Below are 57671 nucleotides of genomic sequence, written 5' to 3'. Positions count from 1 at the left end.
ATCAGTGGGGGAGAAGCGCTCTCCCTGGAACTTGCCCAAAAATTATTGCTTCGCTGCAAGACCCTTTGGAATATTTACGGTCCTACAGAGACTACGGTTTTTTCCACGATTAAGGAAATAAATGCTAGTGACAAAGAGATTTCGGTAGGGAAGCCAATTGCCAATACGAAAGTTTATATCCTCAATGAACATGGACTCCCGGTTCCGGAGGACCAGGAAGGAGAAGTTTATATTTCCGGGGCGGGCGTAGCCAAAGGATACCTCAACCAGCCGGAATTAAGTAGAAAAAGATTTTTGAAAGATCCATTTGACGCTTCCGGAAAGCATACCATGTATAAAACCGGGGACCTGGGAAAATCTCTGGCAGAAGGCGAATATGCCGTCCTGGGTAGAATCGACCAGCAGGTAAAAATCCGCGGTCACCGCGTAGAATTGGAAGAAATAGAGCGGGTATTGAAAAATGAAGCAAAACTAAAGGAGGTAACCGTCATTTACCTTCAACCTGAAGCTGGAAATGGAATGCTCTTCGGTTTTATTAACGGAACAACAGAGACCTTTGCTCATAACAAATGGCAACAGGTATTGGGATTGAACGTAATGGAAGTTTCTGAAACGGTTAGCTCTTCCTGGAAAAAGAAGCTGGGAGCACATTTGCCGGCTTATATGGTACCCGATAGGTATTGGTACCTGCAGAAGTTCCCTTTGACCTCCAGCGGTAAACTGGATAGGCGGCAACTGGCCGAAATTGCAGAAATAGGATTGGAAACCAATCCACATATTGATCCGGAAAGCCCTGGCGATCCCATGGACTCGGCCATTGCGAATACCTGGCAAAAAGTACTGAATCTGCCTCGGGTAAACCCCACAGACAATTTCTTTGAAATCGGTGGGCATTCCCTGGCAGCAGTACAGGTAATGGCAGCACTTGAAAGCCGCTTCGCTATCAAACTTCCGCTGGCACTATTTTTCAAGCACCCTGTTTTGAAGGACCTTTCCATGGCCATGCAGTCTCAGGTGACGGAAAACCAGCATTGGGAAAGTCTGGTACCCATAAAGCCTGAAGGCAGTAAAACACCTCTTTTTATGGTGCATGGGGCCGGATTGCATGTAATGCCATTTTATGAACTCACCAAAAAAATGGATCCCGACCAACCGATCTTTGGGCTACAGGCGAAAGGTCTGGACGGTAAGGAGCAACCTCTGGAGAGTATTGAAGCCATGGCGGCACATTACATAGCGGAAATTGAAAGTAAAGCCCATCAGGGTCCATATATATTGGCAGGCTATTCCCTGGGAGGTATTATCGCCTTTGAAATGGCAAAACAATGGCGGCGATCCGGAAAAAAGATAGAGGCCCTAATCCTCCTTGATACCTATGTTTTCCCTTCAGACCCAGTTTCCTTTTTTGATAGGTTGGCATTTAAATTTCAGAAGGTTTGGTTTGATTGTTCACTTTTGGCACATCATCCAAAGCTGCTATTGAAAAAAAAGAAAGCTTCCTGGGAGCGGAAAAAGAGCGTTTTACGGTCCATTTTCAAAAAATCAGAAAATGACGGTCTGAGTCCACTTGAGCAGACCCTGAAGGACCTGAAACGAAGGCACCGGGAAGCCATGTACCGGTATCAACCGGCCTATTATGATGGAGAGGTGCATTTGCTGCGGGCAAAAATTCCTACCAATTATTTTCATGACCTCAGGTACCTGGGATGGAAGCCTCTCGTCAAAAAGTTGACCATTCATGAGGTAGAAGGCACCCATACGGAGCTATTTTCTCCGGAGAACAGGAAACACTTAGCGGACACCATTCAGCTAATACTCGATCGAAAAACGTAGTACGAGAAGGAATTGATATTTTAAGACCTTGCCGAAAAAATACCCCTTAACCCCTTAAAAAGGGGGATTTCGTTCAATCTGGGTTTTTTGTTTACTTTTTTGATTTACAGTTTTTACAACCGAATTTGTACTTTGCCACCAACGACAAATTCCATTTTCATCTGCCAAAAAAAATCTATGTGAATCCCTGGTGAATCCTTTTGCCCATTGGTGAAAAGCTCCGTTAGGAGCGGGCAATCTGGTAACCATGGGGTTCAGCCCATGGGTACAGGCCGGTCCCTGAAGCTTAAGTGCCGTAGGTACGGATCTCTCCTTTCGGTCTATCAGCAGCTTATGGTTTAAACCCATATCGGTCGTGCCTACGGCACTGGGGGTTGTGGTGGTTTAGTATGTGCGTAATCAGGATGCCTAATCCTGCTTATCTATATGGCAAACAGCGCAGCTCCTTGGGGTTTGCAATCCCGTGGACAGATAAAGGAGATTTGCAATTCCCGGACATGTGCGAAAAAATCACATCCATTCACTTGCTTAAACCACAAGAGAAAGGGGGATTTGCCTAGTAAATCCTATATTTTCTTTTGCAAAAGAGATTGCTTTATTTACCAGAAATGACGACATTTAATAGCATCCGTTAGTTAAGTGGAATACATCCTGTTTTTCCTTGCCATGAAATACCTTGCATTGTTTCCGTTTCTATTTGTATTTCTTGGATCGGCAACAGTTCCCCAGCACCCGGTTTTGACGATATCTTCTGTTCCCTCGTCCACAGAGGTTTCATTTAATCCACTTCCGAAGTATAAAGCCAGCCAAAGCGATGAGCCAGGCCAACACTGGAGACACAGGCCCAAAACGCCTGCCTATAAGGTAAGAATCTCTTTTTCTGCCTGCGAATATTTTACAGACGAGCTCAAACAACTCTATACTACCGATATCGACGATATCGAGATAGTTGGCTACATTCTGGAGCACCTTAGGACACTGGGCCGTTTGGAATCTGACCTGACGATAAAGATGATCCAGGCGCAATACGATGTGCTACAAGCAGCCATCGAACAGGAGGCTGACCAAGAGCCCCTTTCAAGCAGCGAGGTGGATAACGCAATAAACGACGGCAACTATCATGAAGCTATTCGTCTCTTGAAAGTCGCTATGGATGAGGAAACGGATGGCTTTAGAAAAGGAATGTATTCTTTCCAGATCGCTTCCATCCAATACAAGGAATTGGGGCTTTTCGAGCAGGCTCGCAACAATGCCCGGCAGGCTGCTGAATTGGCAGGCAACTTTGGCAAAACCTATCTACTCCTGGGAGATATTTACTTAAGAATGAGCAGGAATTGTGGCGAGAGCTGGAAGGAACGCATGGCAGTTATCGCGGCAATTGAAAAATACGAACATGCACGGGAAATCGATACCAACGTGGTAATTGAAGCCAACCGACGCATCTTGAACCTACAGGGAAGCTTACCACTAAGAGAGGAAGGCTTCCCTCGTGGTGTTAATGCTGGCGATAAAGTTTTCGTGGGGTGTGGCATCGACGAAACGATCACCGTTCGCTTTCAATAATTCCCGATTCCATTTGTTTACCTTATCATCATTTCCCGTTATTAACTTAGAACAATTGAAGTTGCTTTTGCGAGAGCGCGGCAAATCTAAAATGGAACAACTTAGGCCATATAATCCGTAATTCCGAAATAACAGATTTAGCGCGGCATTCGATCGCTATTGGTTATAATAAATCAGACCATCAACTACCACATCAACCCTACAATTAAACATCAGAAAAACTCCTTATCTACCAAATAAATATCCTATATATGTGAAATATTCAAATGTATCTTGTATCATTAACGAATAATACCGGGTGAAATAACCGCAATGGCCTATATATACCTGCTATATCAAACATGATAAAAACTATTTGTATTGCATTAATGATCGTATTGTCCGGTTGCTGGCAAACAAAGCCGGTAAAATCGCTGCCTTCCCGGCCAAATATTCTGATAATCCTGGTCGATGATCTGGGCAAGGAATGGGTCAGCCATTATGGTGCGGCGGATATTTCCACGCCGGCCATCGATGCCCTCGCCAGAAGTGGCATCACCTTTACCAACGCCTATGCCATGCCCCAGTGCACGCCTACCCGAGTCAGCTTGTTGACGGGTCAGTATCCTTATAGGCACGGATGGGTAAATCACTGGGACGTTCCTCGCTGGGGCGGAGGAGCCCATTTCGACGAAACGCGGTATCCCTCTCTTGGAAGGGAAATGAAAAAAGCGGGATACACTACCTGTATCGCCGGCAAGTGGCAAATCGATGATTTCCGCGTGGAATCCGACGCCCTCACCGAAAACGGGTTTGATTCCTATTGCATGTGGACGGGCTACGAATCAGGAGTAGCAGCAAGTGCCAATAGGTACCAGGACCCCTACCTGTACACAAAAGAAGGCAGCAGCACCCATACCGGCGAATTTGGCCCCGATGTATTCAAGCGATTCATCATTGATTTTATTCAGGAAAACAAAGACAAACCCATGTTTATTTACTACCCCATGGTACTGACCCATACCCCCTTCGTCAATACACCCGATAGCAAGGAAGTGGACGACCTGGGTAAACACAAAGCCATGGTAGCCTATACCGATCGGATTACAGGTGACCTGGTTAAGGCGCTGGAAGATGCGGGAGTCCGGGACAACACCCTCATTATCTGGACAACGGACAATGGCACCACCGGAGCAATTACTGGACATCGAAATGGGTTTTCCGTACCAGGGGGAAAAGCAAAAACCATCGAATCCGGCATCAATGTACCTTTTATGGTGAGCTGGCCCGAAAAAATTTCGGCCAATAGGATTTCAGATGCACTGGTTGACTTTACGGATATTTTTCCTACCTGCCTGGAACTGGCAGGAATTCCGGAAAAAAAACAAAGGGATTCGGAAAATGAGCGATTTGAGATCGATGGCTTCTCCTTTCAGGATGTTTTGATCCAAGGGGACCAATCTTCCCAGCGAAACTGGATTTTAGCCATGGGAGGCGGTAACAACGCCGCGCTTACGGAAAACGGGGTGGAAAATCAATACCTGTTTCGCGACCGCGTCGTACGAAACAAACAGTACAAGTTGTACATCAATTCGAAGCGGGAACCTGAAAAATTTATCGATTTACTAGCCGACCCGATGGAAACGACCAATCTACTCGACAGCCTGCATACAGAAGAAAGAAAGCGGCATTTCCTCCAGCTCCGTGAAATCATTCCTACCTTTCCCGAAAAGGACAGCGACCCAAAATACACCCCAAATCCTTCCCAAACCTGGGATGTGCCGATAACGGAACAAAGTCAGGTGTGGAAAAAGCAATAACCCAGATAGAAACGGATCTGAAACCACTTAAATCCGGCAGTAGGAAGTACCATTCACAAACAAAAAATACGATGAGAGGAGCACTCCATAAACAAAAACGGCCGCCTGAAATGTTCACGCTTTTTGAGCGATACCTGTTGGTTTACACATTTGCCTGGCTTTCTTTTGCATGTGGCGAATCGGCTCCCGCCCGACTCAGTCTGCCATCCCTGGCTCAGGAAATACAAGTAGATGCTCAAATAGACGAAGGGGTATGGGCGCAAGCCCAGGTGCTGGAACGCTTGATCTCCCCCTGGCCAGGAAAAGAGGAGGATGACAAAACAATTTTCAGGGCCTTTGTTTCCCCAACCCATTTCAATTTTTCCTTTGAGGTAAGGGACAATTCCCTGACAACGGTAGCCTTTCAAAGTGAGGCCTCCGTGGAACAGGAAGATCGGGTGGAACTGTTTTTTTCGAGCGATACTAGCCTGGCAAAGTATTATTGCATCGAAATAGACCCGAATGGAAACGTGCTCGATTATTCTGCGGCTTACTACCGCGAGTTTGACCCGACCTGGGATTTTGCCAGCAAAGAACTGGCTGCCAGGATCACCGATACCGGATATCTTGTCGAGGGCAAAATCTCCCTGGACGAACTGAGCGAACTGGGGATCACATTTCCCTTTTTCCTTGGAATCTTCCGGGCCGACTTTCAACCATCGGCGGACGAAGCGGTTACCTGGTTTTCCTGGAAACGACCAAAAAGCAATACACCCGATTTTCACATCCCTTCGGCCTTTGGAGAAACGGTTCGAATGGAGTAAATTTCCCGCATGAGAAAGATACTTCCTGCACTCCTTGCCTGTAGCCTCGCAGTTGCCTGTCAAAGGGCATCCACCGACCCTGACCGGCCGCTACAAGCGCCCCGGGGATACCTGAATGAAACGCTACTGAATATCGCGTATGGATTGGGTAACTTGGATTTGATCGAGTCCACTCCGGAAGTCCCGGAGAATCTGGAAGCGTTTAAGGACATCCCCTACAAAACCATCAATGGGCAGGAGTTACAGCTTGATATCTACCGGAAAAAAGGCTTGAGGGAACCAGCCCCTACGTTAATTTTCGTACACGGCGGTGCCTGGAAAAAGGGCAAGCGGCAGGACTACCTCCCCTACTTGATCGATTATGCTGAAAAAGGCTACGTTACCGCCACCCTTTCCTACCGGCTTTCCGGAGTGGCGACGTTTCCTGCCGCCGCACAGGATGTGAATTGTGGCATCAAGTGGATCAAGCAACACGCAGAGGACTACGGCATTGATCCCGATCGGTTGGCATTGATCGGGGGGTTCTGCAGGGGGCCATCTTTCCCTTCTGCTCGGCTACGGAGGTGAGGAGCCTTTGTTTAACCGGGATTGCGAGCAGGGTCCGGACAGCAGGGTGAGAGCCATTGTGGATTTGTACGGCCCTGTAGATCTGACGACTCCCTATGCCATTTCCACCGAACAGGTGCAAAGTTTTATGGGCAGCAGCTACGAGCAGGATCCAGAAATGTACCGGCTGGCGTCGCCACGCACCTTCATCACTGCCGATGATCCACCAACACTTATTTTTCAGGGTACGATCGACTCTCTGGTACCGGTGAGCCAGTCAGATTCCCTGCAGCTCTGGCTACAACAAGCCGGCGTTCCACACGACTATCACCGGCTGAAAGGCTGGCCCCATACCATGGATATGGCGCAGGAAGTAAATGAATATTGTCAGTTTTATATCGACCGTTTTTTAGAACGATACCTGTAATCTGTAAACCGGTGATCTGATGTTCTTATTTGCTACCATCGGCGGTATTGGAACCACTGCAACCCGTTTCCCTCACTGCGAGGGTGCGGGAGGGCCAAAATCAAATCTTCTCAAACACCGTCCGATAGCTACAGGCGGCTGACAACCTCCCGTGAAGATCGGAAATGGCTACCCGCTCCTGCTCGGTACTGTCCCGGTGCCGGATGGTGACGGTATCGTCTTCCAGGGTCTGATGATCTACCGCAATGCAGAATGGTGTTCCGATCAAATCCTGCCGGGCATAGCGCTTGCCGATAGAGGCCGCCTCCTCGTAGATAATGTTGAAATCGTACTTCATATCCTCGAAAATGGCCTTAGCCTTTTCCGGTAGACCGTCTTTTTTGGTCAGGGGAAGGATCGCCGCTTTTACCGGTGCCAGAGCCGGGTGAAACTTGAGATATACCCTGCTTTTTTCTCCAGTTTGCTCTTCCGTATACGCATTGCAGAGCGTCATTAAAAACAAGCGGTCGGCCCCAATGGAAGTCTCGATTACGTAGGGAATATAATTCTGGTTTACCTCAGGATCAAAATACTGTTGCTTCTTCTTACTGTACTCCTGGTGTGCCTTCAGGTCAAAATCAGTACGGGAATGAATGCCCTCCACTTCCTTAAAGCCAAAAGGAAATTGGTATTCAATATCCAGGGCGGCATTGGCATAATGGGCCAGTTTATCGTGATCGTGTCGGCGGATTTTCTCCTCCGGAATTCCCAGAGCCTTGTGCCATTTCACCCTGGTATCTGCCCAGCGACTATACCATTCCATCTCCGTACCTGGACGGACAAAATATTGCATTTCCATTTGCTCAAACTCCCGCATGCGGAAAATAAACTGCCTTGCCACGATTTCGTTCCGGAAAGCCTTTCCAATCTGGGCGATGCCGAAAGGAACTTTCATGCGAGCAGTCTTTTGAACATTCAAGAAATTAACAAATATACCCTGTGCCGTCTCAGGTCGCAGGTAGATGGTAGAGGAGTCCTCTGACACTGATCCCACCTGGGTAGAAAACATCAGGTTAAACTGGCGGATCTCGGTCCAGTTGGCCGTGCCGCTCAGCGGACAGGTTATGCCCTCATTGATCATCAGGTCTCTCAGGGCAGCAAAGTCCTCGGCATCCAGCAACTTGCCCATGGCTGCCAATAATTCCTTTGCCCGCTCCACTTCTCCTGCCTGCTCGTATTGGGCGGCTTTTTCCTCAATCAGCACATCGGCACGATAGCGTTTCTTGCTGTCTTTGTTGTCCACCATGGGATCATTAAAGCTATCCACATGGCCCGAAGCTTTCCAGGTGGTGGGATGCATGAAAATGGCCGAGTCCAGGCCTACAATATTGTCATTCAGACGAGTCATGGATTCCCACCACAAGCGCTTGAGGTTATTTTTGAGTTCCACCCCATATGGACCGTAATCGTAGACTGCCTGCAAGCCGTCGTAAATTTCCGATGAGGGGTACACAAACCCATACTCCTTGGCATGGGCGATAATATCTTTAAGCAGATTGCTTTCCTGAAGTTGTGCTGATTTTGCCATGGGCGCAAAATTAAGCAAAAACACATAGTGTACAAGATTTTTATAAATCTCCCTGCATCAGGTAGGTTCGGATATGGGCAATATCCTGTGCTTCCAATCCCAGCTGTGCGGGACCGGGCATCAAACTGACAGGCACCAATCGCTTCTCGGCCACTTCGGATGCAGGGATCACAAAACGCTGCCCCTGACTGTCCAGAACTGTTACTACAGGACCGTTGGACTGCAGCAATCCGTAAACTACCGCCCCGTTTTTCAACCGAACCAGCCAGGCTTCCGATCCAAACCCAATGGCGGCATCGGGCTGCACAATGGCATTTACCAGGGTAGGGGCATCCATTTTTTGCCCGATTCCGCTTAGGTTGGGACCAATTTCATTGCCTGAATCTCCAATCCGGTGGCAAGTCAGACAGTTTTGTGTGGCCAATACCTTTCCCTTTGCTGCATCCCCCATAAATTCGTTCACTTCCCCCTCCGGGAAATCCTGTGAGGCACCAAATAAATGCACCAACATGTGCTTAACGGCTGGCCTGCCTTCCATGGCCCATTCTTCCGGAAGCTGTCTCTGCAGGGAATCGGGGAAAATTCCCTTTACTGCCAACAAAGCCATCTGTAACCTCCCTTCGGAACTTTCAGCAAGATGACTCAGTGCTTCCTGCTGCTGATCGGCGTTTGCCAGACTATCGCTCAGCATTTCAAGGGCTGCCCGGAGTTCCGGTTGGCCTACCGGCATATTATCCACCGGCGGCTCCCAATCTGTTAGAAATGCCTCCCAATTGTTGTATTTTCTAAATTGCAACCACCAGCTGGCTTGTTCGGCCAACATGCCTTCTCCCTCTGCCAGCTCCAGGAATGCTTCTACCGCCTCCTGATGGGGGATAAAAGCCAGGGTTTCCAGTGCCTGCCTCTTTTTTTCCTCGTTCAGGGCCTCGCTTTCCAACCGAAGCTTCAGTGCCGAAATAGCTGCTTCGGGATGGAGCTCCCAGATCAGCGAAGCCTGCCCGGGACTCCAATCCAGAGGATCCAAATTCTCCCATTGACTTTGAAATACCTCATTGGCCCTTTCCCTGAGTGCAATTCCAAGGGCATTCCGATACCAGGGATCCGTTCCATCATAAGCTTCTATCAGGGAAGTATAAAGAGGTGCTGTCTCTTCAAAATCAGTTTTCCGCAAGAGAATCGCAAGCTCCCGGTTCACCAGAGGAGCTGCCTGGGGAATCAGTGCCTCAGCCTCCCGAAGCAAGCTTTCAGGGGCAAAGGCTGCCAGGGCCCGGATGGTGGTAAGGACCAATTCCGGATCATCCTCCTGCAGCAAGGGCAGTACCTTTTCCAATCCCGGCTCGGCCATTCCTGCCAGCAGCCAAATGGCTCTTGCCTTGTAAAAAGGGTTGCCGTCATCCAAAAGAGGTTCCAGTTCGGGAATGACCGGGGAGCCCTGCGCTTGCAGGAGTTGCGCTGCCCGGGCGCGTATGTGGACAGCAGGATTGCGCAATGCCTCCACCTGACCTGATACGGTGGCGAAATCGATTACAGGTTTGGGATAGTCCTTCCCTTTTTTGGTGATCCGGTAGATTTTACCCTGGCCTTCCTTGTCCCGCATCTGGTGCCCGCCCACGATGGGATCGTACCAATCGGCCACAAAAAGGGAACCATCCGCTCCGAGGGTCACATCACTGGGGCGAAACCATTTGCTGGTATCCCCTTCCACCTGATGCCAGATGTACCCTTCATTATCTACATCAACAGAAGCGATAAAATTTTGTCTGTCGGCCAGGGAGTATCCGGCCCCCTCGGGCCTGGGATGATAGCCAAAAATGATGTTTCTGCCAGCATCAGCACTGAGTAACAGGCCCCGATAGGCTTCTCCCAACTCATCTCCTTCAATGCGCAGCATTCCTGTAGGAGAACCGGCACCATAGATATCACCCACAGGTAAAACACCAGGGTCATCCTGGTGCCAATGCGCTTCTGCTATGGTTTGACCCGGCCTCCTGTCGGCTTGCCAGGTGCGGTCTCCTTCCTCGCTGAAAAAACCGGCATTGCTGCCTTCCATCAGCCAGGTAGTGCGACAGGAAGCGGTCTGGTCGTCGTTGTCGCTTTGCCACATGTTGCCAAAGGAATCCACAAAAACTTCATAGGCATTGCGAAAATTATGGGACATCACTTCCATTCCGCTGCCATCGGGATTTACCCGGACGATCAGCCCGCCGGTATATACCTGACCATCATCGCTTACCTGGGAAGGTAGATTTTCCTTACTGTAGGGTGTGTATTCGTTGTACACGCTGCCGGAACGCAGGGTCCAGCCATCTTTGTCTCTAACCTGATGAGGCCCGGCATTGCCGGTGATGAAATACCACTTGCCATCGGGTCCCAGTTGGCCTGCATGCAGCCCATGATCGTGGTCCCTGCCACCAAACCCGGTTAAAAAAACTTCTTTTTTGTCAGGCAGGTCATCTCCATCGGTATCGGTATAGATGATGACATTGGGAGAGCAGGATACCACTACCTGATTACCGATCACGGCTATGCCCAGGGGGCTGCGCAGGTCCTGGTCCTGTACAAACACCTGGGAAGTGTCTGCTTTTCCATCCCTGTCCCGGTCCTCCAGGATCATGATCCGGTCTCCTGCTTCCCGTACCAGGTGCCCATCCGCATTGCGGAAATCCCTGTAATTGACCGCTTCGGTAAGCCATACCCTGCCTTTGGCATCCACATCCATGTTGGTGGGATTGTAAAAGAGGGGGCTGCTGGCCCACAGACTAACCTCCAGGTCGTCCGGCACAAACAATAATGGCGCATCATTTCCGGATTTTTCTCCACAAGAAAGTTTGGCGAGTAAAATGGAAATGGCCAAGATCCGGGAAGTTTTCATAAGTTAGTTTTTAATGAGTTGCCTGACAAATTGCAGATTTTGTTGGTAGGCAGGTAATATGGCAGCATCCTTGGGAAGGGCTCCTTCCATGATGATCCATTTGCCATAGCCGATTTTTTCCAGGGTAGATTTCACCCGGTTAAAGTCCACCTTGCCTTGCCCCAGAAGGTTACCATTTTCCTTAAAATGGATTTCACAAATGTGATCAGTCCCCAGCAACTCGATTTCCCGAAAGATATCGTAGCCCATTTCCGTGGCATTGGCCACATCATAATACACCTTCACATGGCTGGAGCCTACAGCCTGAATGATTTCCAGATGCTCTTCGGCAGAAAGCCAGGATTCAATGGCCAGGAAAACATTCTTTTTTTCTGCTCTCGGAGCTACTTTTTTCAATCTTCGGATAACTTCCGCTTTGCCCTTTTCATCTCCCCTCAAATCCCCCTCTCCAAAAAAGGCCAACAAAATCACCTGGCATCCCAAAACGCCGGCCACATCAATGGCATCTGAAACCCAGGCGGCTGTTTCCGGAGCCGATTTATAGGGCACCCGGTTCAATTCGCCAATGGCGAGACTGGCAATGGTTACCCCTGAATGCCTGGAGGCTTTCATAAAGGCTTCCTGCACGGAAGCTTGCCGCAAATGCATGTCGTTTTGGGCAGTCCCCAGGCTTACCTGTAGCCCGTCCAATCCGATTTCCCTGGCCAGGGCAAAGGCTTCCGGATCGGAGGTCTTGCCGATGGACCAGTCACACGCACCAATGGAAAGGGCTGGAAGCCTTTTGTTGGAATACCCAAATACCGGATTGAAAGATGCCAGGGCTCCCAATAATCCCATTTTTTTTATTAATTTTCTCCGATCCATCTGTTTCATTACTTTGCCCTTCTGGTTCCTGTCATGCGGTACACCTTTCCATCCGCTTTGGTAAAAAGGTACATTTCTCCTTTCTGGTCCCTTGCCAGCCTCAAATCCACCCGATTACTGCCTGACAGCTCAGAAAGGGGTATGGAGTTTCCATCATAGCTCACTTTCCATTCATAAACCGGCGCCAGGCTACCCCGCTCCAAATCCGCTGTTTCCACATAAAACAGTCTTCCATGAACGATGTCGCCAAACAGGTATTTGCCCTGCAATTCGGGAATTTCAGACCCCTGGTATTCATAGCCTCCGGAGATGGCATTGCCTTCATCATGATCATACATGGCTACCGGGTAAGTATAGCCCAGCTCGGCATCATTTTCAGGCAGGGGAAAAACCTGGTTCAGATCCATTTCAGGTTCAATCACGAAAGGTCCCTCCCGGACAGGCCAACCGTAATCATCTCCGGGCTTTACAATGTACAGGGATTCAATCTGTCCCTGGCCGATATTGGTAGCCAGCATTTTCCCATCAGCGGTCCAGGTAATCCGATGCGCATTGCGAAAGCCATGGGCATAAATTTCAGGGACTGCTTCCTCCCTGGTAACAAAGGGATTGCCTGGAGGAATACCATAGTTCCCGTTACTGCTGTTGGTTCCGGATGGATCGATACGGAAGATAGACCCCCATGCCTGACTTGCACCGTGAGGAACCCAGGCATGGCCCGCCCCTACGCTTCCACCATCACCGATGCCTATGTAAAGCAGGCCGTAATCCGGGTCTCCTTTTACTGCAAGAGGATTGAAAGTCAGTTCCTGCATGCCGTGAATGCCTGTGACCATATCTATGCGAAAGAGCTCCCGGCTTTCTGCCTGCAACGGCACTTGCAGTGGCTGTGCGGTTTTCCATTCGGTCACTACCCATTGTAGGGTGGATTTAATGCTGTCCCCGTAAGAAAAATCTGCGGGAGCGGTCCCCGGCTTTTCGGTATGGCTGGTATACAGCAGGCCATTATTGCCAAAATCCGGATGAAAGGCAAAACTGCCAAAACCGGTAGCCAGGCCAGGTTCATTGATAAATTCCGGCATTTCCAGTTCCATATCCAGATATACTTCCGTGTCTTTTCCTTCCATACGGTACATTTTTCCCCGCAGATCCATGATGTACAAGTCGCCTGTTACCGGATGGTAATCCATTTTGGCAATGCGGGTTTTCGGCTTGTTTTCGGCAGAGGCAGGGATGGTGCTGATCCATTCCAATTCCACCACGAGATCCGAAAGGGGGATAGTCTCCGGTATTGGATTCAGAATGGAGTCGGAACGTGCTCCCTCCACTGCTACCGGCGCAGGATATTGATGCATGTAGGCAATAATCGCATCGATTTCCTGCTCTTCCAGGTGTCCGAAGGCAGGCATGTAGGTATTGTAACGCTCAAAGACAGCTTTTGCACGTTCATCTCCGCTTTCGATGACTTCAGTGGGGTTTCTGATAAAGCTGCGGAGCCAATCTAATGGCTGTTCCCGGGTGATACCGCCCAGGTGGGGACCAATCCCGTCCTGCTCAAATCCATGGCAGCTGCTGCAGTGGATATCAAATAAATTTTCTCCACTTTCCAGTGCCACTTCGTCCATAGGAATTTGCTCTTCCAATTTGGGTTCTCCTGAAGAACAGGACCAGGCAGTAAAGATGGCGGATAGAAAAAGGTAATGGTAAAACCGGTAGTTCATAAAGGGTATAGTCACAGGAAATTTCTAAAACAATTGAGCCAACTAATCTAGTCTATTCTATCAAAATAAAAAAATGGAATTTAGCGCATTTGAAGCCGGCTTTTGCTATTCTGATTTGGAAAACCTACCTGTCTGGGTTGGATTAAAATCGCTCTCAGCTTAACTTTCCCAAAGTTTAGAACTTTGGGAAAGTTGCAACAAATGAACTCCTTTGGTGTACTTCTTTGGGCATTCCTGTAAAAATTCAACTTTCCTACCTATTGTATTTCTATCTTTGCAGTTACCCAGAAAATGAAAAGCTTACTCATGAAAAAAATTTATCAGCCCGCAATAGTTTTATTTTTTCTTATCAGTACCTCTGTTTTTGCCCAGTCCGATAATTTCGGCGGGATTCGGGGAAAAGTCATTGATCAGGAGGGCAAAGCTCCGTTGGGCTTTGCCACCATCAGTGTATTTGCAACGGAGAGTTCCGAAAAGACATTGGTAAATGGTGGCATCACCGCTGAGGATGGCACCTTTGACCTGAATCTGCCGCAAGGGAAGTTTGATGTGCTTGTGGAATTTATGGGTTACCTGCCCCTGGAAATCAATGACCTGGAAATCAACCGGGAAAATCGAAGGGTAGATTTGGGCAATCTGGAAATGGGTGCCGATACCGAAAACCTGGAGGAAGTGGTGGTACAGGGCGAAAAGACACTTATGGAGCTGTCCCTGGACAAACGGATCTTTAACGTGGGCAAGGATCTGGCCAATGCAGGGGGGACGGCCTCCGATATCCTGATGAACCTGCCTTCTATCAATGTGGATCCGGAAGGGGGAGTAAGCCTGAGGGGATCCAGCAATGTACGGATCCTGGTAGACGGCAAACCTTCCGGTCTGGTCAGCTTCAAAGGCAGCAGTGGCCTGCAACAACTACCTGCCAGTATGATCGAAACAGTTGAAGTCATCACCAACCCTTCTGCCCGTTATGAGGCAGAAGGCATGGCCGGCGTCATCAACATCATACTTAAAAAAGAAAACAATCAGGGTTTTAATGCCTCCTTTGAAGGAATCACAGGAAATCCACACAATTTTGGACTGGCCGCTAACCTGAACTACCGCCACAAAAAAATCAACTGGTTCGTCAATTATGGCGTGGCTTACCGCCGGGTGCCCAGGGAAGGCACCATCCGACAGCGAGTCAGCAATTCCGATACCAGCTTTTACTCCTATCAGACCACTACAGGTACCGTGAATGGCTTGAACAATAATATCCGGGCCGGCCTGGACTATTTTTTCAATGAAAACAGCATCCTTACCGGCTCCTACCTCTGGAGAAGAAGCGATGCCAGACGTCTGACCAATATAAGGTACGATGATTATGCAGCAGAAGAGGCTCCACTAGACAGCTATACGCTGCGAACCCAGGATGAAGATGAGAAAGAACCCAATTCGGAATTCAACCTGACCTATAAGCGAAGCTTTGACCAGAAAGGCCATGTACTTAGTACGGCCATTACCTACCTGGATTATTGGGAAAATTCAGATCAGGTATACACGCAGGATTCCTATTTTCCTAATGGAACGCCCATTCCAGGTGGATCTCTGCTTCAAACCTCCGTCAACGACGAATTTGACAGACAATGGCTGCTCCAATTGGACTATACCAAGCCCATAGGCAGCGAGGGCAACTTTGAAACCGGGGTACGCAGCAGTATCCGCAACATGGAAAATGATTTTATCGTCAGTGAGCGTACAGAGTCGGGAAATATGGAAGCCCTTCCAGGCCTGGATGATATTTTCCTTTATGACGAAAACATCCACGCTGCCTACGCCATCCTGGGCAACAAAAGCAATAAATTATCTTACCAGGGAGGTTTAAGGGCAGAATACACCGATGTAAGCACCACCCTGGTAAAAACCAATGAGGTCAATCCCCGGGATTATGCCAACCTGTTTCCTTCCGCCCACCTTACCTACAACATCAGCCCGGATGATGCCCTGCAGGTCAGTTACAGCCGCAGGATCCGAAGACCTGTCTACAATGACCTCAGCCCCTTTATGACCTTTTCCGATGCCCGGAATTTCTTTAGCGGCAACCCGGACCTGAATCCGGAATATACAGATGCCTTCGAACTCGGGCACATCAAATACATGGACAAAGGCTCTATTTTCTCCACCCTGTATTACCGGGATACCGAGGACAAAATTGAGCGGATCCGAAGCGTGGATGAAGAAGGAAATGCAACCACTTTGCCCTATAACCTGGTAGGTGAACAGTCAATGGGCTTTGAATTCACCACGGACTACTACCCCGTGGAATGGTGGAAGTTGGATGCTAATTTTAACTTTTTCTATGCCAAAATCGATGGCAGCAATGTATTGGACACCTACACTGCCGACACCTATTCCTGGTTTACCCGGCTTACTTCCCGCTTTACTTTGCAGAACGGACTGGACCTGCAGCTCAGGGGAAATTACGAGGGCCGCAGAAAGGTAGCCCAGGGGGTACAAAAAGCCATCGCCTATCTGGACATTTCCGCCAGCAAAGACATCATGAAGGGGCGCGGAACGCTCATTCTAAATGTAATGGATGTGTTCAACTCCCGTAGAAACCGCTATATCTTCGAGGGGCCTGGATTTATGACCGAAGGGGATATCCTGCCAAGAAGAAGGCAAATCAACCTGACCCTGAACTACCGGATCAAGCAATCCAAATCCCAAAGCAAGCCGACTATTTTGGGGGAGGATTAGGTTTCTATTGACAGATTGACTACAAAATCAATGGCTAACATCCTTCAATAGGAATGCGGCTTCAGCCAAAACCGGGGAGGGTTTGGGGAACAAATGCTTCCCAGGAAAAATTTTGGCTAAAGCCAATGGCACTAATATCCCATCCAATTGCCTCCAGCTAAAGCAGGAGGCAATTGATAAAGAAGTATTGAAAAAAAATTAAGACCAATATATCAATCGCTAACATCCTTCAATAGGAATACGGCTTTAGCCCATTCCCTATAATAAGAGTCCATAAATCCCAGGCTTTAACCAAAATTTAGGAGAGATAATGAAATAAATGCTTTACCGGCTAAAGGATTTGGCTAAAGCCAAAATGGCGTACAGGCCCTTTTTTACCCACAGCTAAAGCAGTGGGCAAATGACCAAAAGAAATCCTGTTTTCCAGGTGGTGACCAACCTAGCCAAAACATCCGCAAAAACCGGCTTTTTGTAAAAAACACTTTGGCTGAACAGGGAGTTTGTTTACTGTATGCGATATGAAAAAGCACTAGTCTGGCTGAGAAATGACCTGAGGTGGGAAGATAACCTCACCCTTAAAAAAGCAACGGAACTTGCCAGGAGCATTTTACCCGTTTATTGCCTGGATCCCCGGCAATTTGGACCAGGGGATTTTGGGTTGAAAAAAACCGGTCCTTACCGCGCCAGGTTCCTTTCCGAAACCATCCAGGATCTGCAAAATCAAATCAGGGAAAAAGGAGGTAACTTGCTGCTCCTTCACGGCAAACCTGAAGAGGAGATACCCACTCTGGCACAAAAAGCCGGGGCAGGTATGATCTGTTTTTCCCAGGAAGTCACGGCTGAGGAAATCAGGGTGGAACAGGCATTGGAAAAAGCCGCCTGGAGCAAGGGTATTGCCACGGAAAGCTACTGGCAAAGCACCCTGTTCCATATTGACGACCTGCCATTCCCGGTAGCACAACTGCCTGAGGTATTTACCAAATTTAGAAAAGAATGTGAGAAGCTATCTTTTATCCGTCCGCTGGAAAAGATTCCGGAAACCGTTCGCTTTGCCCAAATACCGGAGGGACATTTGAATTCCTGGCCTGAAATGGGCGGACCGGACTTCACTGACGAAGGAACCGAAAACAAGGCTGACATGCTTTTCCGGGGAGGATCCGGCCCTGCCTTGGAAAGAATGAACCATTATTTCTGGCAGACAGACAGTCTTGCCAGTTATAAAGAAACACGAAATGGTTTAATGGGGGCTGATTATTCCAGCAAATTCTCTCCCTGGCTGGCTATGGGAGCCCTTTCTCCAAGACAAGTTTACCGGGAAGTCAAACGCTATGAAACAGAAAGAACCAAAAATCAATCCACCTACTGGCTAATTTTCGAATTGATCTGGAGGGATTTCTTTCGCTTTATGGCCAAAAAGCATGGCAGCCGCATCTTTCAGATTGGGGGCATTCAGGACAAGGCAGGCTATTGGAAAGAAGGTAAAGTGGCTTTTTCAAAATGGGCAGCAGGCAAAACCGGTATTCCCTTTATCGATGCCAACATGCGGGAACTCAATCAAACCGGTTTTATGTCCAACCGGGGCCGGCAGCTGGTCGCCAGCTTCCTGGTAAACGATCTGGAAATCGACTGGCGCTGGGGAGCGGCCTATTTTGAGCAGCAACTCATCGACTACGATCCCTGCAGCAACTGGGGCAACTGGATGTACATTGCCGGGGTGGGGAATGACCCCAGGCAAGACCGCTATTTCAATATCCTACTACAAGCCAAAAAATACGATCCCCAGGGCACCTATATTGAGAGATGGATACCGGAACTGGACAAGTTAAAAGGTTTTGACAGACACATTCCTTTTCAGCTTCCCTCGGAAAAACTGGACACGGGCCGCATAAGGCTGGGGAAAGACTACCCGCTACCCCTGGTCTCTGCGGAAAATTGGAGCGTTTAATCAGGCAGACTTTCCAATACAAGCTTTATCAGTTCGGCTTTGGCGGCATTTTTGATCCATCGGCTTACTATTACGAGTTCATGTTCCTCATCCACATATACCATATTGGTTCCCGCTCCTAAATGGAAAAAAGAGGATTCCGGAGCAGCAGGAATTTCCTGCTGCCGGGTATTGAGAAAATAATTCATGAATCCATAATTCTCCTGTGCAGGACCCGGAGTACGGGATTTTGCAATCCATTCACTGGAAATCAGTTGCTCTCCATTCCATGCTCCTTTATGCAGGGTCAGGTAACCAAACCTGGCCTGGTCATAGGCATTGATCATCATTCCTCCGCCCCAGTGGGAGCCTCCACTTACAGACTGCATGATTTGTCCGTCAATAATAACGAAGGAATTCTCGTACCCCGTCCATCTCCAGGTAGGACTGGCACCAATTTTATCCATTATTTTTTCCTTCAGTACCAGCGGAAGTGGCTTCCTCCAAAGGTTCATGGCTGCCAGAGCAAGTACGTTCACCCGGGTATCGTTGTAGGTATAGACAGATCCGGGTTCATTTCTCTCTCTACCCAGCCAGGTTTCACTATCTCCCCGGGGCCGGTCTGCCCAGTCCGGCTTGCCCCACAGGGTTCCTTCCCAATCAGAGGTCTGTCGAAGCAAATGCTCCCAGGTGATTTTTCGGTTATGTGGCGTTCCGAATAAGTCAAATACGTCTTCTTCCACCAGGTGATCGGATTTATTTCGGTGGGCCAGGTTGGGATCGTAAGGGATGATTGGCGCCATATAGGGATGCACCAAATCTTTTTCACTTTGGATCAGGCCCTCATCCACAGCAAGTCCCACCACGGTGGACAGGAAACTTTTGGCCACACTGAAAGTCAGGTCCACCCTTTCAGGATCTCCCCATTGGCCAATTAGATACCCTTTGTATATGATCAGCCCGGTTGCAGCTCCCCTGTTTTTCATGGGGCCAATGGGATAGCCGAAGGGTTCTCTGCCAAAACCACTGAGGTAATGGGCTATTTTAAGATTAGGGTCTGCATCAGTTTCTTCCCTGATGGCCAGATCTATGGCCTCTTGCAAGAGGCCGGCATTCACCCCTAGGGCTGCAGGGTCCTTTTGCTCCCAGGAATTTTTCCCTGGAAAATAAGTTTGTGCCCGTAAATTTTCGACCAGCAAAAACCCTGAAACCAAGAAACAAAAGTAATAGAAGTGAATTCTTTTCATCATTTCATGGATTTAATACCTGGCCATGCGCTTCACTTCCTGGTGGCGGAAGCATTGTTCCAGGTGATCATTTACGATACCGGTGGCCTGCAAGTGTGAATAAATGATGGTACTTCCCAGAAATTTAAATCCCTTTTGCTTCAGGTCACGGGCAATTTGATTGGAGAGTTCAGTAGCCGCCGGAACCACAGACATGCTTTTCCACTCATTTTGCAGGGGTTTCCCATCTACAAAACCCCAGATATAGTCGGAAAATGTTCCGTAGTGTTCCTGTACTTCGATAAATTTTCGGGCATTATTAACCGCAGCCTGGATTTTTAACCGGTTTCTTACAATATCCGGATTTCCAATCAGCTTTTCTATCTCTTCTTCAGTAAAATCAGCTACCTTCCGGTAATCAAAATCCTTGAAGGCCCGCCTGTATCCCTCCCTCTTTTTCAGAATGGTAGCCCAGCTCAATCCCGCCTGGGCACTTTCCAGCACCAGAAACTCAAAATGCTTCCGATCGCTGTACACCGGAACGCCCCATTCTTCATCATGGTATTGAATGTATTTCTCGAATCCCAGACACCAGGGGCAACGAAAGGTGTCGGTCTGATTAAGTATAAAGTCGCTCATGGCAGGTCAGGTATTTTCTATGAAAGATAGGCAAATACCTAAAAAAAACAGCCATGAGGGCTTAACCATGGCTATTTTTTTTAATCAATTGGCTGATAAAAATACAGCATTGGCAAAAATCAACTTACCGGCCTCCCAGAAACTCCGAAACATGGGATTGTCCACCATATAAATCAGCTGTCCCCTTCCCATCGGTTCAACGCCAAAAACCATAGAATTGGCCATTAAAGGTTTGATTTTATAACCAATAAATCCTGTGCGATGGCTTTCCTGCCCGGCAATGTAGCCGGCGTTGATACCGTCTTCCATTAATGCATACCGATTGGAATTATTTTTCAGTGTATAAAACTCCCCTTCACTGCCATATCCCAGGGGATGAGTGGTATCCATTTGCACTTCATATATGGCACCAGCCGCATAAGTCGAAATTTCCAGCCGTTCTTTTTCCAGAAAAGGTGCCGTATTATCCCCTGCTGAACCTTTGGATATCCTGCTCTCGAATGTTTCTTTTTCCTCTTCACTGGCATAGGTCTGTAATAAACCTTCCTCCCGGTCAGCAAACAAATCCAAAGCATCTTCCATGGCAAGGAGCTTTCCACCGGCTGCTACCCATTCAGTCAAAACGGGGTGTAATTCCTCTTTGTAATTTCCCGAGGGCATAATCAGCACATTGTAATCCTGTAATACAGCCCGATTCAATTGATCGGATTCAAGAATGACAACAGGGTATTTTAACTCGCTATCCAGAAAATGCCAAACCTCTCCAAAATTCAGTGATGATACACCCTCTCCTCCCACAAGGGCAATGTCAGGTTTCCGAATGATACGTACATGGGAAGACCCGAAATCTTTCCCGCTGTCCATATAGCCTGTTTGGGTTTTACCCAGTTTTATTTCAAAGGAGTTGGCTAATTCAGTTACTTTTTGATGAAAGTCCGGGATGTAGGCATTTCCACCACGCGTAATGATAAGCGAACCTGTGGGATAACTGTTTCCTCCGACTTCGAAGGGATACTCGTTGTATCTTACCCGAATGCCTTCCTGCAGTAGGGCAGCAAGGTATTTGACATGTGAGGTGGCGTTCCATGGAGCAATGTAGGCGAGGGTTTCTTTATCGGGCCTGTTGGGCTCGAAATCAGGTTTCAAATAATCCTGCTCCGCGTCCAGACGGCCTTCCAGCGCAAAGGCATCCAAGCCAAAGGCATACGGAAGTGCCCACGAAGTGATGTCATAGGTGATGCTGTCGTTCAAAACCGGTTCCGGTTCAAATAATACCTGGGTCAAAACTGACTTGGGTTGAAAGGCATTGATGACAATGTCATTCTCGGCCAGTGACTGTCGACCGGACTCACCGGTTTGGTAGGAAAATCCGTTTAGATTTTCGCTTTTTCCACTCCAACCATACCGGATCCCATTTTTGTCCAGCAGGTCCAGCAGGGCCCGGACCTTGTCCGGCGGGTTGCTTCCCTTGATGACAAAGCTTTTGTAAGTACCGGATGGGCTGGTACTGCTTTCGGTGAAATATTGTTCATAAGCCTCCAAAACCCTATCAGCAATGGATGAAGTAGTCTCAATGGCAGAAATTCCTGTGGTATGGTGGTGGATGATCCTGTCTTTCAGGCTAATGGTATCTCCCTGGGCATCATAGCCGCCAATACCGGCCCTGCCTGAGCCACCCTGCTCTATGGTCATGCCAATGGCTCCATTGTACATGGGGTAGGTGTCTCCATAACTGGGATAAAGCAGGTCAAACCTTTCTTTGGTAAAATAAAACCAGTCCTGCTTATCAAAATAAGCAGCCGTATTCCTACCAAAAATTTCCTGGTATTCGTGCTGGAAGGCCGTCAGCTGTACGTGAAGGGGTTCTGCTGCAGGAGCAAAATAATAAGGGGAATTGATACCCTGCTCGTGAAAATCCAAATGAACCTGTGGCAGCCATTCATTGTATAAGGTCAGTCTTTGCTGTGTTTCCACTTGTGTCTGCCAGGCCCAGTCCCGGTTCAGGTCAAAGAAGTAGTGGTTGGGCCTTCCACCAGGCCAGGGCTCTCTGTGCTCGATAGATTGCAGGTCAGGCTGAAGTACCTGATTCATTTTTTGCTGATACCAGTTGACATACCGCTCTTGCCCGTCGGGATTGACACAGGGGTCCAATACCACCAAAGTATTGGCCAGCCAATCCCGGGATGATTCATTTTCGGGATCCACAAGGGAAAAAAGTGTCATCATGGTGGCTTCTGAAGAAACCGCTTCATTGCCATGCACATTGTAGCTCATCCAATGCACGGGAATGGAAAGTTCCGGACTTCCTTCCATCAGGCCGGCCCTTTTCAGGTTATCCGTACGGATGGTTTCCAGTTGTTCGATGTTTTGTTGAGAGGAAACAAAGGCAACCATCAGGGGGCGCAACTCATTGGTTTTCCCATATTCCTTCAACAACACATTGTCATTGGTAGCAGCTACATGTTGATAATAGGCGACCACCTTGTGGTGGGGGGTAAACCTGTCTCCCAGTTCATAGCCTAAAAATTCAGCAGGACTTTGTGTTTGCGCCAAAATTTGGAAATGCAACAGCATAAATCCGAAGATTGCGTATAATTTATTCATAAATAATTTAGTAATGAATGAAAGCAAGACATGCTCCCTCTTAATTGACTTAATTTTCAGTGCAAATATAAAAGTAAAAGCCTAAATGCTGCTTTGGGTAGAAAATAATCTGCCCCTACATATTCTTCACCACTTCTTTTTTGGGCAGTGAAATGCTCCACATGCCCCGTAGTTCGCCCACTTTATAACCAAGAGCTTTATCCTCAGGGTAAAGTGATTTGATTTTTTCAATGGTGGCATCACTGACTTCTTTTCCCGGCTCCCCGTGACAGTTGAGGCAAAGTCCTCCTGGTATGGTGATGGCTTTGGTATATAACAACACTTCGCCATTCTCTGTTTTTTGGATATTGGGACGGTTTTCTATTTCATTTTCAACGTTGTAGGCGTAGGCATCCAGCAGGCTCTTTTCCATGTCAGTTGGATTATTTTCCGGGTTTCTGTTTTTCACAGATACCCTCCGTATGTTGACTGCATGTTTGTCAGCAACTTTTTTGGTAATGGGCAAGGCTTCCAGGTGGCAAAAATCTATGGCTCCCGGGACCCCTTTGTCTTCAATGGCCTTCTGCAAGGCACCTATGAGCTCTGCCTGGGCTTCCTGACTGATCTCATCGCCCCATTTCATGGCATAATCTGTAATTTCAGACTCCGTAACTTTTTTTACTTCATTGGCCTTGTTTACCTGATCCACCACATCCCGGTCAATTTTTTTATTGTCACCACAGGAGGCCAGTAACAGCAAGGGTACAAACAGGAGCGTTATCCACTTTGTATTTCTCATTTGCTTTAACATCAGATTCTTTATTTAAAGATAATGACTAAACTTGAAAAAAGTTCAAAAGCTGCCCATAATCAACCCTTCTTTACCTGTCTGCTCCGGATACCATAATCTGGCATTTGTCGGGATTTCGTCAACAATATTGTTTAATTTTGCCTTCCAAATAAAACGATGCCATGCAGGACAAACTGGAAGCCATAAAAGAAAGATTCGAAGAAGTAGCTCAACTGATCATTCAGCCTGATGCCATGTCTGACATGGGCAAGTATACCAAACTTTCCAAGGAATACAAAGACCTGGAAAAGGTGGTAAAGGTTTACGACGAATACCGGTTGATTCTGGATAACCTCAGCAGCACCAAATCACTATTGGAAAAGGAAAAAGATCCTGAATTCAGGGAAATGGCCAAGATAGAATGGGAAGAGCTGAAAAACCGAAAGGAGGAAATAGAAGGGGAGTTGAAAAAAATGCTGATTCCCAAAGACCCGAATGATTCAAAGGACTGCATTCTGGAAATCCGTAGTGGTACTGGGGGAGATGAGGCAGCCATTTTTGCAGGGGATCTGTTCAGGATGTATGAAAAGTTTTGTGAAAAGCAAAACTGGAACCTGACGGTATTAGACCTTACCTTTGGTACTTCCGGGGGATATAAGGAAATTATCAGCTCCGTTTCCGGAGCAGATGTGTACGGGATGTTGAAATATGAATCCGGGGTTCACCGCGTGCAACGTGTACCTGCTACAGAGACGCAGGGCAGGGTACATACCTCAGCTGCCACGGTTGCTGTCTTGCCGGAAATGGAGGAAGTTGACGTGCAAATTGACATGAACGATGTCCGTAAAGACACTTATTGTTCCTCAGGTCCGGGCGGACAATCTGTGAACACCACTTATTCCGCCGTAAGGCTCACCCATGAACCTACCGGGCTGGTGGTGACCTGTCAGGATCAAAAATCCCAAATCAAAAACTTTGAAAAAGCCCTGAAAGTACTGCGATCCAGGATTTATGAAATAGAACTGGCCAAACACAATGAAACGGTAGGCGCCCAAAGGAAATCCATGGTGGGCAGCGGAGACAGGTCAGATAAAATACGCACTTACAATTACCCCCAAAGCCGGGTCACAGACCACAGGATCAACAAAACTGTCTATAACCTGTCTGAAGTAATGGAAGGAAACATTGAAGACTTTATCAGTGCCTTGCGATTTGCTGAAAATGCAGCAAAAATGAAGGAGGGTGGAGCAAATGATTAAAACACCAGGATTTTTCTTTTATATTCCGCATTTCTGGTCCGAAAAACCAACACATGAAGGCCTTTTGGTAAATTGGTGACCGAGTATACAAATTGCCCTTCCCGGGTGGGGATATCCAGGATCTTCTGTCCCTGCGTATTGTAAATACCCAGATAGGTCAGTGAGGGTAAGCCCTCAATGGTGATGTTTATGTCTCCAAAAGAAGGGCTTGGAAAAACCCCAATATGGAAAGGCCCTTTTTCCTCCGGAAGAGCCGTAATTAGGTTCACATTAACTGAAAGCGCCTGGCTGGGTCCCTGGTTGCAGGCATTCATTGGGGTTACCACCAGCTCATGGTCGCCTTCATTGGTCCAGTTTACCCTAATGCTGCCTGTACCTTGTCCGCTTATGATTTCGCCACCTTCACCAATGGTCCATTGATAATTGATATCCTGCAATGCTTCCACTTCATAATCTGCCTCCTGAAAACCAACCCTATCCGGCCCTTGTATAGATGATGGCTGATCAGGGATGGTAATCACCCGGATCGGTTTTTGGGTTGTGGGTCCCTGTCCACAGGGATTAGTAGTAGAAACGGAGATGGATTGATCGCTCAAATTGGTCCATTCAAGGGTAATTCGAGCGGTTCCCTGTCCGGATCTGACCACACCTCCAGTCGCCTCCCAGAAATATTCCGTTCCTGGTATGGAATCCACATGGTATTCTTCCAGGGTATTGACACAGACCACTCCTTCGCCTTGAATATCAGCAGTTTGTTTTGGCTCTTCTGAAACAACCACCTCCATGGCAGTAGTATTCCCGTTTCCGCAATTGTTTTGTCCTCTCACCAGGACGGCATTTCTTCCGGGATCATCCCATCTCACTACTACCCTGGTACTTCCCTGCCCTTCAATAATGGTGCCTCCATCAACCCTCCATTCATAGGTAGTCCCTTCTTCCTCCAAATCCTGGATGGTGTAAATTTGCTGGCTCAGGCAAATATTGTCTTCACCAAATATGGTCGCAACATCCTGAGGAACCTGGCAGGTATACTGGTAAAGGATACCATTCTCCCCTGCGGCATAGCCTACATTCAGGTCCCCGAAACTCACTCCGGTAAAGTTCTGAAAAGTCCCTGTAGGCAACTTTTCCCAGGTAGCACCTGCATCAAATGTCCTCAAGATCAATCCTTCATAACCAGTAATAAACCCTACGGACTCGTCCAGAAAAGCCACATCTGTGAAATTTTTCTCATGAGCAGTCTGAATCCTTCTCCATGATTGCCCTTTATCGGTTGTTTTAAAAGCATTCCCCGACTCGCCTACAATAATGGCTGTCTCTTCATCCAATAGGGATATGGCATTTAGTTTTGCTGTACTATTCAGGTTAATTTGCTGCCATTCACCCCCTCCGTCGGAGGATAAAAGGACATGCCCCCCATCACCTATCACCAGTCCATCACTTTCATTGAAGAAAAGGATGTCATGAAAATCCGTCTCATTCCATCCAACAGGAACAGTCTGCCAGTTGACTCCCCGGTTTTCTGTTTTGCTGATCAAGCCCCTTTCGCCTACTGCAAAACCCCGGTTGAAATCAAAAAAATACAAGCCATTAATATCCCTGTTCGTTCCCGGATTCAGGGTTGTCCAATTGGCTCCTGAATTTGTGGTGTTGATTATATTTCCATTGACCCCGGACACAAAACCAGCACCATTCGAAACAAAATACAGCGCATTGAAGGAGAGAGAAATTGGCCTGGAACGATCTACAAAGGAATTGCCTCCATTACCAGTAAGTAAAATTAATCCCCTTTCTCCAATGAGGTAGCCCCGCAGGTCTGTAGTAAACTGAATAGAAGTGTAATCATTGGCCCTGCCCGATAGACGAATAGCCCAATTCGCACCTGAATTGTTAGAAGAAATTAAAAAGCCACTTGAAGCCACTGCCAGCACATTATTGGTCCCAGGTCTGAAAGCTAGTGAACTGACGTCCTGATTCGTACGGGAATTGGCAGCCAGAAAGGTCAGGCCGCCATTATCAGTTCTAAGGATGGTCCCATTTCCACCTGTAACCAGTCCAATTAAAGGAAAGGAAGGATGGAAAACCACATCCGTCAGGTCAGTGTCTATGCCGCTGTTGATAAATTGCCAATTCAGGCCTGCATCAACGGTTTTAATGATTGCTCCCAAATCTCCTACTGCATAACCAATAGAATCGCTGGTAAAATACACACCATTTAGGGAAACATCGAATCCGGTAGGATTCTCCAGCCAGTCCATTCCTGCATTGACTGTCTTTAGCAATGACGCATCGGATGTGACCGCAAAGCCAAGCGTATCGTTTACAAAATGAAAATCATTGATATCAGCGGGGCTTACCTGATTGCCGGATTGCCAGGTGATGCCCCCGTCTGAGGACCGGATGATATTTCCTGCTTCCCCAGCCACTACTATCAGGTCATTGTCAAGGTGCCGTATTTTTTTCCAAAGAATATTTTCAGGATGCGTGTAACTTGACCAGCTAAGGCCTCCATCATCCGTTCGAAATATCTCTCCCTCTTCTCCAAGCAACAGCCCTTGTCTGTCATCGAAAAAAGATAAATCCACAATGAGTCCCCGGCTTGGTGATTTTAGCTCAATCCAGCTCAAACCACCATCAATGGATTTCAACAGGATATTCTCACCGGCTATAAATCCTACCTGCTCATCTACCCATTGGACGGCAGCATAATTATTCCCCCAATCGCCTACCCTTCTCCAACTCTGGCCATATCCCTCCTGGTACAGGAAAAGCCCAAGAAAAACTAAAAATAAAGCCCGCTTCATACAAATCCCTAAGTTTAAATAAATTATGCCTACAAAAATAAGATTAAATTCAGGATTTTATAGCAAAATCAGCCAATATCCCCAATTGCTTTTCGAAAGGCTTTTTTCTAAATAACAACAGGAAAAAACAAGGCATAAAAAAAAGGGTGAATCACCCTTTTTCATTTCTTATCAGATATTTCGTTAAAATTTTACCTGTCTTTACCACCGACAGCTATCATGGCACACCTAAATCCAATGTGGTTGGAGGCTGAATCCTGATGCATAAATCTCCTTGTTCCGGGTGCAAGCCAGTAGGCAACATCCCTCCAGGATCCTCCTTTGTACACCCGATAATTATCGTCTATCAAAGTGGTGTTGTAGGTATTTTCTTCATCGTAGACGCCATCTTTCCGCAAAGGGTTCAAATCGTCAAAATCCTGAAAGGAAAGTGGACGATAAACATCCTGAACCCACTCGTTCATATTTCCCGCCATATTGTACAATCCGAAATCATTTGCTGGAAAATCATATACATTGGTGGGGATAATTTCTCCATCATTGGAGACGCTACCAGGAATACCGGCATAGTCACCCCTGCCCCGCTTAAAGTTAGCCAGAAAATCTCCCTGACGTGATTTTCTCTTGATATTGTATGGGTTTCTGGGTCCACGACCATCCCAGGGGTAAATCCGGCCGTTTTCCTGATTTTCATCCATGTATTGTGTTCCAATCATTGCCTTGGCGGCAAATTCCCATTCTGCCTCATTTGGAAGCCTGTAGTCAGGAAATACGGAACCTCTTTCGATTAGCTGGTCTTTTGTAAGAGTTGAATCCAATTCATTCTTTTGCCTTTCCAATTCGTTTACATAAGCGGTCCGCCATTCACTATAGGCATTGGCTTGTGTCCAACTCACACCTGCTACAGGATAGAAATTAAAACCAGGGTATCGGAAATAGTAGGTGGCATATACATCATTGTAAGACATGGTACCATCCCATACATCTTCCTTAGGTTCCAGTTTTTGAATGGAATCTGCACTGACTCCGTCACGCTTGGCCATGTTGAACAAGAACTCTTTGTAATCGACGTTGGTAACTTCGGTCTCATCCATGTAAAAAGAAGCGATGGTAACGGTTCGTTCCACATTGTCCCGAAAGCCCATGATATCCTGTTCCTGAGAACCCAGTACGGCCCTTCCTCCCTGAATAAACACCAATCTGGGTCCTACCACCTCACTGGGTAGCCTGAAAACCTGAAATGAAGTAGAATCCTCCTCATCAAAACTGTAACGTGCCCCTGTCGAAGCACTTACCCCTCCAGGATCACTGGCTGTTCTTCTGCCGGATTTATTCCCACAGGAAGTAATCAGCAGCGCTAAAATGGCTACTGCAGCAAAAAAACTAATTTGAAATTTTTTGTTCCCCAATCTCATGTGACAACTTTTTGGTTTTGCCCTATTAAAACGCTAATATATGATCAATAATACATTATACCAATAAACTTTCTTCTCCCCAGAAAAGCCCATAAGTCAATTTTGGCCGATATCTGTGAAATAATACATTAATTTTCATGCCATTGTACTTATTTGCTTCATAAAAAATTTCAATATATTTCAATTTTGTTGGAATAAATTATCTTTTCCTTCCCGACAAACTCCTTAACCTTAAGGATATAAGTCCTTTTGATCCAAACCGCCACTTATTGAGCGAGCATATCCGAAAGCCATTTTTTGCCGGCAGGAATGCTGTCCACTCCTTTGATTACCAATAATAAACGGTCTTTGGTTTCTTTTATTTTACAATACCTGCCTTTGACCTGAATAAAGTTAATGATTGCCTTGAATACCGCGGAATTGAAATATCTATCATTTTTGGAAGAAACGAAATAACATTTCATTTGTTCATTTTTTAACACCAGCTTTTCAAAGCCCAGGTTTTCAGCCATCCAGCGAAGCTCCACTGTTTCAAACAATGCCTGGACCCGATCGGGAATAGGACCAAAACGGTCTCTGATTTCTTCCTTAAAGCCTTCGAGTTCGTTTTCTTCTTTTATATTATCCAACTTGGAATAAAGGCTCAATCGCTCTGAAATATTACTAACGTAGCTTTCTGGTATAAGCAATTCCATGTCCGTCTCAATGACGCAATCCTGTACCAAAGGAGCCGTTTTTTCTTTTAGATCTACCTCAAAAAGAGCCGAAAATTCTGTCTGTTTTAGCTCATGAACGGCTTCATCCAGGATTTTATGGTACATTTCAAATCCAAGATCCGTAATAAACCCACTTTGTTCTGCTCCCAATAAATTCCCGGCGCCTCTGATATCCAGGTCCCTCATGGCCACCTTAAATCCATCCCCCAGATCAGAGAACTCTTCAAGGGCTTGCAACCGCTTTCTTGACTCTGTGCTCAGTGTAGCTGTGGGAGGTGTAAGCAGGAAACAATAGGCCTTTTTGTTGCTCCTGCCCACCCGGCCCCTCATCTGGTGCAGATCGCTCATGCCAAACATGTGGGCTCTGTTAATTATGATGGTGTTGGCATTGGGAATATCCAGGCCCGACTCAATGATATTTGTGGAGACCAGCACATCATAGGATCCTTCGATAAAGTCAACCATGATTTTTTCCAGTTTTTTCCCGTCCATCTGCCCGTGTGCTCCAACCACCTTTGCATCAGGAACCAACCTCAAAATCAGGTTAGCAATGGAATCAATTTCTCCCACCCTGTTATGAACAAAAAACACCTGCCCCCCCCGGCTAAGCTCGTTTGCCACTGCATCCCGGATGATGTCTTCTCTAAAAGTGTATATCTCTGTGGTCACCGGTTGCCTGTTTGGGGGTGGTGTGGCGATTACGGAAAGGTCCCTGGCCCCCATCAGCGAGAAATGAAGCGTTCTTGGTATGGGTGTCGCGGTTAAGGTAAGGACATCTACATTCACGCGAAGTTGCTTGAGTTGGTCTTTTACCTTCACCCCAAATTTTTGCTCCTCATCAATGACCAGCAGCCCCAGGTCCTTGAATTTAATATCTTTATTTACAATTCTATGGGTTCCTATCAATATGTCGATTTCGCCTGAAGCCACCCGTTTAATGATTTCCCTGGTGTCTTTGGCTGAGCGAAACCTGTTGATGTATTCGATTTCAACCGGAAAATCTGCCAGCCGCTCTTTAAATGTTTGGTAATGCTGCATGGCCAATATGGTTGTTGGCACCAAAACAGCCACCTGCTTGCGATCATTTACAGCCTTAAAAACAGCCCGGACGGCCACTTCGGTCTTCCCAAAGCCCACATCACCGCACACCAACCTGTCCATTGGGTATGGTTTTTCCATATCCAATTTGACATCAGAAGTGGCTGTTGCCTGATCGGGGGTATCCTCATAGATAAAAGAACTCTCAAGCTCGATTTGCAGGACACTGTCCGTGGAAAACTGATGCCCGGGAGCCGATTTTCGTTTGGAATATAGCTTGATCAGGTCTTTGGCGATATCTTTTACTTTTTTCTTTACCCGGGTTTTTTTATTCTCCCATTCCGGCGACCCCAATTTGGACATGCTGGGCATAGTGCCCTCCTGGCTGCTGTACTTGGAAATTTTATGTAAAGCATGGATGTTTACATACAGCAGATCATCATCCCGGAATACCAACCGAATGGCTTCCTGCAATTTCCCATTGACCTCCACCTTTTCCAGACCTGCAAATCGCCCAATGCCATAATCCACGTGCACGATAAAATCCCCGGGGTGTAAACTCTTTATTTCTTTCAGGGTAAGCGCTTTGGATTTAGAAGAGGCTTTGCTGGTTTTGTACCTGTGAAATCTTTCAAAAATCTGGTGATCGGTATAGCAGGCCAATTTTAAAGAATCATCAATAAAGCCTTCGCGCAAGCTTAAAGGCAAAGTTTGAATATTTAAAGTGGGATCCAGTTCAGAAAAAATATTCAACAAACGGCCGATTTGCTTTTCACTTTCCGAACAGATGATGTTGCTTAGGCCTTTTGCTGCATTCTCATTCAGGTTCTGAACAAGTAAATCAAAATGCTTATTGAAAGAAGGCTGGGGCTTACCCTGAAATTTAAATTCAGCCACGTCTTTCCACTCAAACCTATGACCAAAAGCCACCTGAGTGAAGGCAGCAATTCCTTTTTCAAATTCGTCTGCAGCCAAAAATAGCTTTTCAGGGGCCATTAACAGGCCATTCCCTGCAGTATCCCCATCTCCGGAATCCTGAAAGTACCCTTTTGCTTTGTCAAACAGGCTTTCCAGTACACCCAGGCAATGTTTGTAATCCTTTATCCACAAGTAGGTGTCCGGAGGAAAAAAATCCATGACAGGCTGCCTGAATTCCTTCTTCATTTTGGTTTGAATATTGGGGATAATGCTAATTTTGGCTATTTTTCCGGTAGACAATTGCGTCTCCGGGTCAAAGGTTCTGATACTGTCAATCTCTTTACCAAAAAGTTCAAGGCGGTATGGCATGTCATTGGCATAAGAAAAAATGTCAATAATACCTCCCCTAACGGCAAACTGGCCTGCTTCGTAAACGAAATCGGACTTTTCGAAACCATAGGTATGCAAAAGCTCTTCCACAAATGAAAGGTCTACCTTTTCACCTACTTCTACCGTAAAGGTATGATCTTTCAGACTTTTCTTGTTGACTACCTTTTCATAAATGGCTTCCGGAGAGCTGATCAGCAACTTACCTTCGGTAGGTGATCCGGAAAGCTTGTTCAAAATTTCGGCCCGCATCAACACATTGGCATTTTCAATGTCTTCATGGTGATAGGGCTTTTTATAACTTGCCGGAAAAAGATAGGGTGTTTCACCTGTCAAAGCCTGCCAATCACTTGCCAAATAAGCTGCATCCTCCTTGTCATAACCAATAACCACATGAAAACCTCCCACCAATTTTGTCATGGCCTGGATTAAAATCATATCCATGCTGCCTGATAGCCCTTTTACCTGCAATCTTGAATGCTTTCCTGATTTAATTGCCAATGCCAGGTTACTGACAAAGGGATCTTCCTCGTATAGAGACAAAAATGCCCGCCTATCCAACTGTTTTTTTTTTAATGGTCTTAAAATGATTGTCGCAATTTATTAATTTCCCTTGTATAAAATGGCCATTTCCTTCAAAATAGGGAATGGACCGATGGGACAACAAAACAAATCCTGGAAAAAACCAACAAAATTTCAATTTGTAATGTTTCCAATATAGGTTTATGCAAAAAGAAAAAAATTCCCATTGGTTCGAAAAAATTGAAAACCTGCATCCCTACAGGACCATCATGTATTTGGGTATGTTTGGTAGCGGATTGATTTTTTTATTTCTGATGACGGCCTTTGTGCTTTCACAACCGGAGGCAGGAAGGTATGATCAGTTTGCTATTCCAAAATCGTTTATCATCAGCAGTATGGTGATCATCGTCAGCAGTTTTACTTCCGGAAGAATACTTCCCTACTTTAACAGCAATAACATTGAAAAAACAAAAATTTACCTGCTTGTAACCTTACTGCTTGGCCTGCTCTTTTCTACTTTGCAGTTTACCGGATGGCGCGAGCTTTCCGGTATGGGAATAGATTTCAGAGGACTTCCTTCCGGGAGTTTTCTCTATCTATTAAGTGGCATTCACCTGTTCCATTTGGCGGGTGCCCTGATTTATGCATTTGTGTTGCTGATTCAATTACAAAAATCAGAAAAGGATCCCGTTAGCACCCTGATTCTTTTGGCAAATCCCTACGAAGAAATGAAACTGGGACTATTTTCTGTGTATTGGAAATTCATGGATGCGGTATGGTTGGTATTGTTTATTTTATTCCTTTGGATGTTTTAAAGGTAGCTATTACTGAACTTCCAAATGATAACAATTAACTGATGCTATTCAGTCAATAAATCGTAAATTGCCGAAAAATACAGTATTTTATGTCAGACAATCAATTTGAAATCAATATCAATCCGGATTGGATCAAAAAGTATTTATCCAGGATTATCCTAATAGTAGTCGCAATCATTTTAATATTTTCTACAATAAGGACCGTTGGTCCGGAAGAGGAGGGTGTGGTCATCCAATTGGGAGAGTATAACCGAACCGTTATGCCTGGATTGAATTTCATCATCCCATTTGCAGAAACCATGTATAAAATTCCTGTTCAACGCCAGCTCAAACAAGAATTCGGATTTAGGACAAGTAGTGCCGGAACACAATCTGAATACGTGAAATCCGGTTATGGAGACGAAAGCATGATGCTTACCGGTGACTTAAACCTAACCGACGTTGAATGGGTGGTCCAATACCGGATAGTGGATTCCTACAATTACCTGTTCAAGGTCCGCAATGCCGAAAAAACGCTGAATGACATGTCAGAGGCCGCCATGAGAAAAATCGTAGGTGACCGAACTGTAAATGAGGTTTTGACAGTCGGCAGGCAGGAAATTGCCACCAGTGTAGAAGTATTGTTACAAGAATTGTGTGATGAATACGAAAATGGCATTCGGATAGACCAGGTAGTATTGCAAGATGTCAACCCACCTGAGCCGGTAAAACCGAGCTTCAACGCAGTGAATGAAGCACAACAAGAACGTGAAACCTTGATCAACCAGGCTGAGGCCGATTATAACCGGGTGATACCAAGAGCAAGAGGGGAAGCTGAGGAAACCATCCAATTGGCAGAAGCATATGCCTTGAACAGGGTCAACGGGGCCAGAGGAGAAGCAGAACGCTTTAATTCGGTCTTTGAGGCTTATGTTTTGGCACCTCAGGTGACCAAACAAAGACTCTATCTGGAAACCCTTGAGAAGGTGTTACCCAAAATTGGCAACAAAATCATCACTGATGAGCAAGGAAGCAATGTTTTACCACTGCTTAACCTGAATAAAAGCAGTGTCAATCCAGCCCCATAAGTTTATTTTTTTAACCTGATGATAAAAATAGTTACTCATGAAAAAAAGTAAAGTAATTTATATAATAGTTGTAGTAATCGCCCTGATCCTGGTGGGACAAAGCGTTTTTATTCTGGATGAAACAGAGCAAGCCATTGTTACCCAATTTGGAAAACCTGTTGGCGAGCCCAGGACAGATCCTGGTGTTAATTTTGTGGTCCCCTTTATCCAAAAAGTGCAGTTTTTTGACAAGCGCTATCTGGAGTGGGATGGAGATAAAAACCAAGTTCCTACCAGGGACAAAAAATTTATTTTTGTAGATACCTACGCCCGTTGGGAGATTACGGATCCCCTTCAGTTTTTTATCAGGCTTCGGGACGAAAGATCTGCCCAATCCAGACTGGATGATATTCTGGATGGCGAAACCCGGAATGCCATTGCCAGTCATGATTTGCTGGATATCGTGCGGTCTACCAACAGGGACCCAGAAGTGACAGAGGATTTTATGGAAGAATTGGAAGTTCTGGAAGACATAGAAGTTGGCAGAGAAGCCATTGAAGAAATCGTATTACAAAAGGCCAATGAAAGAACCTCTGATCTGGGTGTTAGAATCCTGGATTTCCGCTTCAAAAGGATGAATTATGTAGATGAAGTAAGAGATAGGGTTTATGACCGAATGATAAGTGAAAGGAACCGAATTGCGGATCAATTCCGATCTGAAGGCCAGGGTGAGGCAAGAAAAATACAGGGGGACAAGGAGAGGGATTTGGCACAAATCCAGTCTGAAGCCAAAAGAGAGGCCGAAGAAATCAGGGGTAGGGCTGATGCAGAAGCGACCGCTATTTATGCCTCAGCTTATAACAAAAATCAACAATCCATTGCATTGTATAAATTTTTAAGATCCATGGAGGCCCTTGAAAATTCTTTGGATGAAAAAACCAATTTGGTTATTTCGTCGGATAGTGATCTTTTTCAGTACCTGAAACAAATGCAATAAAGGGATAATCCCGGATGAAAATCAATCTATCTACCAAAGTCAATCAATCCTACCTGCAGGTAAAGGAGGGTTTTAATCAGGACTTGTTTCAAGCACTGAACCCTCCTTTTCCTCCGGTAAAATTATTAAGGTTTGATGGTTCATCCAAAGGAGACCTGGTAAGCCTGGAGTTAGATTTTTTGTTGTTCAAACAAGTTTGGACGAGTGAAATAATAGCGGACAAGACAGATGATAAAGCGTTCTTTTTCATTGATGAAGGTAAAAAACTTCCTTTTTTTCTCAAGTCCTGGCAGCACAAACACAGCATTATTAAATTACAGGATAATCAATCGATTATCAGGGACGAAATCTGTTTCAAGGGACATCATTTCCTATTGGACATACTCTTGTATCCTGCTCTTTATCTTCAGTTTGCCATGCGTAGGCCAATTTACAAAAGGGTGTTTTCCAGAAAGTAAATTAAAGCCAAATAAAAAATGGATATCAGATTACTTGTAAATTTTCACATTCTGGAATCTCGCAGTCACCATACAATACCAAAGAATGGCTGGTAATATGGGAAGAAAATTCCTTTCCCATGGCTTCCTTGATCAGGTTGATCCTTTGGTCAGAAAACTCCTTTATTTTCCTGCATTGGTTGCAAACATGATGGTCATGATGTTTGTAGGTAAGGGCTTGCTCATATAAGGCTACCTTGTCCTTAAATTGATGTTTGACAGCAAGACCACATTCTACCAACAGATCAAGGGTATTGTAGATGGTGGCCCTACTGATGGAATAACCGCCATTCCTCATTTTTAAAAATAACCCTTCCACGTCAATATGCTCGTCTTGTGGCAGTGCATACAATTCATCTATGACGGAAAATCGTTCTGGGGTTTTACGGCTTCCTTGTCGAACAAGGTAATTTTCAAATATTTTTTTTGCTTTTTCAACAATTGACTTATCTGCCATGGTTATATCATTCTAAATATTAAAGATGAGGTATTTTTTAGATTTATCAAACCCAATGACATTCCAAGAACAGACCAGAAGAGTTATTTTCATTCTTTCTAAATAACTTCACTAAAAATCCAAACTTCAGCAAAGAAAAGGGGTTAAGGTCTTAGTACTGAAATATATTTTATATATTAAACCTGCCAATTCGAATCAAGCATCTATGCACCCAAGCATCAAAAGACCATTTGTATTTTTGTTTTTATTTTTCTTTGCTTTTTCCCTGAAAGGCCAGGTCCCCGGCTTCTACATGAAAGAGGAGAAAAGAAAAGTCAAATTGCCCTTTGTTGACTCCAACAGCCTGATCATTATGCCTGTTTCCATAAACGGTGGAGAAGAAGTCAATTTCTTATTTGACACGGGAGTGAAATCGAATATTTTCTTTAGCAAAACCCTGGCCGATAAAATGCAGATGCAATATACCCGAAAACTCAATTTGGTTGGAGCGGATGGAAAAACCGTTTTGAGTGCCTCTGTATCACCCAACAACCATTTTGATTTGGGGCCGGTGGAAGGAATATTTCAGGCCATTCTGGTGTTGGATGAAGATTTTCTAGAGCTAGAAAAGGTAATCGGAGTCCCTGTCTACGGCGTAATTGGTCATGAATTTTTCAAAAATAACCCCGTTAAAATTGATTACGACAACAGTACTGTAGTTTTTTACAGAAGGCCTGCATTGAAATGGCGCCCTTTCGGGTATAGAAAAATGGAGATAGAGCTTCAGGGAAACAAACCCTACATTGAAACTACTATCCGGCAATTAAGCGGGCCTGACTTAGCAGCCAAATTACTCATTGACACAGGTGCCAATCATGGTTTACTCCTGAATATGGAAACCAACGAAAAGATTGTACTCCCGGAAAACAACCTGGAAAGTGACCTTGGCCGTTCTTTGGGAGGAGATTTGTTTGGGCATGTAGCCAGGGTTAAAAGGGTTACTATTGAGGGATTAAGGTTTAGAAATGTCATCACCTCCTATCCGGAAGAAAATGAATTTTCGGAGGTAATCATTGAAACAGGAAGGGAAGGTAGCCTTGGCTCGGACATTCTTAACCGAATGAAAATCATTATGGATTATCCCAGGGAAAGAATGCTTTATAAAAAAGGAGCAAAATTCAGCGATGAATTCAAATACGATATGAGTGGTCTCATGGTGAGGGTTTACTCTGCCGAAGACAAAAGATTTTACATCAGTCAGGTTAGGGAAGATTCCCCGGCAGATCGTCAGGGTGTAAAAATGTTTGATGAAATCATTACCATCAATAAAATACCAGCCGTCTTCTGGGAACTTTCAGAGATCACTGAACTATTAAGATCGGAGGAAGGCAAAGTCATTTCCCTGGAACTTTTGCGGACCAATCCATCAGACCAAAACGAGAGCACCATACATAATATTACCTTTTTACTCGAAAAACAATTGTGATTTTTTATTCATACATATTATTTAATGAACTTCCTATATAAAATTTTGATAATCAGATCTATTTTGCGGTTTTAATATAAATTTTCTTAAATATTTAAGATATTTGTTTACAGATCAGTAGTAATCCATTCAAAGCTCTAGATGCCTGATAAGATTTTTAACAATTTATTACTCACTTTTAAGAAAACAGGTGATGAGAATTTTGAGACCCTTTACGTATCGAAAGGTTTCTTCAGAATTTTCAGTGATCCGTTGAAATTTTACCAATCAGATTTTTTTAATCAAATTTTCCCAACGACCAAAAATCCTGTATTTGAAACCATTTATGATTTTATGGGGCGCGGGGAGAATTTGGAAGTACCCTTTTTTCTGAACCAATCTACTTTTAATTGGGTGAGAATAGAAGGTTTTACCATGGCCCAGCCAGAGGGCACCTATCTGGTCAATGCCATGATCAATCCTATTCGACCTTCGCAGATTCATTCGTCCTGGATAGTCCATGCCGAAACAAAAAGGATTTTCACTGATTTCAAGAATCCTTCAGGCTATTTTCCAGAGAATTTGGAGGCTTTTTGCAGGTACCTGCATGAAAAATACAGCATATCAGATACCGGCAAACTAAAACAACTTTGTGAAGGTCATTTAGAAGGCCTGGAATTGGATCTTGGTATTTTAAAACTTGATATCAATGTCCTGGAAAATGGCTACCATTTACTTACCTTAAAAAAGGATCCCAAAAGGCCCGGGGTCCCAAATCTTATTGAAGAAGAATCAAATTACCTGAGCAACAGCTTTTTGGGTATCATTTATTTTGAATACTTGAAAGAAGACCGGGAAATAATTTGGTCTGGAGCCATTAATGAGTTACTTGGGTATCAGGAATCCAGGTTCAAAAGGTTTTCCGTCTGGGATTGGCTGGAGATCATTCACCCTGATGACAGAAACAAGGTCAGAGACTTGCTCTTTACCGACCACTATGAAAAAGATGCCTATACATTTACCTACCAGGTCAAAAAGAAAAATGGAGAATACCTGCACCTGAAAAACAGTTTGAAGGTTTTTTATAATATCCCCTTAAAAAAAACCATACTGGTAGGCATTCTTAATGATGTTTCAGATATAAGACAAGCCCAAAAACACCTCAAAGAAAAAGATGGATTGCTTCAACATCTTTCTGATAAGGAATTTATCCAGAAAACACTACAGGAAGTATCTGAAATTTCCACTCTTTTTAAGGGTTCCACCCTATTTGATGAAATCAACCAGTTGATCTTTAAAAGATTGGGTTTTACCTATGGCATGATCGCCAATCTTAACCCAGTAAATCATTCATATGAGTTAATTTCTGTAAGAAAATCTGGTAAAAAGTTAAAAAACACTTCGGAAAAATGGACAAAATTTATCAATGAAGAACTCTATAAACCATACCCTCAATCCAGCCTATTGATCAAGGACATCCATGACCTGGACTTACCCATCTTCACTTCATTTTTGGAAAAAAATGGTATTTCATCACTGATACGGCTAGACTTATTAGACAAAAAAAATATCAAAATTGGCAGCCTTTGCTTCCTACATGATAAACCATTATTAAACACAAACCTTTACAAGGAATTATTTCGCATATTGGGGGACTGGATAGGTAAAGAATTGCTTCAATACCGATTTGAATCCACCTTACAAGAAACCAACTTCATGCATGATGCCATCCTAAATGGCACAGCATATGCCATTTTTGCAGTCAATCATCAATTTGAGACCACGCTGATCAACAACAAGACACTGCCGGTTTTTAATCTGAAAAAAAAGGATAATCTGATGGAAACCATGTTGATCAAAGATGGAAAAAAACATAGTTTGCAAGAGGTTATCACCCAATTCTCTAAATCAGAAAAAAATACAGCATACTACTTACTTCCCCATGGCGAGGAGGACTTTAAGGAGCTCAAGATTTCCTTTACCCGAATAAAATACGGAAGGAAAAACAAAGTTACCTATGTGGTTTTTGTCGATGATATTACCGACAGGACGCATTCTGAAAAGAAATTGATCGCATCCGAGCAACTGTACAGAAGCATTGCGGAAAATTTTCCCAGAGGCACGATCGATGTACTTGACAAATCTTTTAACTATATCTTTACTGACGGAGAGGAGTACAGACTGTCCAATACAGACCCAAAAAAACTGTTTGGAACCAATCATCTGGACCAATATTCCGGTGAAAATTTAGCCATTACCAAAAAAAACCTGGAAAAAATCTTACAGGGAAAAACAGTATCCTACGAAATTGAAGCCAACCAACAAAGGTTTCTAAAAATAGGTGTTCCATTGACGAATCATTCCCAGGTGACAGACCGGATTCTTTTGGTAAAACAAAACATCACTGAAGCTAAAAAACTGGAAGCGGAAAGAGAAAAGCTGATCAAAGATTTAAAATCACACAATGAAGAGCTGCTGCGCTTTGCCTATATCGTATCCCATAATTTACGTGCTCCAATAGTCAACATTTCCCTTTTGATTGATCTGTTTAATGAAGAGGATCCTGCGGACCCCGAAAACAAGGAAGTTTTGGAAAATTTAAAAATCTCCACCAATCTTCTGGACGCAACCTTGCAAGACCTGATCGAAGTGGTTTCCATCAAAAAACAAAAAATCCCGAAAGTAGAGCCGATAGATTTCAAAATGCTGCTTAACAATGTCGAAAAAAGCCTTTTTAACCAGTTGAAAGAATCAGGGATAAAGATTCACAAGGATTTTTCCGGTTTGGAAGTAATGAATTATGTCTATGCCCATTTAGAAAATTTTTTCATGAATTTTATGACCAATGCTGTAAAATACAGGCATCCTGACAGGCCCCCTGAAGTTTGGATTTCTACTTATAAAGAGAAAAATTATTGCGTGATCAGGTTTGAAGACAATGGCATTGGGCTTGATCTGGAAAGGTATGGGGATCGTATTTTTGGTCTTTACCAAAGGTTTCATAACCACGTGGAAGGAAAGGGATTGGGCCTATACCTGGTCAGAGAGCAAATCCGGGCCAATGATGGTAAAATCAAAATTGAAAGTGAGGTAGGGAAAGGTACCGTTTTTAAAATTCACCTCCGTAACCTGATCATGAACCAGCCCACCCATAGGGACTAGACACCTATCGCCCTTCCTCCCAATCACCTATTGCAACAAGGCCGCAGCTTCCTCATCCAAATACAATGTTACATGCTCATGCTTTTGGAGTATGCTGGCAGGAACCGCCTCCGTAACCGTCCCATTCACCATGTCCCTGACGGCTGCTGCCTTATGGCTGCCATAGGCCAGAAGAATAATTTCCCTGGTCTCCATGATGGTTTTAATTCCCATTGTCACTGCTTTTGAGGGTACTTCTTCCGTTGTTTCAAAAAAACGACCATTGGCTTCAATGGTCTCCTTTAATAGCGGTGCCACATGAGTGCTGGTTTCAAATGAAGTTCCCGGCTCATTGAAACCAATATGTCCATTGATTCCTATACCCAACAATTGCAAATCAATCCCGCCTGCAGCCTGGATTTGGCGCTCATATTCCTCACAATTGGATTCCAAATCTCCAACACCTATCGGCACATGTGTCTGCTCCAGGGGAATATTGAGCTGGTTAAACAAATGGCTATTCATAAAGTAGCGATAGCTTTGCTGGTGACTTCCTTTCAATCCTACATATTCATCCAAATTAAATGTCACTATCCTGTGATAATCTGTCCCATTTTCTTTGTGGTCCCTGACAAGTAAGGTGTAGGTTTCCACTGGAGAACTACCGGTAGACAAACCCAATACGCTGTCTGGCTTGGTTTTTACCGTTTGGATAATCTTGTTTGCTATAGCCTGGTGAAGTTCTTTACTACTTTGAAAAATATTGATTTGCATAAAATTAATTAAGTTTGATTGTACCTTTAAAGATATACCCTATTTGATTAAAATTTACCCCTGCCGCTTGTCATTTTATCCTTCCACTTTTCATTTCAGGGTAGGTAAGCTAAGTTTGAATCTTACAGCAATGAGTCTGATCAAAATGATCAGGGCGATGGAGGATAATAAATTGATGTTTCTTCCCAGACCAAAATAATCCAGCCCCAAATACAATACTGCCCCAGCCAAACAGGCAGAGGCATATACCTCTTTCCTGAATAAAATAGGCATCACGTTGGTCAGGGTATCCCTGATTACCCCTCCCATAACTGCACTGAACATGCCCATGATCGCTGCTACTTCTGGCCTGAAACCTAAAAGCAAAGATTTTTCCACCCCTAAAATGGTGAAAAAAGCAATACCAAGGGTATCGAATAAAAAAAACGTTTTTCTGAGTCTTCCTACTACCGATGAGAAAAGAAAAGTAGTGATCAGCCCGGCAAATATGGCATATAAAAAATTCACATTCCCAATCCACACCAAGGGATAAGCTCCCAACAAAATATCCCTTAGACTGCCTCCTCCGATAGCAGTAATAAAACCGGTAAAACCAGCTCCAAACAAATCGTGTTCCCTATCCTGAACAGCCAGCGCACCGGAAATGGCAAAAAAATAGGTGCCGATCAGTTCAAGGGCGTATTGTAAGTCCATTTGTATCACCATAAATTCCCACATATTTATTGGTGTTAATCCTTTTGGAACATAAAGACCCCCATAGCCCTTTGTCCGTGTACTATTACGGATTTCATTGGTTCTAAAGGTATCAACCGGAATTGTTGCATGATGGTACAGGTCAAGTCTTCTGTGAGAATAAAACGCTCCGTACCGTCAGGAAGCTGTTGTTTTTGTTGCACTTCAGTACCCAGTGAAAAACAGCCCCCTGCATCGGTACACATTCTTAACCAAAACAATCCTCCTTGTGCCAGCACACGCATTTGTTCCTGCATCATGGCCATAAAATGTGTCAGGTCATCGGCAAAATGCATCACCGCACTGCTTATAATGGCATTTACAGCACCATCATGGAAAGGAAGCTCCTCCACATTGGCTACCTGAAAACGCTCCGGATCAAAGGTGGGATCGAGGGTTTTTGCGGTAATTCTTGCCATATTAATGGCCGTAGGATTCCTGTCAGTACCGAGGATTTTATACCCCTGCTGAATAAAGTAATGTGTATTTCTTCCTTCCCCGCAACCGGAATCCAGAATGATCATTTCCTTATTGAACCGGCCCTTCAGCAATTGGTCCAATAAATAAATATCCATGTTTCCAAACAGTTTGTTTAGTGCATTTATATCCATGATTACCTCGGTAAATTACAAACATAACAATTCAGATCACTTCATTAAGTCCAAAATAAAAAGCAGCCTGGTCCCCATATGCAAAATCAATTCTCAAATGAAGCCCTTCGTCATTCAGTCTGTACCTAAAACCTACCCCACCTGCAAATCTCAGATTGGGATTAACACCAAATTCTTTCAGACTGCGACCTACCTGACCAATGCTTCCGAATCCAACCATTTTAAGCTTTTGGTAGACCGGAAACCTCCATTCCAACTGGTAAACCATCGCATGCTTGTCCCGGTACCTGCCTTCAAAATACCCCCTCATCAGGTCACTGCCCCCTATCAAAGAAAGATGTTGAAAGGGAGCCTTCCCTTGCGTAAAACTAAATCTCGCTTGCCCCACAAGTACCTGCCTCTCTTTGATGGGCCAATATTTCCTGAAATCTAAAATCCATTGGCTAAAATCAAAATTACTGCCAAAAAAAGAATGAAACTTCATCCATGATATCTGGTGATATACGCCACTGCCAGGCTGAAAAATATTATCCCTTCTGTCAATATTCAAGGCCAGGCCCAAACCCGACAACCGCTGCCCATTACTTCCGGGTATATTTCCTGCTTCCAGCAATCCTCCCGGTGTTTTATCATAAATGTCATCAACCCTGAATTCATACCTGGGCCCAAGATAAATTCCTTTTCCAAGCATTTTTTCATAATAGAGATGAAAATAAAAATATCTGGTAGCATAATATTCAGCTGTTGTAATTTCATTCCCTATACCGGAAAATTGAAAGGGATAATCTGAAAAAGCTATCCTGCTATTTAAAAATGACTTGTTTTCATTCATCCAAAGTTCCAATTCCCCTGTGAGAATCAATTGGTGATTTAGGGTATATAGCAAAGTCAGAGGTAGGGAAGAAGGCCTGGTTTCAGTCAATTCCCCCTGACTGGTACGGAAAATCTTCACTGCCCTCCCACCTACGCCCAGGCTGGTTTCGGGGGAATAGGTCAATGCCGGAATAAAAGTCCAGGTATCAGTACTCAAAGCCTCTACCACCCTGTCAGCCAAACCAAAAAGTTTGTCTACTGTATTGGTTTTAACTTGAAGGCTGTCTGAACCTTGTATATCCTGAGAGGCGACAGGCACAATAAAGAAAGGAATCCAGGCCAAAATAAAGAGGTAAAATTTCTTCATCAAGGCCCGAAGATACTACATTGTAGGTTTAAAATTCTACAATCAGACCAATTGTTGGTAAAACTGTACCGGCCGGATTAGGAACTTCGCGCAAAAGGTAGCGACTTGGATCTTCCGGGTCTACCACCAATTCATCCTGGTCATTCCGCTGCGGCACCAGATCTGCCTGCTGTTCAGCTTGAAAATTATAGGCATTCTGTATATCAAAATACCAGTTCAAACTCCATTTATCAAAAAAGTATTTTTTGTCTACCCGAAGATCCAACTGGTGAAAACTTTTGAGTCGCTCGGCATTGATACGGGTAAAATCAAATCGTCCTCTATTAAATAAGTCCCAATTGCTTCTTAAAGAGGATGCCTGAAAATCATAAGGAGTATAAGGTGTACCTCCCAAAAATCTCCATCTACCCCCAATTTCCCAATCTTTAGGCAATCGCTTACCCGCCGTAAGACTTACTATAAACCTGTTATCCCAGGAAGATGGCAGATAACCTGTATTTGGATTGGTAAACTCACTCCTCACCAAAGTCAGCGCAGCAATGCCATAAAAATCATTGAACAGCCGTTGTTGGGCCAATAATTCCAAACCATAGGCCCTACCTTCCGCATCAGAATTCACCGGTTCATTTCCGATTACGCCAAAATCCGCACCCAAATTTGATAATGCTATCCCGTTCCTGATGGAACTGGGATAATTACCGTATTTTTTATAAAAAACTTCCGCAGAGACTTTCCTGTTTTTTGCCGGAAACTGCCATTCAAAACCTGAAATTAAATGGGTAGCCCGGATAAAGCGAACATCATTTTCCTGATTGATGAAAGCCCCTTCATTATTTTGAAAACCCAGGACGGTATAGGGGGGCTTTTGGTAGTAAATACCCGCATTGGCGTTCCAGAAAAGGTTATCATTCAGTTGATAACTGGTAGAAAACCTGGGGCTTAGTTGATTCAAAGGATTACTGGCTGTTTCCCCAAAATCGCTTCCGTCCATGCGTAAACCCGCATTGACCAACAACCGCTCATCCAAATATTTCTTACTTGCCATGGCAAATGCCCCATAACTATTGAAAAGTGAAATGGATGAAATATTTAATTCCTGCCCCTCATCAACCAAAACCTGCCGGTCAAAATTTTCTATCAGGTATCGGCTAAACTCATAATTCACGCCATATTGAAAAGTTAAACCATCTTTAAAAATACTGTTTTCGGCACGGAATTTATTCTCACTCTCCTGAGAGAGGTAGTCAAACAAGAGGTTTTCTTCCCGGGAATCATCATTTTGGGAATACTTATAGGACCTGTTATTTAACATATTCCTGCTAAGTACAAATGTCCAGAATCCGTTTTCCCGAAACCGCTTTAATTTCACTCCGGTAGCATAATTCCATTGGGTGGAAATGGGGAGATTATCCAAAAGGTAAAGCCTGTTTTCCCTTTCCTCTGTATTTTCCTCATCCGGAACATCAAAATTCAGTGAGAACTGATCAATCGCTCCCACTCCGAGAACTGTCAGTTCTGTCTTATCATTGATCTTTGTCTTGGTTTTGAAAGTAAAGTCATTAAAAGTGGGTAGAAAAGGAAGTCCCAACAGCCGAAAAAGACCCTGTAAATAAGACCTCCTGGCAGAAAAAATATAAGTAGTATTCTCTCCTATCGGACCTTCGTTGGATAGGGTCAATTCGCTGGCGCCCACCGTAACCTGGGTAAACATCTTATCTCTCCGGCCATCTTTTAATTGAAATTCAAAAAAGGAACTCAGGGAATTCATCCTGTTAGCGGGAAAGCCACCACTGATCACCTCTACATTTTTTATCAGGTTTACATTCAAAATACCCACAGGCCCCCCTGATGAGCCCTGAGTAGCAAAGTGATTGATGACAGGTACCTCGATTTCATCGATAAAAAATTTGTTTTCGCTGGGAGCCCCTCCTCTGATAATGATATCATTTCTAAAACTGGCAGTACTTGCTACTCCGGGTAATGACTGAATCACCCTGCTGATATCCCTATTCCCACCCGGATAGCGTTCTATTTCATTCGCGTTTAGTTTCCTTGCAGACAATGGCGTTTCCTCTGACCTGGAAAATTCAGAATCGACAACCACCTCTTCCAAATTGGAGGCATCTTCTTCGAGTTCAAAATCCAACTGCACAGGCCTGGCCCTACCTACTTGTACCTCGTAAAAAGTTTTTGATTTAAATCCTACAAAAGATGCCTTCACATTATAAAGGCCAGGCTCGATTCCAGTAATGGAGTAATTACCTTCCTCGTCGGAAACCGCCCCCGTCTCCAGACCCTGTACGATCACATTGGCAAAGGGAATGGGGTTGTTGTTAATAGGATTGGTGATTTTACCCTGAATAACTCCATCCTGGGCCTGTGTCAAGTGGATCCCAAAAAATAAGACCAGCAACAATAAATGATTTCTCATGAAATAGTATTTTTATTAAGCATAATCAAAATGAAGCAAAAATGTTTGTCAATAAACGGTAATTTTATCGCTATAAATTCTTTTTTGTTCTCCACAGTCTCCACCAGGGAGTATTTGGCGCTTCATGGTGCTCAAAGTGATAACCAAAAAAATAACAAGACAAAAAAGCCCATACATGATTTGATGTCATTGTGCCTGAATGGTGTTTGTTATCGTGAGTTCCCTTGTGTGGCAGATAAGTGCCAAAATAAAATAGCTGCAAGGTAGAGAGTACGGCTGGCACCATCCAGAATAAGACCAAATTTGAAACGGGAAAAAATAATTTAAGCAGATTATACGTACCTGCCATTAAGAGGATTTGCCAGATATTTACATAATTAGAAATAAAACTGAAATACCAGGAAAGAAACCGATTTGAGGCATGGTAATCCGGGTCTTCATCGGTGGCCACATGCCTGTGGTGTTTGTGGTGATTGGGAAATAACCTCCAATAGAAATTGTAAGAAAACAAAATGGCAGCCAACCAGCCAATGGCATGATTCAATTTTCTGTTGGTGGAAACCACTCCATGCATGGCATCATGAGCAGTAATGAACAAGCCCGTGTACAGGTGGGTTTGCAGTAATACACCTAAATAAACTACAGGATTTTTAAAATCAACAGGGAGATAAAGTAAAAAAACAAGAGAAGAAACCCATAACAATATTATAGCTGTGGCTATAAGCAATCCTTTCGGATCAATATTATTTCCTAACCTTTGCTTTTGGTAAACATCCATCATTGATAAGGAACAAATTAGAAATTTAAATCATTCAAAAATCTCTTAACCTGTCCTGTACTCTTTCCATTAACCACATGGGGGTGGAGGTCGCTCCGCAAATACCTACACTCTGTCCCTCGGAAAACCAGTCCGGATAAACTTCCTCCGGACTGGATACGAAGTAAGTTTGAGGATTTTTTTCTTTACATACATTGAAAAGAACCTTACCATTGGAGGATTTGGTACCACTTACAAAAATTATATGGTCAAATTTTGAGGCAAATTCCCTTAATTCCTTGTCCCGGTTGGAGACTTGCCTACAAATCGTATCGTTGGAATTTACGGTAATGCCGTTTTCCTTAAGGATTTCATTAATCTCATAAAACTTGTCCGTACTTTTTGTAGTTTGGCTGTAAAGCGTAATGTTTTTGGGGAGGGAGGGAATATCCAGTTCACTAATATCCTGGAAAACTATCGCTTTATTACTGGTTTGCCCCATTAAACCAATGACTTCAGCATGCCCATGTTTGCCGTAGATGTAAATATTTTCTTCTTTATCGTAGGAATTTTTTATTCTGTTCTGCAATTTTAATACTACCGGACAACTTGCATCTACCAGTGTGAGATTATTCTTTATTGCCAATTCATAGGTGGAAGGTGGCTCTCCATGGGCCCTGATTAGAACTTTCTCGTTATTAAGCGTCTTGAGAGATTCATGGTCAATGATGATCAGTCCTTTTTGTGTCAGTCTTTTTACCTCTTCATCATTGTGCACAATATCCCCCAGACAATACAAGTGACCTTCGTCGTCTAAAATCTCCTCAGCCATTTCTATCGCATAAACCACGCCAAAACAGAAACCGGAATGTTGGTCAATATGTACATCCAAATTTAACATAAACTATAAACCAGGCTTTCGATCAAATGTTTTCCGATTGAGTAACTTTTCATAAATACTGATATTCAATAGCAACATACCCAATAAATAAACACTATCCTCTATAGGGACAGTTCCTAGCCTGATGCCTAAATTCTCTTCATTATTATAGCCTACAATCGGTTCATCCAACCAGGATCCGGTAAGTACTCCATTAACCAGCATGAATGGAATCAATGTGATCAGATATCCAAACAGAAATCTCCCCAGCAGCTTATCCTTAAAGATAAGAAAATGAATCAACAGAATCAGAGATGAGAAAATAAAATTAAAGGCAGTGTACAATTTATCCCAGGATATCAATCCCAGAATAAGCAGTGCCGGTACGAGTATGTAAACCATGGGCTTTCCCAATGGTTGCAACCAGTCTTTGGGAAAGAAATAAATCAATACTTCGTAAATGAAAATACAGGCGAATGGGACTATAAAGAAAAAAGAAATCTCTTCAACAGGTAAATCGAAAAGATAAACGCCTAAAATATAACGTTCATTGAACCACCAAACCCCCTGCACTGTAAACCAGTGGTCCCAAATAATATAAACCAATGCGGTAAAGAGGGTAGCAGGCCACAGAGCGGGCCATTTCTTATAATATTTGATTCTGTGTTCGAAGGATTGACTCAGCGGATACAAAATGGTGAAAACCATTAATCCCAAATAGTAATATTCCTCTTTCATTTATCCTAACCCTGTTTTGTAACCCAAATAGGTACCTGCAAGAAGCATCATCTTCCTGGAATTTGGAATTCTAATGCGCTTTTGAGTGATGATTTCGGGTGAAAGATTTTTAATTTTCTGAAATAACTTCCGGTAATACAGGTAAGCGATTTTGACTCCAAACATGGCTCCTTTGGGCAATTGCCGTATACCTATCAGTGCCTCTTCAAAATCCTGCTCAATATCCGCTTCGATCTCGGATTTTATGGTCTGGTCGAATGTCCTGAAATCCACACCAGGAAAATAAACCCTGCCCCTGTCTTCATAATCGCTTTTCAAGTCTCTTAAGAAATTAACTTTTTGAAAAGCAGAACCCAATTTGCAGGCTGCATGCTTTAGTCTATCGTATTCCTTTTCATCTCCTTCACAAAAAACTTTTAGACACATCAAGCCCACCACTTCTGCGCTGCCGTAAATATACTCCTTGTACCTGGAGTCGTTATACGTAGTAAAGTCTAGATCCATCTCCATACTTTTCAAAAATGCGGCAATCAACGGACGTTCAATGTGGTATCGATTGACGATCAGCTGAAAGGCATGGAGTACGGGATTCAAACTTATTCCTTCTTCTATGGCTTTGTAGGTGTCTTGGGTAAAAGCTTTCAGTAATCCCTGCTTGTCTTTGTCATGAAATGTATCAACAATTTCATCTGCATAGCGCACAAAACCATAAATGGCATAAATAGGCATGTGAAACTTTTGATGCAAGGTCCTTATTCCCAGGGTAAAGGAAGTACTATACCTTTGGGTTATTATTTTGCTACATTCCAGCGCAGTGTCATCAAAAAGTTTTTGTTGATCAATCATAACATGCTCAATTTATGGAAATTATTTAGATTTTTTTTATGGACTTCATGACTTCATTGGCTACTACCTCCCCTGATATCAAGGAGGGGGGTACACCAGGGCCAGGGACAGTCAGCTGCCCTGTGTAAAATAAATTTTTAAGCTTTTTATTTTTTAAAGAGGGCTTTAAAATTGCCGTCTGCATGAGGGTGTTGGCCAAACCATAGGCATTCCCTTTAAATGCATGGTAGTCTTTCTTAAAATCGCTATGCGCATAAGATTTTTTGTAGACAATATGGTCTCTGACAGACTGCTCAGTGAGTTTTTCCAACCTGTCCATTACCTTGTCAAAATAGTGCTCTCTTATCGAGGCTTCATCTTCCAGTCCGGGTGCCAGAGGGATCAGGATAAAAAGGTTTTCCATTCCTTCAGGAGCAACTGCAGGATCTGTCTGAGAGGGTGCTGAAACGTAAAACAAAGGTTTTTCCGGCCATTTGGGATTTCTGTAGATGGCATCGGCGTGAGGCCCCAAAGGTTCATCAAAGAAGAGATTATGGTGACGAAGATTTTTCAACTTTTTATTGATACCCAGATAAAAAAGCAATGATGAGGGAGCCAAAGTTTGTTTGTCCCAATAATCATCGGAGTAATTACTGTATTTAGGTGGCAACAGTCTTTTATCGACATGTTGGTAGTCTGCGCCGGCAATTAAAAAATCAAAGTTAATGATCTCACCATTGGATAATACAAGATGCTTTGCTTCTCTCTCACTGCCAACAATCTGACTTACTTCTGCATTGGTGCGTATTTGAACTCCCTTTTCCTCGGCTAAGGACACCATTCCTTCAATAATTTTATGCATGCCACCCATTGGATACCAGGTTCCTAAAGCTATGTCCGCATAATTCATGAGGCTGTATAAAGCCGGAATCCTTTGAGCTGTTTCTCCAAGGAACAACACCGGAAACTCCATTAACCTGATGATTTTATCATGGGAAAAATATTTTCTGATATGCCTGGACATGGATTGGAAAATATCCATTTTGAAAAGATCCTTTAACAAAGAGAAATCTGCAAATTCCATCAATGAAAGACTGGGGCGATGCACCAAATCATGGATTCCCTTCTGGTATTTATAAGCTGCCTGATTTAAAAAATCATCCAGCCGCTTACCAGATCCCGGCTCCAGGCCTTCAAACAATTTTTTCAATTCATCAAGATTGGCCGGAATATCCATGAAGTCGTCTTTACCAAAAATCACGGCATAAGAGGGGTCTAGCCTTATAAGGTCATAATAGTCGCTGGTCTTTTTGCCAAATTTATTGAAATACCTGTCAAATACATCCGGCATCCAATACCAACTAGGCCCCATATCAAAAGTAAAACCCTCGGCCTCGAACATTCTCGCCCTTCCACCAAGGGTGTTGTTTTTTTCCAATAACAGTACTTCCTGGCCTTCAACTGCCAGGTGAGTGGCTGTAGATAATCCGGCAAAACCCGAACCAATAACTACAACTTTGCGATGTATCATTTTTTAATTTTTGGTAATGTACACCTGAAGTTCGTCTTTTAATAGTTTGCGTGCAATATGAATTCTGTTTTTTACCGTTCCTATCGGAATATCCAATTTCTCAGCAATCTCATGATATTTGAAACCCTTATAATGCATCATAAATGGTGTTTTATACACGCTATCCAGATTATCTATGGCTCTTGTGATGTCTTTCATGGCAAATTCACCAAACGCATCATTTTCAATGACCACTGATCCCGAATTGATAAAGTGTAAGTTATCGGAAGTATCCACAAAAGTACCCCTACGCACCATTCTTTGATAATTGGTAATAAAAGTATTTTTCATAATGGTATACAACCATGCTTTAAGATTGGTGCCTTCGGCAAACTTGTCTTTGTTTGTAAAAGCCTTGACCATGGTATCCTGTAAAAGATCATTGGCATCATCCATGTCTCTGGTTAATTTCAAGGCAAAAGGCTTTAAAGTTTTACTTAACTTATTTAAGGAGTAGCTAAATTCAAGTGTCGTCATGGTTTTTGTTTTTTGTTTAATCAAAGCTAATATTTGTTAAACAATAAAACAAACATTTTGTGTAGTTTTTTTAATTTTTTATTAAACAATAAAACCCTACACTTTATGGTAACAACCAAAAAACCCCTTTTAAGATATTTAAAAGGGGTTTTTTGGTTGTTGCGACTTTCTCTCTATTTATACTTTTTGTTTAATTTTAATTCTATTTCGTTAACAAACTATACTGACCAGGCCTTTCTTAGGAACCTTAGCCAGTTACCATGCATCACCAAACGAATATCTTCTTCGCCATAGCCCCGTTTTTCCAGCATTCCCGGAATGCGGCTTATATCCGCAATGGTTTCCAGATCGTAGGGACTTTGCTCCCTGCCATAGGCTCCATCCAGGTCGGTACCAATGCCAATATGCCTGGCATTACCGGCAATTTGACAAATATGGTCCATATGGTCGATTACCTTTTCCAGATCACAATTCATTTCTCTGGGCATGGATACACCTTTTATCCAATTGGGTACCATCATCCACGCATCCAAAGCACCTCCAATTACCGCACCCCTATTGATCAATTCCTTCAATTGCTCATCACTAAATTGCCTGTTATGATTAACCAGGGCCCTGCAATTATTGTGACTCGCCCAAACGGGCCCGTTAAAATGATCCAAGGCTTCCCAAAAACTTTCATCACACAAATGGGTAGCATCTAATATTATATTCAAGCGTTCCATTTCCTTTAGCAAGTCCCTTCCTTTAGGCCCGAGAGGCCCGGAGGCATCTGTACCCTGGGCATACCTCCCGGGACCATAATGCGCAGGTCCCAGGGCTCTCAAACCTTTTTCATAGGATTTTTCCAGGTAGCTCAAATTGATGATGGAATCTGCCCCTTCTAAAGATAGCATATAACCAATGGGCCTTTTTTCCTGAGACTCCCCATTTTGCCAAAGGCTGATGTGAGCCTCCAGGCTTTCCCTATCCCTGATCTGAATCATCTCCCCCTTTTCTTGCATGGCTTCATACCAGGCCAATTGCCCCTGCGTCTGGGCCCATGCCTGCTCCGGACTATGCCATCCTGGTAAAGGATTGCCGGGAGCCACATACCTGGCAATTTGGGTAGCCACCACCATCCCAATGCTTGCCTCCCTCAAAGCAGGCAATGAAACCGTGGCATTTCCCCTGTCAGGTTTATCTGTTAATCCTTCCTCTCTGGCATTGATTTCCTTTACCGAAAGCGTCAAATCCCTGTTCCACTCCAGCGCATTCATACTGAGGTCAAGGTGGGCATCTATTGTAAACATGAATCGTTTCTTTACTTGATTGAAAACATTAAATTGAAATTTTCCGGTCCCGGGAAATGGTCTTCCACCTGCCCACTTCATCACCATCCCGGATAACCACAGCTTCCTGATGCAAGGCAACAGTAGGACAGATGTGATAAGGAACACCATAAAATACATCCCCAATCTGATAATCATGCTCCGGAGAAGTCTGTAAAACAAGGTGCTCCTCACTTTGGCTCACCGCTGTCAGGTCATTGGCATTGATAAATCGGATCCTTTTATCCAGCGGGTTTTCAGAAGCGATGGCCTTATGCCCAAGATCCACGCAGATCAGGTTTTCAGCAGGAAAAGAAACCACTCTGCTGATTAGCAGTGCCGCAAACAAAAATTCCTGTTCCGGAAGGGTTGCTGCATAGCCATCGTCCCAGTAAATGAAGGTTCCCGGACCACAGGTCACCCTTTCTCTTTTCGCATGAATAGGAAAAGTAGTGGTACCCCCTGCAATGATTTCCAATGAAAGACCATGATCTTCCTCCAAACGCTTCCGCATGGCGGATATGGGTTCAAAACCTGCATCGCATTCCTTTTTTCGAATATCGAATACGGGATTTCTCAAATGCCCGTCATAAAGGTGAAATCCTGTAATGCGCAAACCTTTCAGGAGCCTAATGGCCTTAAAAAGTATTTCCGCCTTTTCACCCGGACTTACCCCGGTTCGGTTAGTTCCCGCATTCAGGTCAATGTAAACCGACACTTCCAGCCCCTTTTCCCGGGCTTTTAAATCGATTGCCTTAGCTGCCTGTTCATTGTCTGTCAAACAATGGAATTGTATATCCGGATGACTTTTTACCAGATTTAAAAACCTGTCAATTTTTGGTCCTACTGGCTGATAGGCCAATAGTATATCCCGGGCACCTGCCAGGGTTAACATCTCAATTTCCGCTATTGTAGCTCCTTTGAAGGCTTTTATTCCAGCCTCCATCATCATCCGGCAGGCTTCTATGGATTTATTTGTTTTCACATGTGGTCTCAAGCGATCCGGAGAACCTGCCACATCAATGGCTCTTTGTATATTCTCCCGTGCCCTGTCCTGATATACCAAAAGGGCCGGACTATCAATGTTTTCAGGATGATTGAGTGCGTACCATTTTTCGCTCATGGGATTTATTGATTTAATTCAAAGGTAGCTTCAATTTCAACCGCAATATTTCCTGGCAAGGAACCAAAACCCACAGCACTCCTGGATCCAATGCCATTTTCCTCTCCCCAGATATCCCTGAAAAGTTCCGAGCAGCCATTGATAACATAGGGATGCTCCTCAAAATCCAAGCTACTGTTGACCATTCCCAATACCTTGATTACCCGCTTTACTTTATTGATACTACCCAGCTGGGCCTGCAGGGTAGACAGCATGGTCAGTGCCACCTGTCTGGCGGCGTCCTTACCCTGATCCTTATCCAGATCTATTCCTACCTTTCCTTTGATAAGGCTACCATCTTCACGAACAGGTCCGTGTCCTGAAAGGTAGAGTAAATTACCAGTAATGATTACAGGCCGGTAAACGCCCCCGGGAGGCGGAGCAGGGGGTAAAACCAATCCCATTTCTTTTAACTTTCCTTCTGCTGACATATCTAAAATTTTTTATGAAAATTATGAAACAAACAAATCCATTATCAAAACTCCTGCTAATCCCAGCATGGAAACAATTGTTTCCAACAAAGTCCAGGATAAAAAAGTCTGCTTGATACTCAAATTAAAATATTCCTTGACCAACCAAAAACCTCCATCATTAACATGGGAGAATATCAGGCTTCCACTTCCAATAGCCAATACCATTAACTCAGGATCGGACTGCCCTGAAGTAACCAGAGGGGCGATTATGCCGGCAGCTGTCAATGCCGCCACAGTGGCCGATCCAACAGATACCCGGATAACCGCAGCAATCAACCAACCCAGCAATAAAGGATTTACGGGTAAAACTTCCAGGGAAGTTCCTATCTGACTGCTTACCCCGCTATCCACCAAAATTTCCTTATACGCCCCGGCTCCGGCAATGATCAACAGGATCAATGCGATATCCTTCACTGCTCCAGAATATCCCTCCATGATTTTGGTGATCTTAACTCCCTTTATTATCCCCAGGCTAAAAGTGGCCCAGATTAGGGAAACCAACATCACTACATTCGGATTACCAATAAATACCATAAAATCGAAACCCCAGCTTTCTTCGGCAACGTTTAATTTAACCAGGGATAAAGTAATGAGCAAAAATACGGGAAGCAAAGCCGTGAAAAGACTGTTTAACAAACCCGGCAGTTCTTCAACCGGCTTGGGTTTGGCACTAAAAACCTCCAGAGGCTTCACCTTCATGGTTTGAAAATAAGGCCATTTTCCCAAAAGCGGGCCCGCTAAAATCACTATGGGTATGGCCAGGATAAAACCATAAATCAGTGTGGTTCCCATATCTGCGTTAAACTGTGCCACCAAAGCAACCGGTCCCGGATGAGGTGGTAATAAACCATGGGTTACAGAAAGAGCCGCCAACATGGGAATACCTATTGCCATGGCCGGAATTTTATATTGGTAGGAGACGGAGAAAACAAGAGGTACGAGTAATACAAAACCCACATTGAAAAATAAGGGTATACCAACAATAAAAGCGGTTAAAGCTATGGCCCAGTGTACCCTCCGCTCCCCAAATTGTTTCATGAGAAAAAGGGCTATCCTTTGGGCAGCCCCGCTGTCAGCCACAATTTTACCCAACATGGCACCCAGGGTAATGACGATTACCAGGGCCCCCATCAGGTCCCCTATGCCGTCTTGAATGGAAGTGGCTATGGTTTCCATGGGAATTCCCAAAAATAATCCGGCTATGATGGAAGTAATCAAAAAGGCGATAAAAGGCTCCACCTTAATCCAAACGATCATCAAAACCAGCAATAGAATACTGAGGGCGACAAATATAATAGTCATCATGAATTCAAAATGAATCCAAAAATTACAGCATATTCTGCTAAATGCCTATTCGGTACTGAAAAACCTGGGAATTAATTTTATTGGTTGTTCTTTTGCCATTTAAGGGTATATGCTTTGCCTGAGCCCTCCAGTTGAATCAGGTAGGTTCCGGAAGGGAGCAATTTCAAATGTTTTTCTAAAATAAGCGGATTAAAATTTTGTTGAAAATCAAGGCTTTGGTGATTGACTCCTTTCATGTTCCATATCTTCAAACTGGTAATGTCCCCTGAATTCCAATTGCCAAAATTAATTTGTACAGAACCTGAGTAATAGGGGTTAGGATATATTTTAGGATTTTGTCCGGAATAAAAGGGGTTGGAAACCCTGAGCACCGGGCTATAACTGACTTCAGCCTGGCCTTCTTTTGCCAACACCTGATAGTACCAATATGGCTGATGTTTGGGAAAAGAAAGGTCTTCGAATGTGATTGTAATTCCGTATCGGCTTTCCTGAATATCACCGATAGGGAAAAATTCAGGTTTTTCCCCATTGGTTCTTGAGATGGTGTAATCAATCAAACTTTCAGATGTACTCTTCCAGGTAAGCCTTACCCTGTCTCCTAACAAAGTGGCCTCAAAATCCAACCATTCGACCGGCAATACGCTTAATTCGCTAATGCTTCCAATAGTAAGAAAACTACTTTGAGTCTCATCAAAGTCAAAAACCCTGCCGGCCCATAGCATGCCACCTTTAAGTGAGGCGGGCACGTGGTTTCCAATGGCTTGCTCACCTGCCCCCACTATCCGAAGGTGATTGATATCCTGTACCGCCAGATCCTCGGCAAGTATCCAGGCACTTAGCTGATCGGTATCAGCGCCGATCCCATTAAGCTGAAAAAAGCTGTTTAAATGATACACAACCACTTCCCCACCATCAGAGAATTCAGGATCGTAAGTCACCCCGGGAGCTTCCGTAAAACTGATTTCCATAGTCTGTCCGGGGGTGGATAAATTACCTTCCAGCAACAAATGTCTTGGCGCATCAAAAACCGTATCAAAAATGGGGAAAGTAGCATTTGTGGCATCCAAAAACAAGGGCAGGTTTCCATAATGCAATTGTCC

43 protein-coding genes (2 of these 43 cut by a window edge) are annotated in these 57671 nt (G+C 44.3%); 15 read left to right on the top strand and 28 right to left on the bottom strand.

The features are described 5' to 3' along the window. From HUJ21_RS16995 to HUJ21_RS16970, 6 genes are all read left to right on the top strand, one after another. Window positions 1–1833, top strand: the end of a protein-coding gene (locus HUJ21_RS16995) for a non-ribosomal peptide synthetase (RefSeq protein ID WP_291371838.1). It extends 7263 nt beyond the left edge of the window; 1833 of the gene's 9096 nt are visible here — the last part of the coding sequence; its start codon lies beyond the left edge, outside the window; the stop codon is at window positions 1831–1833. A 639-nt stretch (window positions 1834–2472) separates the two neighbouring features. Beyond that, the gene (locus HUJ21_RS16990; RefSeq protein ID WP_291371837.1) at window positions 2473–3396 is read left to right on the top strand and encodes a hypothetical protein; all 924 of its coding nucleotides are present in this window, start codon (window positions 2473–2475) and stop codon (window positions 3394–3396) included. Between the two features lie 341 nt (window positions 3397–3737). After that, window positions 3738–5195 (top strand): sulfatase-like hydrolase/transferase, encoded by a 1458-nt coding sequence (locus tag HUJ21_RS16985; RefSeq protein WP_291371836.1) that lies wholly within the window; start codon window positions 3738–3740, stop codon window positions 5193–5195. A 71-nt stretch (window positions 5196–5266) separates the two neighbouring features. After that, entirely contained in the window at window positions 5267–5998 is a 732-nt protein-coding gene (locus HUJ21_RS16980) for a sugar-binding protein (RefSeq protein WP_291371835.1), read from the top strand. A gap of 9 nt (window positions 5999–6007) precedes the next feature. After that, the gene (locus HUJ21_RS16975; protein WP_291371834.1) at window positions 6008–6565 is read left to right on the top strand and encodes an alpha/beta hydrolase; all 558 of its coding nucleotides are present in this window, start codon (window positions 6008–6010) and stop codon (window positions 6563–6565) included. A gap of 7 nt (window positions 6566–6572) precedes the next feature. After that, window positions 6573–6971, top strand: a complete 399-nt coding sequence (locus HUJ21_RS16970; protein ID WP_291371833.1) for a prolyl oligopeptidase family serine peptidase — start codon at window positions 6573–6575, stop codon at window positions 6969–6971. A 100-nt stretch (window positions 6972–7071) separates the two neighbouring features. On the opposite strand, the gene HUJ21_RS16965 is transcribed toward HUJ21_RS16970, so the two are convergent. From HUJ21_RS16965 to HUJ21_RS16950, 4 genes are read right to left on the bottom strand one after another with little or no spacing between them, the layout of a single operon-like run. Continuing rightward, window positions 7072–8538, bottom strand: a complete 1467-nt coding sequence (locus HUJ21_RS16965) for a glycine--tRNA ligase (protein ID WP_291371832.1) — start codon at window positions 8536–8538, stop codon at window positions 7072–7074. Between the two features lie 40 nt (window positions 8539–8578). Further along, window positions 8579–11410, bottom strand: a complete 2832-nt coding sequence (locus HUJ21_RS16960; RefSeq protein ID WP_291371831.1) for a PVC-type heme-binding CxxCH protein — start codon at window positions 11408–11410, stop codon at window positions 8579–8581. Between the two features lie 3 nt (window positions 11411–11413). After that, the gene (locus HUJ21_RS16955; RefSeq protein ID WP_291371830.1) at window positions 11414–12247 is read right to left on the bottom strand and encodes a sugar phosphate isomerase/epimerase family protein; all 834 of its coding nucleotides are present in this window, start codon (window positions 12245–12247) and stop codon (window positions 11414–11416) included. A gap of 35 nt (window positions 12248–12282) precedes the next feature. Next, window positions 12283–13995 (bottom strand): PQQ-dependent sugar dehydrogenase, encoded by a 1713-nt coding sequence (locus HUJ21_RS16950; RefSeq protein ID WP_291371829.1) that lies wholly within the window; start codon window positions 13993–13995, stop codon window positions 12283–12285. Window positions 13996–14301: 306 nt separating this feature from the next. On the opposite strand from HUJ21_RS16950, the gene HUJ21_RS16945 reads away from it, so the two are divergent. Beyond that, complete coding sequence (locus HUJ21_RS16945) at window positions 14302–16728, top strand: outer membrane beta-barrel family protein (protein WP_291371828.1); 2427 nt, start codon at window positions 14302–14304, stop codon at window positions 16726–16728. Window positions 16729–17239: 511 nt separating this feature from the next. After that, a complete protein-coding gene (locus HUJ21_RS16940; RefSeq protein ID WP_291371827.1) occupies window positions 17240–18673 on the top strand; it encodes a DASH family cryptochrome in 1434 nt (477 codons plus the stop codon). Here the strand turns inward: HUJ21_RS16940 and HUJ21_RS16935 are convergent. The 4 genes from HUJ21_RS16935 to HUJ21_RS16920 form a co-directional block, all read right to left on the bottom strand. Further along, complete coding sequence (locus HUJ21_RS16935; RefSeq protein ID WP_291371843.1) at window positions 18670–19899, bottom strand: serine hydrolase; 1230 nt, start codon at window positions 19897–19899, stop codon at window positions 18670–18672. The genes HUJ21_RS16940 and HUJ21_RS16935 overlap by 4 nt on opposite strands. A 12-nt stretch (window positions 19900–19911) precedes the next feature. Further along, on the bottom strand, window positions 19912–20517 hold the full coding sequence (locus tag HUJ21_RS16930; protein ID WP_291371826.1) for a DNA-3-methyladenine glycosylase I: 606 nt from the start codon (window positions 20515–20517) through the stop codon (window positions 19912–19914). Window positions 20518–20601: 84 nt separating this feature from the next. Beyond that, window positions 20602–23121: a M14 family zinc carboxypeptidase gene (locus HUJ21_RS16925; RefSeq protein WP_291371825.1), complete on the bottom strand. Its 2520-nt coding sequence runs from the start codon at window positions 23119–23121 to the stop codon at window positions 20602–20604. A gap of 115 nt (window positions 23122–23236) precedes the next feature. After that, on the bottom strand, window positions 23237–23899 hold the full coding sequence (locus tag HUJ21_RS16920; protein ID WP_291371824.1) for a DUF3365 domain-containing protein: 663 nt from the start codon (window positions 23897–23899) through the stop codon (window positions 23237–23239). 173 nt (window positions 23900–24072) lie between these two features. On the opposite strand from HUJ21_RS16920, the gene prfA reads away from it, so the two are divergent. Next, window positions 24073–25149 (top strand): peptide chain release factor 1, encoded by a 1077-nt coding sequence (prfA, locus tag HUJ21_RS16915; protein WP_291371823.1) that lies wholly within the window; start codon window positions 24073–24075, stop codon window positions 25147–25149. Here prfA and HUJ21_RS16910 read toward each other — a convergent pair. The 3 genes from HUJ21_RS16910 to mfd all read right to left on the bottom strand — a co-directional run bounded on the left by HUJ21_RS16910 (window position 25146) and on the right by mfd (window position 32988). After that, complete coding sequence (locus HUJ21_RS16910; RefSeq protein WP_291371822.1) at window positions 25146–27953, bottom strand: YCF48-related protein; 2808 nt, start codon at window positions 27951–27953, stop codon at window positions 25146–25148. The genes prfA and HUJ21_RS16910 overlap by 4 nt on opposite strands. Before the next feature lie 191 nt (window positions 27954–28144). Continuing rightward, window positions 28145–29368, bottom strand: a complete 1224-nt coding sequence (gldJ, locus tag HUJ21_RS16905) for a gliding motility lipoprotein GldJ (protein ID WP_291371821.1) — start codon at window positions 29366–29368, stop codon at window positions 28145–28147. Window positions 29369–29634: 266 nt separating this feature from the next. Beyond that, window positions 29635–32988, bottom strand: a complete 3354-nt coding sequence (gene mfd, locus HUJ21_RS16900) for a transcription-repair coupling factor (protein ID WP_291371820.1) — start codon at window positions 32986–32988, stop codon at window positions 29635–29637. 164 nt (window positions 32989–33152) lie between these two features. On the opposite strand from mfd, the gene HUJ21_RS16895 reads away from it, so the two are divergent. From HUJ21_RS16895 to HUJ21_RS16880, 4 genes are all read left to right on the top strand, one after another. Then, window positions 33153–33764: a cytochrome C oxidase subunit III gene (locus HUJ21_RS16895; protein WP_291371819.1), complete on the top strand. Its 612-nt coding sequence runs from the start codon at window positions 33153–33155 to the stop codon at window positions 33762–33764. Between the two features lie 89 nt (window positions 33765–33853). Continuing rightward, entirely contained in the window at window positions 33854–34831 is a 978-nt protein-coding gene (gene hflK / locus HUJ21_RS16890) for an FtsH protease activity modulator HflK (RefSeq protein ID WP_291371818.1), read from the top strand. Between the two features lie 37 nt (window positions 34832–34868). Next, a complete protein-coding gene (gene hflC, locus HUJ21_RS16885) occupies window positions 34869–35807 on the top strand; it encodes a protease modulator HflC (RefSeq protein ID WP_291371817.1) in 939 nt (312 codons plus the stop codon). A 14-nt stretch (window positions 35808–35821) separates the two neighbouring features. Further along, window positions 35822–36265 carry a hypothetical protein gene (locus tag HUJ21_RS16880; protein WP_291371816.1) on the top strand — a complete coding sequence of 148 codons (444 nt, stop codon included), beginning with the start codon at window positions 35822–35824 and terminating at the stop codon, window positions 36263–36265. A 25-nt stretch (window positions 36266–36290) separates the two neighbouring features. On the opposite strand, the gene HUJ21_RS16875 is transcribed toward HUJ21_RS16880, so the two are convergent. Continuing rightward, window positions 36291–36761 (bottom strand): transcriptional repressor, encoded by a 471-nt coding sequence (locus HUJ21_RS16875; RefSeq protein ID WP_291371815.1) that lies wholly within the window; start codon window positions 36759–36761, stop codon window positions 36291–36293. Between the two features lie 205 nt (window positions 36762–36966). Here HUJ21_RS16875 and HUJ21_RS16870 point away from each other — a divergent pair, with 205 nt between their 5' ends. Together HUJ21_RS16870 and HUJ21_RS16865 are read left to right on the top strand one after the other, a co-directional pair. Continuing rightward, window positions 36967–38226 carry an aspartyl protease family protein gene (locus HUJ21_RS16870; protein ID WP_291371814.1) on the top strand — a complete coding sequence of 420 codons (1260 nt, stop codon included), beginning with the start codon at window positions 36967–36969 and terminating at the stop codon, window positions 38224–38226. A 141-nt stretch (window positions 38227–38367) separates the two neighbouring features. Continuing rightward, entirely contained in the window at window positions 38368–41367 is a 3000-nt protein-coding gene (locus HUJ21_RS16865) for a PAS domain-containing sensor histidine kinase (RefSeq protein ID WP_291371813.1), read from the top strand. A 27-nt stretch (window positions 41368–41394) separates the two neighbouring features. Here HUJ21_RS16865 and nagB read toward each other — a convergent pair whose 3' ends face one another. The 16 genes from nagB to HUJ21_RS16785 all read right to left on the bottom strand — a co-directional run. After that, on the bottom strand, window positions 41395–42120 hold the full coding sequence (nagB, locus tag HUJ21_RS16860) for a glucosamine-6-phosphate deaminase (RefSeq protein ID WP_291371812.1): 726 nt from the start codon (window positions 42118–42120) through the stop codon (window positions 41395–41397). A gap of 90 nt (window positions 42121–42210) precedes the next feature. Beyond that, window positions 42211–42813 (bottom strand): trimeric intracellular cation channel family protein, encoded by a 603-nt coding sequence (locus HUJ21_RS16855; RefSeq protein ID WP_166146508.1) that lies wholly within the window; start codon window positions 42811–42813, stop codon window positions 42211–42213. A gap of 35 nt (window positions 42814–42848) precedes the next feature. Next, the gene (locus HUJ21_RS16850) at window positions 42849–43463 is read right to left on the bottom strand and encodes a class I SAM-dependent methyltransferase (RefSeq protein WP_291371811.1); all 615 of its coding nucleotides are present in this window, start codon (window positions 43461–43463) and stop codon (window positions 42849–42851) included. 31 nt (window positions 43464–43494) lie between these two features. Further along, the gene (locus HUJ21_RS16845; protein ID WP_291371810.1) at window positions 43495–44643 is read right to left on the bottom strand and encodes a BamA/TamA family outer membrane protein; all 1149 of its coding nucleotides are present in this window, start codon (window positions 44641–44643) and stop codon (window positions 43495–43497) included. Window positions 44644–44671: 28 nt separating this feature from the next. Continuing rightward, window positions 44672–47074, bottom strand: a complete 2403-nt coding sequence (locus tag HUJ21_RS16840) for a TonB-dependent receptor (RefSeq protein ID WP_291371809.1) — start codon at window positions 47072–47074, stop codon at window positions 44672–44674. Window positions 47075–47144: 70 nt separating this feature from the next. Beyond that, a complete protein-coding gene (locus HUJ21_RS16835; RefSeq protein WP_291371842.1) occupies window positions 47145–47852 on the bottom strand; it encodes a fatty acid desaturase in 708 nt (235 codons plus the stop codon). Window positions 47853–47886: 34 nt separating this feature from the next. Continuing rightward, window positions 47887–48732 (bottom strand): 4-hydroxy-3-methylbut-2-enyl diphosphate reductase, encoded by an 846-nt coding sequence (locus HUJ21_RS16830; RefSeq protein WP_291371808.1) that lies wholly within the window; start codon window positions 48730–48732, stop codon window positions 47887–47889. A gap of 3 nt (window positions 48733–48735) precedes the next feature. Then, a complete protein-coding gene (locus tag HUJ21_RS16825) occupies window positions 48736–49449 on the bottom strand; it encodes a lycopene cyclase domain-containing protein (protein WP_291371807.1) in 714 nt (237 codons plus the stop codon). Beyond that, entirely contained in the window at window positions 49450–50295 is an 846-nt protein-coding gene (locus HUJ21_RS16820) for a phytoene/squalene synthase family protein (RefSeq protein WP_291371806.1), read from the bottom strand. It lies immediately after the preceding gene. A 25-nt stretch (window positions 50296–50320) separates the two neighbouring features. Further along, window positions 50321–51805, bottom strand: a complete 1485-nt coding sequence (crtI, locus tag HUJ21_RS16815) for a phytoene desaturase family protein (protein ID WP_291371805.1) — start codon at window positions 51803–51805, stop codon at window positions 50321–50323. Window positions 51806–51808: 3 nt separating this feature from the next. Further along, entirely contained in the window at window positions 51809–52321 is a 513-nt protein-coding gene (locus HUJ21_RS16810; protein ID WP_166146151.1) for an RNA polymerase sigma factor, read from the bottom strand. 218 nt (window positions 52322–52539) lie between these two features. After that, the gene (locus HUJ21_RS16805) at window positions 52540–53613 is read right to left on the bottom strand and encodes a membrane dipeptidase (protein WP_291371804.1); all 1074 of its coding nucleotides are present in this window, start codon (window positions 53611–53613) and stop codon (window positions 52540–52542) included. 28 nt (window positions 53614–53641) lie between these two features. Then, window positions 53642–54754, bottom strand: a complete 1113-nt coding sequence (locus tag HUJ21_RS16800; RefSeq protein WP_291371803.1) for a D-TA family PLP-dependent enzyme — start codon at window positions 54752–54754, stop codon at window positions 53642–53644. A gap of 5 nt (window positions 54755–54759) precedes the next feature. Then, complete coding sequence (locus tag HUJ21_RS16795) at window positions 54760–55224, bottom strand: RidA family protein (protein ID WP_166146142.1); 465 nt, start codon at window positions 55222–55224, stop codon at window positions 54760–54762. 21 nt (window positions 55225–55245) lie between these two features. After that, on the bottom strand, window positions 55246–56568 hold the full coding sequence (locus tag HUJ21_RS16790; RefSeq protein WP_291371841.1) for a gluconate:H+ symporter: 1323 nt from the start codon (window positions 56566–56568) through the stop codon (window positions 55246–55248). A gap of 80 nt (window positions 56569–56648) precedes the next feature. Then, window positions 56649–57671 carry the final stretch of a T9SS type A sorting domain-containing protein gene (locus tag HUJ21_RS16785; protein WP_291371802.1) on the bottom strand. Its footprint extends 1323 nt past the window's final position, so 1023 of the gene's 2346 nt are visible here — the last part of the coding sequence; its start codon lies beyond the right edge, outside the window; it ends in the stop codon at window positions 56649–56651.

This window comes from Cyclobacterium sp., from assembly GCF_014762705.1.
Lineage (GTDB): Bacteria > Bacteroidota > Bacteroidia > Cytophagales > Cyclobacteriaceae > Cyclobacterium.
Note: the sequence above shows the minus strand (reverse complement) of the source record. Positions and strands in the feature narration are given on the sequence as shown.

Bases quoted from the DNA above. Each gene is read 5' to 3' on its own strand.
- HUJ21_RS16985 (WP_291371836.1), top strand. From the start codon at position 3,738: ATGATAAAAACTATTTGTATTGCATTAATGATCGTATTGTCCGGTTGC.
- HUJ21_RS16980 (WP_291371835.1), top strand. From the start codon at position 5,267: ATGAGAGGAGCACTCCATAAACAAAAACGGCCGCCTGAAATGTTCACG.
- HUJ21_RS16975 (WP_291371834.1), top strand. From the start codon at position 6,008: ATGAGAAAGATACTTCCTGCACTCCTTGCCTGTAGCCTCGCAGTTGCC.
- HUJ21_RS16965 (WP_291371832.1), bottom strand. From the start codon at position 8,538: ATGGCAAAATCAGCACAACTTCAGGAAAGCAATCTGCTTAAAGATATT.
- HUJ21_RS16960 (WP_291371831.1), bottom strand. From the start codon at position 11,410: ATGAAAACTTCCCGGATCTTGGCCATTTCCATTTTACTCGCCAAACTT.
- HUJ21_RS16955 (WP_291371830.1), bottom strand. From the start codon at position 12,247: ATGGGATTATTGGGAGCCCTGGCATCTTTCAATCCGGTATTTGGGTAT.
- HUJ21_RS16950 (WP_291371829.1), bottom strand. From the start codon at position 13,995: ATGAACTACCGGTTTTACCATTACCTTTTTCTATCCGCCATCTTTACT.
- HUJ21_RS16945 (WP_291371828.1), top strand. From the start codon at position 14,302: ATGAAAAAAATTTATCAGCCCGCAATAGTTTTATTTTTTCTTATCAGT.
- HUJ21_RS16940 (WP_291371827.1), top strand. From the start codon at position 17,240: ATGCGATATGAAAAAGCACTAGTCTGGCTGAGAAATGACCTGAGGTGG.
- HUJ21_RS16935 (WP_291371843.1), bottom strand. From the start codon at position 19,899: ATGAAAAGAATTCACTTCTATTACTTTTGTTTCTTGGTTTCAGGGTTT.
- HUJ21_RS16930 (WP_291371826.1), bottom strand. From the start codon at position 20,517: ATGAGCGACTTTATACTTAATCAGACCGACACCTTTCGTTGCCCCTGG.
- HUJ21_RS16925 (WP_291371825.1), bottom strand. From the start codon at position 23,121: ATGAATAAATTATACGCAATCTTCGGATTTATGCTGTTGCATTTCCAA.
- HUJ21_RS16920 (WP_291371824.1), bottom strand. From the start codon at position 23,899: ATGAGAAATACAAAGTGGATAACGCTCCTGTTTGTACCCTTGCTGTTA.
- prfA (WP_291371823.1), top strand. From the start codon at position 24,073: ATGCAGGACAAACTGGAAGCCATAAAAGAAAGATTCGAAGAAGTAGCT.
- HUJ21_RS16910 (WP_291371822.1), bottom strand. From the start codon at position 27,953: ATGAAGCGGGCTTTATTTTTAGTTTTTCTTGGGCTTTTCCTGTACCAG.
- gldJ (WP_291371821.1), bottom strand. From the start codon at position 29,368: ATGAGATTGGGGAACAAAAAATTTCAAATTAGTTTTTTTGCTGCAGTA.
- HUJ21_RS16895 (WP_291371819.1), top strand. From the start codon at position 33,153: ATGCAAAAAGAAAAAAATTCCCATTGGTTCGAAAAAATTGAAAACCTG.
- hflK (WP_291371818.1), top strand. From the start codon at position 33,854: ATGTCAGACAATCAATTTGAAATCAATATCAATCCGGATTGGATCAAA.
- hflC (WP_291371817.1), top strand. From the start codon at position 34,869: ATGAAAAAAAGTAAAGTAATTTATATAATAGTTGTAGTAATCGCCCTG.
- HUJ21_RS16880 (WP_291371816.1), top strand. From the start codon at position 35,822: ATGAAAATCAATCTATCTACCAAAGTCAATCAATCCTACCTGCAGGTA.
- HUJ21_RS16875 (WP_291371815.1), bottom strand. From the start codon at position 36,761: ATGGCAGATAAGTCAATTGTTGAAAAAGCAAAAAAAATATTTGAAAAT.
- HUJ21_RS16870 (WP_291371814.1), top strand. From the start codon at position 36,967: ATGCACCCAAGCATCAAAAGACCATTTGTATTTTTGTTTTTATTTTTC.
- HUJ21_RS16865 (WP_291371813.1), top strand. From the start codon at position 38,368: ATGCCTGATAAGATTTTTAACAATTTATTACTCACTTTTAAGAAAACA.
- nagB (WP_291371812.1), bottom strand. From the start codon at position 42,120: ATGCAAATCAATATTTTTCAAAGTAGTAAAGAACTTCACCAGGCTATA.
- HUJ21_RS16855 (WP_166146508.1), bottom strand. From the start codon at position 42,813: ATGGACTTACAATACGCCCTTGAACTGATCGGCACCTATTTTTTTGCC.
- HUJ21_RS16850 (WP_291371811.1), bottom strand. From the start codon at position 43,463: ATGGATATAAATGCACTAAACAAACTGTTTGGAAACATGGATATTTAT.
- HUJ21_RS16845 (WP_291371810.1), bottom strand. From the start codon at position 44,643: ATGAAGAAATTTTACCTCTTTATTTTGGCCTGGATTCCTTTCTTTATT.
- HUJ21_RS16840 (WP_291371809.1), bottom strand. From the start codon at position 47,074: ATGAGAAATCATTTATTGTTGCTGGTCTTATTTTTTGGGATCCACTTG.
- HUJ21_RS16835 (WP_291371842.1), bottom strand. From the start codon at position 47,852: ATGGATGTTTACCAAAAGCAAAGGTTAGGAAATAATATTGATCCGAAA.
- HUJ21_RS16830 (WP_291371808.1), bottom strand. From the start codon at position 48,732: ATGTTAAATTTGGATGTACATATTGACCAACATTCCGGTTTCTGTTTT.
- HUJ21_RS16825 (WP_291371807.1), bottom strand. From the start codon at position 49,449: ATGAAAGAGGAATATTACTATTTGGGATTAATGGTTTTCACCATTTTG.
- HUJ21_RS16820 (WP_291371806.1), bottom strand. From the start codon at position 50,295: ATGATTGATCAACAAAAACTTTTTGATGACACTGCGCTGGAATGTAGC.
- crtI (WP_291371805.1), bottom strand. From the start codon at position 51,805: ATGATACATCGCAAAGTTGTAGTTATTGGTTCGGGTTTTGCCGGATTA.
- HUJ21_RS16810 (WP_166146151.1), bottom strand. From the start codon at position 52,321: ATGACGACACTTGAATTTAGCTACTCCTTAAATAAGTTAAGTAAAACT.
- HUJ21_RS16805 (WP_291371804.1), bottom strand. From the start codon at position 53,613: ATGTTTACAATAGATGCCCACCTTGACCTCAGTATGAATGCGCTGGAG.
- HUJ21_RS16800 (WP_291371803.1), bottom strand. From the start codon at position 54,754: ATGAGCGAAAAATGGTACGCACTCAATCATCCTGAAAACATTGATAGT.
- HUJ21_RS16795 (WP_166146142.1), bottom strand. From the start codon at position 55,224: ATGTCAGCAGAAGGAAAGTTAAAAGAAATGGGATTGGTTTTACCCCCT.
- HUJ21_RS16790 (WP_291371841.1), bottom strand. From the start codon at position 56,568: ATGACTATTATATTTGTCGCCCTCAGTATTCTATTGCTGGTTTTGATG.